Annotated in this window: 52 protein-coding genes, 1 tRNA gene and 1 pseudogene (2 of these 54 cut by a window edge); 23 read left to right on the plus strand and 31 right to left on the minus strand. The window is 73.3% G+C overall.

Annotated elements, in window-relative coordinates; all coding sequences use genetic code 11:
* Together PH191_RS13290 and PH191_RS13295 are read right to left on the minus strand one after the other, a co-directional pair.
* Positions 1-50, minus strand: partial view of a nuclear transport factor 2 family protein gene (locus PH191_RS13290; RefSeq protein ID WP_274195072.1) — the 5' portion only. The gene continues 352 nt to the left of window position 1, outside the view; only the first 50 of its 402 coding nucleotides appear in the window; it begins with the start codon at positions 48-50; the stop codon falls past the left edge of the window.
* Positions 47-790: a TetR/AcrR family transcriptional regulator gene (locus tag PH191_RS13295; protein WP_274195073.1), complete on the minus strand. Its 744-nt coding sequence runs from the start codon at positions 788-790 to the stop codon at positions 47-49. The genes PH191_RS13290 and PH191_RS13295 overlap by 4 nt, the downstream gene beginning before the upstream one ends.
* An 84-nt stretch (positions 791-874) precedes the next feature.
* Here PH191_RS13295 and PH191_RS13300 point away from each other — a divergent pair, with 84 nt between their 5' ends.
* The 4 genes from PH191_RS13300 (at position 875) to PH191_RS13315 (ending at position 2,997) form a co-directional block, all read left to right on the plus strand.
* Positions 875-1,309, plus strand: coding sequence for a DUF6069 family protein (locus tag PH191_RS13300; RefSeq protein WP_274195074.1), 435 nt, complete (start codon positions 875-877; stop codon positions 1,307-1,309).
* 38 nt (positions 1,310-1,347) lie between these two features.
* Positions 1,348-1,773: a VOC family protein gene (locus PH191_RS13305; protein ID WP_274195075.1), complete on the plus strand. Its 426-nt coding sequence runs from the start codon at positions 1,348-1,350 to the stop codon at positions 1,771-1,773.
* A 102-nt stretch (positions 1,774-1,875) separates the two neighbouring features.
* Entirely contained in the window at positions 1,876-2,382 is a 507-nt protein-coding gene (locus tag PH191_RS13310) for a ribonuclease FAU-1 family protein (RefSeq protein ID WP_274195076.1), read from the plus strand.
* 87 nt (positions 2,383-2,469) lie between these two features.
* A complete protein-coding gene (locus PH191_RS13315; RefSeq protein ID WP_274195077.1) occupies positions 2,470-2,997 on the plus strand; it encodes a hypothetical protein in 528 nt (175 codons plus the stop codon).
* A gap of 63 nt (positions 2,998-3,060) precedes the next feature.
* Here the strand turns inward: PH191_RS13315 and coaE are convergent, their stop codons facing one another.
* A complete protein-coding gene (gene coaE / locus PH191_RS13320) occupies positions 3,061-4,098 on the minus strand; it encodes a dephospho-CoA kinase (protein WP_274195078.1) in 1,038 nt (345 codons plus the stop codon).
* A 136-nt stretch (positions 4,099-4,234) separates the two neighbouring features.
* Between coaE and PH191_RS13325 the strand changes: the two genes are divergently transcribed.
* Positions 4,235-4,447: a hypothetical protein gene (locus PH191_RS13325; protein WP_274195079.1), complete on the plus strand. Its 213-nt coding sequence runs from the start codon at positions 4,235-4,237 to the stop codon at positions 4,445-4,447.
* A 211-nt stretch (positions 4,448-4,658) separates the two neighbouring features.
* On the opposite strand, the gene rpsA is transcribed toward PH191_RS13325, so the two are convergent.
* A complete protein-coding gene (gene rpsA / locus PH191_RS13330) occupies positions 4,659-6,191 on the minus strand; it encodes a 30S ribosomal protein S1 (RefSeq protein WP_274195080.1) in 1,533 nt (510 codons plus the stop codon).
* Positions 6,192-6,565: 374 nt separating this feature from the next.
* On the opposite strand from rpsA, the gene PH191_RS13335 reads away from it, so the two are divergent.
* Complete coding sequence (locus tag PH191_RS13335) at positions 6,566-7,420, plus strand: class I SAM-dependent methyltransferase (RefSeq protein ID WP_274195081.1); 855 nt, start codon at positions 6,566-6,568, stop codon at positions 7,418-7,420.
* The gene (locus PH191_RS13340) at positions 7,417-8,391 is read left to right on the plus strand and encodes a GNAT family N-acetyltransferase (RefSeq protein WP_274195082.1); all 975 of its coding nucleotides are present in this window, start codon (positions 7,417-7,419) and stop codon (positions 8,389-8,391) included. The genes PH191_RS13335 and PH191_RS13340 overlap by 4 nt, the downstream gene beginning before the upstream one ends.
* Positions 8,392-8,395: 4 nt before the next feature.
* Here the strand turns inward: PH191_RS13340 and PH191_RS13345 are convergent, their stop codons facing one another.
* From PH191_RS13345 to polA, 7 genes are all read right to left on the minus strand, one after another.
* Positions 8,396-9,001 carry a GTP-binding protein gene (locus PH191_RS13345; protein WP_274195083.1) on the minus strand — a complete coding sequence of 202 codons (606 nt, stop codon included), beginning with the start codon at positions 8,999-9,001 and terminating at the stop codon, positions 8,396-8,398.
* Positions 8,982-9,362, minus strand: a complete 381-nt coding sequence (locus tag PH191_RS13350) for a DUF742 domain-containing protein (RefSeq protein ID WP_274195084.1) — start codon at positions 9,360-9,362, stop codon at positions 8,982-8,984. The genes PH191_RS13345 and PH191_RS13350 overlap by 20 nt, the downstream gene beginning before the upstream one ends.
* Complete coding sequence (locus PH191_RS13355) at positions 9,359-9,781, minus strand: roadblock/LC7 domain-containing protein (RefSeq protein ID WP_274195085.1); 423 nt, start codon at positions 9,779-9,781, stop codon at positions 9,359-9,361. The genes PH191_RS13350 and PH191_RS13355 overlap by 4 nt, the downstream gene beginning before the upstream one ends.
* Complete coding sequence (locus PH191_RS13360) at positions 9,778-12,108, minus strand: ATP-binding protein (RefSeq protein ID WP_274195086.1); 2,331 nt, start codon at positions 12,106-12,108, stop codon at positions 9,778-9,780. Before PH191_RS13360 ends, PH191_RS13355 begins: the two co-directional genes overlap by 4 nt.
* A gap of 417 nt (positions 12,109-12,525) precedes the next feature.
* Complete coding sequence (locus PH191_RS13365) at positions 12,526-13,416, minus strand: NAD(P)-dependent oxidoreductase (protein WP_274195087.1); 891 nt, start codon at positions 13,414-13,416, stop codon at positions 12,526-12,528.
* 19 nt (positions 13,417-13,435) lie between these two features.
* Complete coding sequence (locus tag PH191_RS13370) at positions 13,436-14,932, minus strand: flavin-containing monooxygenase (RefSeq protein WP_274195088.1); 1,497 nt, start codon at positions 14,930-14,932, stop codon at positions 13,436-13,438.
* Positions 14,933-14,998: 66 nt separating this feature from the next.
* Complete coding sequence (gene polA / locus PH191_RS13375; protein WP_420791804.1) at positions 14,999-17,773, minus strand: DNA polymerase I; 2,775 nt, start codon at positions 17,771-17,773, stop codon at positions 14,999-15,001.
* An 80-nt stretch (positions 17,774-17,853) separates the two neighbouring features.
* Here polA and PH191_RS13380 point away from each other — a divergent pair, with 80 nt between their 5' ends.
* Positions 17,854-18,297, plus strand: a complete 444-nt coding sequence (locus PH191_RS13380; protein ID WP_274195089.1) for a PaaI family thioesterase — start codon at positions 17,854-17,856, stop codon at positions 18,295-18,297.
* Here PH191_RS13380 and PH191_RS13385 read toward each other — a convergent pair.
* A complete protein-coding gene (locus tag PH191_RS13385) occupies positions 18,264-19,259 on the minus strand; it encodes a nitronate monooxygenase (RefSeq protein WP_274195090.1) in 996 nt (331 codons plus the stop codon). The two genes, PH191_RS13380 and PH191_RS13385, sit on opposite strands and share 34 nt — an antisense overlap.
* 179 nt (positions 19,260-19,438) lie before the next feature.
* Between PH191_RS13385 and PH191_RS13390 the strand changes: the two genes are divergently transcribed.
* Both PH191_RS13390 and PH191_RS13395 read left to right on the plus strand, forming a co-directional pair.
* Positions 19,439-22,219 (plus strand): ATP-binding protein, encoded by a 2,781-nt coding sequence (locus PH191_RS13390; RefSeq protein ID WP_274195091.1) that lies wholly within the window; start codon positions 19,439-19,441, stop codon positions 22,217-22,219.
* A gap of 45 nt (positions 22,220-22,264) precedes the next feature.
* Positions 22,265-23,857: an FAD-dependent oxidoreductase gene (locus tag PH191_RS13395; protein ID WP_274195092.1), complete on the plus strand. Its 1,593-nt coding sequence runs from the start codon at positions 22,265-22,267 to the stop codon at positions 23,855-23,857.
* On the opposite strand, the gene PH191_RS13400 is transcribed toward PH191_RS13395, so the two are convergent.
* The 7 genes from PH191_RS13400 to PH191_RS13430 all read right to left on the minus strand — a co-directional run bounded on the left by PH191_RS13400 (position 23,839) and on the right by PH191_RS13430 (position 31,291).
* Positions 23,839-24,558 (minus strand): ABC transporter ATP-binding protein, encoded by a 720-nt coding sequence (locus tag PH191_RS13400; protein WP_274195093.1) that lies wholly within the window; start codon positions 24,556-24,558, stop codon positions 23,839-23,841. The genes PH191_RS13395 and PH191_RS13400 overlap by 19 nt on opposite strands.
* Complete coding sequence (locus tag PH191_RS13405) at positions 24,555-25,496, minus strand: ABC transporter ATP-binding protein (protein WP_274195094.1); 942 nt, start codon at positions 25,494-25,496, stop codon at positions 24,555-24,557. The genes PH191_RS13400 and PH191_RS13405 overlap by 4 nt, the downstream gene beginning before the upstream one ends.
* On the minus strand, positions 25,493-26,650 hold the full coding sequence (locus PH191_RS13410; RefSeq protein WP_274195095.1) for a branched-chain amino acid ABC transporter permease: 1,158 nt from the start codon (positions 26,648-26,650) through the stop codon (positions 25,493-25,495). The genes PH191_RS13405 and PH191_RS13410 overlap by 4 nt, the downstream gene beginning before the upstream one ends.
* Before the next feature lie 8 nt (positions 26,651-26,658).
* Entirely contained in the window at positions 26,659-27,663 is a 1,005-nt protein-coding gene (locus tag PH191_RS13415; RefSeq protein ID WP_274195096.1) for a branched-chain amino acid ABC transporter permease, read from the minus strand.
* A 210-nt stretch (positions 27,664-27,873) separates the two neighbouring features.
* The gene (locus PH191_RS13420; RefSeq protein ID WP_274195097.1) at positions 27,874-29,052 is read right to left on the minus strand and encodes a branched-chain amino acid ABC transporter substrate-binding protein; all 1,179 of its coding nucleotides are present in this window, start codon (positions 29,050-29,052) and stop codon (positions 27,874-27,876) included.
* A 203-nt stretch (positions 29,053-29,255) separates the two neighbouring features.
* A complete protein-coding gene (locus PH191_RS13425) occupies positions 29,256-30,473 on the minus strand; it encodes a branched-chain amino acid ABC transporter substrate-binding protein (RefSeq protein WP_274195098.1) in 1,218 nt (405 codons plus the stop codon).
* Positions 30,474-30,646: 173 nt separating this feature from the next.
* Positions 30,647-31,291 (minus strand): ANTAR domain-containing response regulator, encoded by a 645-nt coding sequence (locus PH191_RS13430; protein ID WP_274195099.1) that lies wholly within the window; start codon positions 31,289-31,291, stop codon positions 30,647-30,649.
* A gap of 200 nt (positions 31,292-31,491) precedes the next feature.
* Between PH191_RS13430 and PH191_RS13435 the strand changes: the two genes are divergently transcribed.
* Together PH191_RS13435 and PH191_RS13440 are read left to right on the plus strand one after the other, a co-directional pair.
* Positions 31,492-31,565: transfer RNA gene (locus PH191_RS13435), tRNA-Leu, on the plus strand.
* A gap of 410 nt (positions 31,566-31,975) precedes the next feature.
* A complete protein-coding gene (locus tag PH191_RS13440; protein WP_274195100.1) occupies positions 31,976-33,256 on the plus strand; it encodes an acyl-CoA dehydrogenase family protein in 1,281 nt (426 codons plus the stop codon).
* Here PH191_RS13440 and PH191_RS13445 read toward each other — a convergent pair.
* The 3 genes and pseudogenes from PH191_RS13445 to PH191_RS13460 all read right to left on the minus strand — a co-directional run bounded on the left by PH191_RS13445 (position 33,253) and on the right by PH191_RS13460 (position 36,342).
* Positions 33,253-34,248 carry a helix-turn-helix domain-containing protein gene (locus tag PH191_RS13445; protein WP_274195101.1) on the minus strand — a complete coding sequence of 332 codons (996 nt, stop codon included), beginning with the start codon at positions 34,246-34,248 and terminating at the stop codon, positions 33,253-33,255. The two genes, PH191_RS13440 and PH191_RS13445, sit on opposite strands and share 4 nt — an antisense overlap.
* 241 nt (positions 34,249-34,489) lie before the next feature.
* Positions 34,490-34,915, minus strand: a pseudogene (locus PH191_RS30085) (3-hydroxyacyl-CoA dehydrogenase NAD-binding domain-containing protein); the annotation flags it as partial.
* Between the two features lie 83 nt (positions 34,916-34,998).
* Entirely contained in the window at positions 34,999-36,342 is a 1,344-nt protein-coding gene (locus tag PH191_RS13460; RefSeq protein ID WP_274195102.1) for a tryptophan 2,3-dioxygenase family protein, read from the minus strand.
* Positions 36,343-36,704: 362 nt separating this feature from the next.
* Here PH191_RS13460 and PH191_RS13465 point away from each other — a divergent pair, with 362 nt between their 5' ends.
* Both PH191_RS13465 and PH191_RS13470 read left to right on the plus strand, forming a co-directional pair.
* Positions 36,705-37,307 carry a DUF1326 domain-containing protein gene (locus PH191_RS13465; RefSeq protein ID WP_274195103.1) on the plus strand — a complete coding sequence of 201 codons (603 nt, stop codon included), beginning with the start codon at positions 36,705-36,707 and terminating at the stop codon, positions 37,305-37,307.
* Between the two features lie 4 nt (positions 37,308-37,311).
* Complete coding sequence (locus PH191_RS13470; protein ID WP_274195104.1) at positions 37,312-38,133, plus strand: DUF2182 domain-containing protein; 822 nt, start codon at positions 37,312-37,314, stop codon at positions 38,131-38,133.
* A gap of 265 nt (positions 38,134-38,398) precedes the next feature.
* Here the strand turns inward: PH191_RS13470 and PH191_RS13475 are convergent, their stop codons facing one another.
* Positions 38,399-39,382 (minus strand): AfsR/SARP family transcriptional regulator, encoded by a 984-nt coding sequence (locus PH191_RS13475; protein ID WP_274195105.1) that lies wholly within the window; start codon positions 39,380-39,382, stop codon positions 38,399-38,401.
* A 231-nt stretch (positions 39,383-39,613) separates the two neighbouring features.
* Here PH191_RS13475 and PH191_RS13480 point away from each other — a divergent pair, with 231 nt between their 5' ends.
* The 3 genes from PH191_RS13480 to PH191_RS13490 all read left to right on the plus strand — a co-directional run bounded on the left by PH191_RS13480 (position 39,614) and on the right by PH191_RS13490 (position 42,463).
* A complete protein-coding gene (locus PH191_RS13480; protein ID WP_274195106.1) occupies positions 39,614-40,114 on the plus strand; it encodes a hypothetical protein in 501 nt (166 codons plus the stop codon).
* A 790-nt stretch (positions 40,115-40,904) separates the two neighbouring features.
* Positions 40,905-41,480 carry an RNA polymerase sigma factor gene (locus tag PH191_RS13485; protein WP_274195107.1) on the plus strand — a complete coding sequence of 192 codons (576 nt, stop codon included), beginning with the start codon at positions 40,905-40,907 and terminating at the stop codon, positions 41,478-41,480.
* On the plus strand, positions 41,477-42,463 hold the full coding sequence (locus tag PH191_RS13490; protein WP_274195108.1) for a hypothetical protein: 987 nt from the start codon (positions 41,477-41,479) through the stop codon (positions 42,461-42,463). The genes PH191_RS13485 and PH191_RS13490 overlap by 4 nt, the downstream gene beginning before the upstream one ends.
* Before the next feature lie 55 nt (positions 42,464-42,518).
* Here PH191_RS13490 and PH191_RS13495 read toward each other — a convergent pair whose 3' ends face one another.
* The 4 genes from PH191_RS13495 to PH191_RS13510 all read right to left on the minus strand — a co-directional run bounded on the left by PH191_RS13495 (position 42,519) and on the right by PH191_RS13510 (position 46,794).
* Positions 42,519-43,793: a nitric oxide synthase oxygenase gene (locus tag PH191_RS13495; protein WP_274195109.1), complete on the minus strand. Its 1,275-nt coding sequence runs from the start codon at positions 43,791-43,793 to the stop codon at positions 42,519-42,521.
* A 687-nt stretch (positions 43,794-44,480) separates the two neighbouring features.
* Positions 44,481-44,918: a hypothetical protein gene (locus tag PH191_RS13500; protein ID WP_274195110.1), complete on the minus strand. Its 438-nt coding sequence runs from the start codon at positions 44,916-44,918 to the stop codon at positions 44,481-44,483.
* A gap of 163 nt (positions 44,919-45,081) precedes the next feature.
* Positions 45,082-46,260 carry an FAD binding domain-containing protein gene (locus PH191_RS13505; RefSeq protein ID WP_274195111.1) on the minus strand — a complete coding sequence of 393 codons (1,179 nt, stop codon included), beginning with the start codon at positions 46,258-46,260 and terminating at the stop codon, positions 45,082-45,084.
* A 12-nt stretch (positions 46,261-46,272) separates the two neighbouring features.
* Positions 46,273-46,794 carry a pyridoxamine 5'-phosphate oxidase family protein gene (locus PH191_RS13510; RefSeq protein ID WP_274195112.1) on the minus strand — a complete coding sequence of 174 codons (522 nt, stop codon included), beginning with the start codon at positions 46,792-46,794 and terminating at the stop codon, positions 46,273-46,275.
* Between the two features lie 152 nt (positions 46,795-46,946).
* Between PH191_RS13510 and PH191_RS13515 the strand changes: the two genes are divergently transcribed.
* The 3 genes from PH191_RS13515 (at position 46,947) to PH191_RS13525 (ending at position 50,156) form a co-directional block, all read left to right on the plus strand.
* On the plus strand, positions 46,947-48,509 hold the full coding sequence (locus PH191_RS13515) for a thiamine pyrophosphate-binding protein (RefSeq protein WP_274195113.1): 1,563 nt from the start codon (positions 46,947-46,949) through the stop codon (positions 48,507-48,509).
* Between the two features lie 3 nt (positions 48,510-48,512).
* Positions 48,513-49,502 (plus strand): alpha/beta fold hydrolase, encoded by a 990-nt coding sequence (locus PH191_RS13520; RefSeq protein ID WP_274195114.1) that lies wholly within the window; start codon positions 48,513-48,515, stop codon positions 49,500-49,502.
* Positions 49,503-49,772: 270 nt separating this feature from the next.
* A complete protein-coding gene (locus tag PH191_RS13525) occupies positions 49,773-50,156 on the plus strand; it encodes a hypothetical protein (RefSeq protein ID WP_274195115.1) in 384 nt (127 codons plus the stop codon).
* Here the strand turns inward: PH191_RS13525 and PH191_RS13530 are convergent.
* Positions 50,140-51,327 carry a glycosyltransferase gene (locus tag PH191_RS13530; RefSeq protein ID WP_274195116.1) on the minus strand — a complete coding sequence of 396 codons (1,188 nt, stop codon included), beginning with the start codon at positions 51,325-51,327 and terminating at the stop codon, positions 50,140-50,142. The genes PH191_RS13525 and PH191_RS13530 overlap by 17 nt on opposite strands.
* A complete protein-coding gene (locus tag PH191_RS13535) occupies positions 51,327-52,307 on the minus strand; it encodes a glucosyl-3-phosphoglycerate synthase (protein WP_274195117.1) in 981 nt (326 codons plus the stop codon). Before PH191_RS13535 ends, PH191_RS13530 begins: the two co-directional genes overlap by 1 nt.
* Positions 52,308-52,371: 64 nt before the next feature.
* On the opposite strand from PH191_RS13535, the gene PH191_RS13540 reads away from it, so the two are divergent.
* Together PH191_RS13540 and PH191_RS13545 are read left to right on the plus strand one after the other, a co-directional pair.
* Complete coding sequence (locus PH191_RS13540; protein ID WP_274195118.1) at positions 52,372-53,334, plus strand: Gfo/Idh/MocA family protein; 963 nt, start codon at positions 52,372-52,374, stop codon at positions 53,332-53,334.
* Entirely contained in the window at positions 53,331-54,419 is a 1,089-nt protein-coding gene (locus PH191_RS13545; protein WP_274195119.1) for a zinc-dependent alcohol dehydrogenase, read from the plus strand. The genes PH191_RS13540 and PH191_RS13545 overlap by 4 nt, the downstream gene beginning before the upstream one ends.
* An 8-nt stretch (positions 54,420-54,427) precedes the next feature.
* On the opposite strand, the gene PH191_RS13550 is transcribed toward PH191_RS13545, so the two are convergent.
* Entirely contained in the window at positions 54,428-54,586 is a 159-nt protein-coding gene (locus PH191_RS13550) for a hypothetical protein (RefSeq protein WP_274195120.1), read from the minus strand.
* Between the two features lie 73 nt (positions 54,587-54,659).
* On the minus strand, positions 54,660-56,102 hold the full coding sequence (locus PH191_RS13555; protein ID WP_274195121.1) for a DJ-1/PfpI family protein: 1,443 nt from the start codon (positions 56,100-56,102) through the stop codon (positions 54,660-54,662).
* Positions 56,103-56,257: 155 nt separating this feature from the next.
* Between PH191_RS13555 and PH191_RS13560 the strand changes: the two genes are divergently transcribed.
* Positions 56,258-56,411, plus strand: the 5' end (the start) of a protein-coding gene (locus PH191_RS13560) for a GlxA family transcriptional regulator (protein WP_274195122.1). Its footprint extends 836 nt past the window's final position; 154 of the gene's 990 nt are visible here — the first part of the coding sequence; it begins with the start codon at positions 56,258-56,260; its stop codon lies beyond the right edge, outside the window.

The following is a 56,411-nucleotide window of genomic DNA, read 5'->3' on the forward strand; positions in this document are numbered from 1 at the left end:
CCGGCGTCCAGCGCGGCCAGGTAGCGGTGCAGGACCTCCGGCGTCGTCACCGGGACTCCGCACGACGCCGGGCGGCCGCCGCGAACCCGTCGAGCAGGCACCGCAGGCCGAAGTCCCAGCGCGACCCGACGGGACGGCCGGGGTCGGTCATCACCGCGGTGAGGGCGGGATAGCGATCGGCGTGGGCGGCGACGAGGTCGCGCATCGTGCTCCCGCCCGCGGGGTCGGCGGTCCACGGCCGGGTGCCGGCCGAGGCGGTCGCGAGGGTGGTGCGCAGGTGCCCGAACAGCATCGACACCGCGTCCATCCGCTCGTCGGGCGCCAGCCCGAGCGGCTCGACGACGCGCACGGCGGCCTCGACCCAGCCGACCTCGCGGGGCCCCATCACCCGCTCGCCCACGGTGACCCACGGCAGCCACGGGTGCCTGGTCCAGACGTCCGACACCAGGCGGGCGAACTCCTCGGCCTGCTCGCGCCACGTCCCGACCAGCGCCTCCGGACCCGGCGGCTCCTCGACGGCGGCGTCGATCATGATCGCCTCGAGCTCGTCCTTGTTGGCGACGTAGCGGTAGAGCGCCATCTTGGTCAGCCCCACCTCGGCGGCCACCCGCTGCATCGAGAGCCCGGCCAGCCCGTCGCGGTCCGCCACCTCGACGGCGGCGCGCGCGATCTCGTCGAGCGTCAGCCCGCGGCGCGGGCCCCGCGTCGGCTCGTCCGGGGTCCGCCAGAGGAGAGGGCCGCCCGACCCCTGCGCCGACGCCGGGTCGTCCGTCCCGGTCGTGCTGCTCATCCGATCCGTCCCTTGCCTCGGCGCTCTTACTGTGTCTAGCGTACACAGTGTCCGCAGGACACAGTTTCTTCAGAGGAGGTCGCCATGACGCTCACCACCCCGGCCCCGACCACCGACACCACGGCCTCCCGTGGCCGTGCCGCCGTCCGGCGCCGCCGGCGGGCGCTCGGGATCGTCCTCGCCCTCGTGGTGACGCTCGCGGTGTGGCTGCTGGGCCACCTCGCGGGCGCCGACTACTGGATCACCGACAGCCAGGGCTCCGTGCGCATCGACATGCTGGTGACCACCCAGGTCACGGTGGTGCTCGGGCTGGTCGGCTGGGGCGTGCTCGCCCTGCTCGAGCGCCTCACCCGCCACGGCACCACGATCTGGACCGTGCTCGCCGTCGTCGTCGTGGCCGCCTCGATGATCCCGGTCGTGCTGGTCGAGGCGACCGCGGCCACGCGCCTCGCCCTCGTCGCGGTCCACCTCGCCGTGGGCGCCGTCCTCGTGCCCGCCTTCGTGCGCGCCCGCTCCTGACCCGACCCCGCATCACTCGACAACGCTGGAGGACCACCGTGCGCTCGATCTTCGTCAACCTGCCCGTCGCCGACGTCGCCACCAGCCGCGCGTTCTTCACCGCGCTCGGCTTCGGCTTCAACGAGCAGTTCAGCGACTCCAGGACCACCTGTCTCGTCATCGAGCAGAACATCTTCGCGATGCTCATGACCCCGGAGCGCTTCGGCGACTTCGTCGAGGGCGAGATCGCCGACGCGCAGAAGACCACCGAGGTGCTGGTGGCCCTCTCCGCCGACAGCCGCGAGGAGGTCGACCGGCTCCGGGCCGCGGCGCTGGCCCACGGCGGCGGGGAGTGGAAGCCGAACCAGGACCACGGCTTCATGTACGGGTGCTCGTTCACCGACCCGGACGGCCACGTCTGGGAGGCCGTGTGGATGGACCCGGCCGTCGCCTCCGGCGAGACGGCCCCGACACACACCTCCTGACACACACCTCCCGACGCGCCCCGTCCCGGCACCCGCCCACCCCGTGTGGGCCGGTGCCGGGACGTCGTCGGGCACCGCCCTCGTGACCTAGGGTCGCCGCTCGTGGGCCTGCACCCTCCGAAGATCGAGACGTTCGACGTCGCCGCCGGCACGAACACCGACCCCAAGGGCTACGTGCGCGCCGTGGAGGTCTACCGCGAGGAGCCGTTCGGGCTCTACGTCAGCCGTCCGATGGTCGATCACCCGACGCTGACCCACCTGCGGTCGTGGCTGCTGCCGGCACTCGGCGTCCGGGTCACCGACTTCAGCTGGCGGCCCGGCCAGGAGCGCCAGCAGGACCACTACCTCGACATCGTCGACATCACCCGCGACGGGACGACCTGGTGGACCGAGGACCACTACATCGACCTCGTCGTGCACACCGGGGAGCGCACCGAGGTGCTCGACCTCGACGAGTTCGTCGAGGCCGTCGCGGCGGGTGTCCTCGACGCGCCGCGGGCCGAGCGCGCGCTGGGGACGAGCCACCGCACGCTCGCCGGCCTGGCGGGTCACGGCCACGACCTGGACCGTTGGCTCGCAGGTCACGAGGTTGCCCTGACGTGGGAGTGATCCGCGTCACGTCGTGAATGACACCTCTGCCATTCGGGTAGGGCCCGCCTCGGTGACCCTCCATCGGGTGTCCTAGGGTCCTGCTCCGTGAGCCCCGTCGTCTCCCGCCAGCTGGTCGAGGTCGTCGACATCCGTAGCGCGACCCGCACCCTCCCCCTCGCCCCGGAAGAGGTCCTCGAACAGGCCCTCGACCGATGGCAGGTCACCGAAGGTGGCCTGCGCACCACGGTCCTCAGCGCCGAGGACCCCTTCGTGCTGGCCGAGACCTGCTGGTACGTGCCCGATCACGGCCTGCGCCTGCGGCGACGCCGCCCCCGCGACACCGCCGCGGCCGACGTGACCACCGAGATCGGCGCCGTCCGCATCGACGTCGACGACGCGCGGTGGCGCTGCACCGATCTCCTGCTCGGCCTGGAGATCCTGGACGGGCGCCCGGCGCGGGTGGCTCACCACGCCGACTTCGCCGCCGCCGTCGCGGGCGGGGTCCTCTCGGCCACCGACGCCGACGAGGCGATGAGCACGGTGCACCGGGTGCTCGGCGAGCTCGGCGAGGCCCGTCACGACCTCGACGCGTGGACGGGATCGCTGGGGATCGGGTCGCTCACCCGCTACTGATCGCGAGAGCCTCCGGGCACGGAGACCTCTCGTCGTGGTCGTCCCGGGCCCGCTGAGCCCGGCTCAGGGCAGCGCGACCTCGGTCCGCACGGCGTCGGGGTCGGCGCGCACGCGCCGCGGGTCCTTGCGGGCGGCGTCGCGCGCCTTGACGATCCCGCGCGCCTGCTTGACCTGACGCCGGTCCTTCGCGTCGAGCACGAGGATGCGCGCCGGGCAGCCGGGGTCGGCCGAGCCGTGCCGACCCGCGTCGACGACGGGGAACCCCGACACCTCGAGCGCCTCGGCGAGCTCGATCCCGGGACGGTCGGCCTCGACGAGGAGGTCGACGACGGCCGGCGCCGGCAGGCCGGGCACGGCGCCCGGGCCGACGTGCTCCACGCGGCGCACGGTCTCGCCCCCGGCGACGGCGACGCGGGCGGCCAGCCGCCGGCCGACGGCGGCGCGGTCCTCGGCGGGCGTCACGACGTCGGTCGGCACCTCGACGGCGCGGCGGCGCTCGACGTTCCCGGCGAACGGGACGAGCCGGGAGTGCCACAAGCGCTCGACCTGCTCGCGCAGCGCGCCCGCGGCCCCCGCGTTCTCCAGCCACACGTCGGCGGCGGCCCGACGGGCGTCGTCGTCGGCCTGGGCGGCCATCCGGGCCCTGGCGTCCTCGACGGTCATGCCGCGCGTCTCCACGAGACGGGTGACGCGGACGTCCACCGGGGCGTCGACGACGAGCACCAGCGCGAACGCCGCGCCCATGCCGTTCTCGACCAGCAGGGGGACGTCGTGCACGAGGACCGCGTTCTCATCGGCCTCGGAGACCAGCTCGGCGGTCCGCCCGCCGATCAGCGGGTGCAGGATCCCGTTGAGCTTCTGCCTCTTGGCGTCGTCCGCGAAGACGATCTGCCCGAGCGCCGGCCGGTCGAGGGCCCCGTCCGCGTCGAGCACGTCCTCCCCGAACGCGGCGACGACCTCGGCGAGCCCGTCGGTGCCGGGTTCGACCACCTCACGGGCGATCGCGTCGGCGTCGATCACCACCGCGCCCAGTTCGGTCAGCGTCGCCGCGACCGTCGACTTCCCCGCCCCGATCCCACCGGTGAGTCCCAGCCTCAGCACCCCCGCAGTCTGCCCGAGCGGGGGTGGGCATCACTCGACCCGGGGTCGACACCGACCGATGCGTCACTCGTGTCACAGCCGTCACATCGCTATGGTGGCGCCTCACCAGCACCACACGCTTCGAGGAGTCGCCGCCGTGTTCCGTTCGCGCCGCACTGCGGGCCGTCATCGCCTCGGCGACCCCGGACTGGTCTCCTGCCGGGCCATCCCCCAGATCGCGGCCGCCCTCGCGGTGCCCGAGATCGCCCGTCGCGGCCTGGTCGAGCGCCTGCTCGCCGGCTCCCGGCACCTGCGCCCGACCGTCGAGCGCTCCGCCTCGCGCCCGGCGCCCCGCGCCGCCGTCGCCTGACGGCAGCGAGGGCGTCCCTCGCTGCGTCCCACGCAGCCGAGGCGTCCCTCGCTCCCCCACGCCCGTCCGCATCTCGCGCCGCGAACGGGGACTTCGCACGCCTAGAAGCAGCGAACCACTCGTTCGCTGCTACCCAAGAGCACCCCGGGAACGACGACGGACCCCCACCCCGCGAGGGGTGAGGGCCCGAGGTCGAGCAGTTCCGGGGCGATCAGCCGCCGGAGAGCTTCTCGCGGAGCGCCGCGAGCTGGGCGTCGCTGGCGAGCGCGCCACCACCGCTCTGGGACGGCGGGCCCTGGCCCGGGTCCGACTCGTCGTCGCGGGCGGCGGGGGCCTCGTCGTCCCCGCCCTCGGACGACGGACCGCCCGAGGAGTAGTTGGCCGGCGCCGCCTCGGCGGCCTCGGCCTCCTGCTCCTGCGTGCGCTGGAGCTGCGCGATGTGCTGCTCGTAGCGGGCGTACGCCGCGGCGTACTGGCGCTCCCACTCCTCGCGCTGGGTGTCGTAACCCTCGCGCCAGTCGCCCGAGTCGGGGTCGAAGCCCTCGGGGTAGATGTAGTTGCCGGCGTCGTCGTACTCGGCCGCCATGCCGTAGAGCGCCGGGTCGAACTCGGTCTCCGTGGTCATGCCCTCGTTCGCCTGCTTCAGCGAGAGGGAGATGCGGCGACGGTCGAGGTCGATGTCGATGACCTTGACCATGACGTCGTTGCCGACCTGGACGACCTGCTCCGGCACCTCGACGTGGCGCTCGGCCAGCTCGGAGATGTGGACCAGGCCCTCGATGCCCTCGTCGACGCGGACGAACGCACCGAACGGCACGAGCTTCGTGACCTTGCCGGGCACGATCTGGCCGATCTGGTGGGTCCGGGCGAACTGGCGCCAGGGGTCCTCCTGCGTCGCCTTGAGCGACAGCGAGACCCGCTCGCGGTCCAGGTCGACGTCGAGGACCTCGACCTTGACCTCCTGGCCCACCTCGACGACCTCGGAGGGGTGGTCGATGTGCTTCCAGGAGAGCTCGGAGACGTGGACCAGACCGTCGACGCCGCCGAGGTCGACGAACGCACCGAAGTTGACGATCGACGAGACCTGGCCGGACCGGATCTGGCCCTTGGCGAGCTGGTTGAGGAACTCGCTGCGCACCGCCGACTGGGTCTGCTCCAGCCACGCACGGCGGGAGAGGACGACGTTGTTGCGGTTCTTGTCCAGCTCGATGATCTTGGCCTCGATCTCCTTGCCCACGTAGGGCTGGAGATCGCGGACGCGGCGCATCTCGACCAGCGAGGCGGGGAGGAAGCCGCGGAGGCCGATGTCGAGGATGAGTCCACCCTTGACGACCTCGATGACGGTGCCCTTGACCGGCTCGTCGTTGTCCTTGAGCTGCTCGATCGTGCCCCAGGCGCGCTCGTACTGCGCGCGCTTCTTGGACAGGATCAGCCGACCCTCCTTGTCCTCCTTCTGGAGGACGAGGGCTTCGACCTCGTCGCCGACGGCGACGACCTCGTTGGGGTCGACATCGTGCTTGATGGACAGCTCGCGCGAGGGGATGACCCCCTCGGTCTTGTAGCCGATGTCGAGCAGGACCTCGTCCCGGTCGACCTTGACGATGGTTCCTTCGACGATGTCGCCATCGTTGAAGTACTTGATCGTCTCGTCGATGGCGGCGAGGAAGTCCTCTTCCGACCCGATGTCGTTGATCGCAACCTGGGGGCTGGTCGACTGCGGGGCGGTGTGGGTGTCGATGGACATACGGTGGACGGCTCCGGGAACATGGTCAGATCGAGTGGGCAAGGGCTCCACGGGAGTGGGTCGTCTCTGCGACGCGTGCACCGGTGAAACCTCGAGCAGGACCGGAGACGAGGACCGCCGCCCACCGCTGCCACAGAGGGCACGCGGAACAGGGCGAGACCACTGACGTGGACCTTCATCGTAACCACGCCCGACAGTGCCCGGCAATCGGGGCACCTCTTGCCCGCGCCCGGCGTGTCGCAGGGCACCGCCACGGCGTGTCGCGCTGCTCGGGCCGCGGCGCCGGGGGGCACGACCCGCGCATCCGGGCGTGTCAGGATGCCCCGGTGGCGCCCCCTCCCTCCTCCGCGCGCGCGGGAGGGCCTGCGCAGGGGGTGCCCGCGCCGGGGATCCCGGCGGAGCAGCTCCTCGGCGCTGCCGGCGTCGCGCGCCGGTCGGTCGGAGCGGCGGAGTCCAGCGCGGCCAGCCGTGCGTGGTGGGACGCCGACGCCGACGACTACCAGGACGAGCACGGCGCGTTCCTCGGCGACGACGACTTCGTCTGGTGCCCCGAGCGCCTGCGCGAGGAGGACGCCCGGCTGCTCGGCGGGCCGGACGCGCTGCGCGGCGCCCGGGTGCTCGAGGTCGGCTGCGGCGCGGCGTCGTGCTCGCGCTGGCTCGCCGGCCGCGGTGCCCGCGTCGTCGGTCTCGACCTCTCGGCCGGGATGCTCGCCCACGCGCGGGCCGCCGACCGGCGCACCGGCGCCGTCGTGCCGCTCGTCCAGGCCGACGCCGTGGCCCTCCCCTTCCGGGACGGCTCCCTCGACGCCGCGTTCTCCGCGTTCGGCGCCCTCCCGTTCGTGGCCGATGCCGCCGCGGTGCTGCGGGAGGTCGCCCGGGTGCTGCGGCCCGGGGCGCCCTGGGTGTTCGCCGTGAACCACCCGATGCGCTGGATGTTCCCCGACGACCCGGGCCCGGACGGGCTGACGGTGTCGCAGTCGTACTTCGACCGCACGCCCTACGCCGAGGTCGACGACGCCGACCGCGTCGTCTACGTCGAGCACCACCGCACGCTGGGCGACCGCGTGGCCGACGTCGTGGGCGCCGGCCTCGTCCTCGAGCGCCTCGTCGAACCCGAGTGGCCCGAGGACCTCGATGAGGTGTGGGGCCAGTGGTCGCCCCTGCGCGGGGCACTCTTCCCCGGCACCGCGATCTTCTGCTGCCGCCGACCCGGGAGCGCGGGCGCGTGATCGGCCGGTCGCGGACCACGCCGTCGGGCCGGGCGCCCGAGGTGGTGCTCGACGACCTCCTGCGCGAGCAGCAGTCCCGGTTCGCCGACCTCGACCCCGCACTCCCGCCCGCGGTGCTCCCCCCGCCCGGCGACGTGATCGTGGTGGCGGGCGACGGCGGCGAGGCGGCCGGCGTCCTCACCCACCACAGCTGGCCCGCGGGCAGCGCTCCCCTGCTGTGGTCGGCCGCCGAGGTCACCGAGCTCCACCCCGTCCTGGGCTCCGCGGGACTGCGCGGCGCCGAGGGCCTGGTCGCCGAGTGGCGCGCCCGCATCCCCGCCCGCGTGCGGCACGCGTCGGACTCGGCGGCCGTGGTGACCTGGCCCAGCCGGGACGTCGTCGCGTCGCGGGCGTTCCTCGACCACGGCCTCGTGCCCCTGGCGGTGCTCGCCGTGCGCCGCCCCGATCCGCCCCGGCCCCACCCGGCGCCGGACCCCCACCTGCGGGTCCGGCGCGCCCGCGAGGACGACCTCGACGGGTGCGTCGAGCTGGCCATGTACGAGATCGCGTACTCGAGCCTCGTCGGCGGCAGCGTCATGCGCCCCGAGGCCGAGGCGGTGAAGCGGACCGCGCTGCGCGAGCGCTGGGGGCGCGACGAACCGATCTGGGTCGCCGAGCGCGACGGACGGATGATCGGGCTGCTCGAGTGCGGCCTCACCGACGCCTCTCCGGGCAGCTGGCTCGCGGGCCTGCTGCCCGTCGGACGCTGGGGCTACGTCAACTGCGCCTCGGTGCTGCCGGGTCGCCGCGGGCAGGGGGTCGGGCACGCGCTCGTCGCCGCCGCCCTGCCCGGTCTCCAGCCGCCCGGGTCCCGCGGCACGTACCTCTACTACAACCCGCCCAACCCGGTGTCCTCGGTGTTCTGGCCCCGCCTCGGCTACCGGCCGCTGTGGACGCTGTGGGAGGTCCGGCCCGCGACCGCGTTGCGGTGATCCCTCAGACGCTGCGCGCCAGGGAGTGCTCCACGAGCGTGATCAGCACGTCGGTGCAGGACCCGTCGTCGCGGGCGTCGACATAGCGGATCGGGCAGCGCGCCGGCACGGCGAGGGCGTCGCGCACCACGTCGACGTCGACGCCGTCGGTGCCCGGGAACGAGTTGAGGGCGACGACGAACGGCAGCCCGCGGTTCTCGAAGTAGTCGATCGCCGCGAACGAGTCGTCGATGCGCCGCAGGTCGACGAGCACGACGGCGCCCACCGCGCCGCGGGCGAGCTCGTCCCACATGAACCAGAACCGCGACTGGCCCGGCGTCCCGAACAGGTAGAGCACGAGCGAGTCGTCCACGGTCACGCGCCCGAAGTCCATGGCCACCGTGGTCGTCGTCTTGTCCGGCACGATCGAGGTGTCGTCGACGCCGTCGGACAGGCTGGTCATCTGCTGCTCGGTCGACAGCGGCGGCACCTCGGACAGCGCCGCGACCAGCGTCGTCTTCCCCACGCCGAAGCCGCCCGCGATGAGGATCTTGAGCGGGAGCAGGTCGCGGGCCTCGCGAGTGGCCGTGCCCCCGGCGCTCACCCTGCGGTCACCGAGCTCGGAGTCCATCGAGCAGCCTCTCCAGGAGTTCACGGCGGGGACGGCCGTCGGACCCGACCAGCGGCAGGTGGACGGCGAGGTGGTCCTCGGCGGCGAGGTCACTGACGAGCACGCGGGCCACGCCGATCGGGACGCCCAGCAGCGCGCCGATCTCGGCGAGCGACTGGGGCACCGTGCTGACCTCGACGATCGCGCGGGCCTCGGGCGGGAGGCCGGGCGCCTTGGCGAGACCCGCCTCGGTGGCCGTCACCAGCGCCTCGATCGGCATGTCGGTCCCGGCCGCCGACCGGGTCCGACCCGCGGTGAACGCGTAGTTGGGGACGACCCGGCCGCCGTCGGCGTGCGGACGCTGGCGACGGTCCACGGTCACGGTGCCATCGGGTCCTGGGCCCGCGCCGACCGCGCCGCACCGGGGGTGAGGGCGTGTCCGACCCGCGAGGCGAGCATGGTCATCTCGTAGCCGACGAGACCCATGTCGGCCGTGCGGTCGGTGACCACGGCCAGCGTCGAACCGAGGCTGATCGAGGTCGCGAACAGGTAGCCGCCCGCCATCTCGACGATGGTCTGCGCGACCGGCTCCGACTCGAGCAGCGTCGCGGTCCCCCGCGCCAGGCTCACCAGCCCGGAGACGGCGGCGCACAGCTGGTCCGCCAGGTGCTGGTCCACCCCGTCGCTCACCGCGAGGCGCAGCCCGTCGGCGGAGACGACGAGGACGTGCCGCACCCCGGGCGTCCCGCCGGCGAAGTCCGAGAGCAGCCAGTCCAGCCCGCTGTCGGTCGGTGCACTCACGTCTGCCTCCCGGAGGTGGTCCCGCGGGGCGGGTGGTGGTCGTCCGCGGCGGAGCCGGACGCGTCGGCGGGCTCGCCGATCGCGGAGCGGGCCGCGGCGCGGCTGGCCTGGTAGGCCGACAGGGCGTCCATGGCGTTCCGCCCCGCCCCGGTGCCCGGCGTCTCGCCGGGCGGCATGGCCGGGCTCGCGGCGGTCGCCGCCGGGATGCCCGGCGTCACCGCGGCGGCCGGCTCCGGGGGCCGCCGGATGAGCTCGGGGGCCAGGTGGCTCTGCGGGCGACGGCGGGCGAGGACGAGCCCGTTCGGGCCGACGACGGACGGGGCGTCCTCGTCGGACCGGCGCGGCGCCGGCGCCGTGCCGGCCGTCTCCGGCACCTCGGTCCCGGCGTGACGCCTGCCCCCGCCGTGGGTCTCGACGACCGGGGCTCGGGCCGGGTCGGGGGCGGGGTCGGGGGCCGCCGGGGGCGGCACGACGATCGGGTGGATGAGACCCCGCCGGGCCGCGCCGGTCGGGCGGCCGGCGGCGGGCAGGTCCTCGACCGTGGCGTGCCCGTCGGACCCGTCGGCCTTCGCTGCGGCGTCGGCCGTCGCCGGGGCGTCCGGCGTCGCGGGGGTGTCGGAGGGCCGGTCGCCGTCCCGGTCGGTCCCGGGCGCGGCGTGCGCCCCCCGCCGGGCGGGGCCGTCCCCGGGCTCCGGGTCCGTGCCGTGGGCCCCGTTGCTGCCGGCCCCGTTCGTCCCGGCCCCGTTCGTCCCGGCCCCGTTCGTCCCGGCCCCGTTCGTCCCGGCCCCGTTCGTCCCGGCCCCGTTCGTCCCGGCCCCGTTCGTCCCGGCCCCGTTCGTCCCGGCCCCGTTCGTCCCGTTCGTCCGTCGCTCGCCGGGCCAGGCGTGCCGGCCGTCGATGGCGATCGGGCCCGAGACGGGGGCCCCGTGGGCGGGGGTGCGGTCGTTGCCGTTGCCGTTGCCGTTGTCGCCGGAGCCGCGACGCGGGACGGGCACCGCCGAGGCGGGCACGCGTTCGAGGCCCCGCATCCCCTGGTCGCCGACCGTCGGCACCGTCGGGGACGTCTCGGCGAAGAGGGTGGCCGGGACGACGAGGACGGCTGTCACGCCGCACCCGGGGGTCGGGGTCAGCGACACCTCGACCCCGTGGCGCTCGGCGAGGCGGGCCACGACGTGGAAACCGAGCCGCCGCGCCGCGTCCGAGACGTCGACGTCCTTGGGATTGGCCAGCAGCTCGTTGGCGGCGGCGAGCTCCACGGGCGGCATCCCGATGCCGGTGTCCTCGATGATCAGCAGGTGGGAGCCCGGCGCCCGCAGGTGGGGCCGGCTCTGGATCGACACCGTGGCCGTCGGCGGCGAGTAGCGCGCGGCGTTCTCGACCAGCTCGGCGATCATGTGCGTGAGGTCGGCGACGGTGCTGCCGACGACGCGGGGCCGCTCGTCGACGGCGAGGGTGACGCGCTCGAGGTCCTCCGTCTCGGCCACTCCGGCCCGGACGACGTCGCGCAGCGCCACCGGCGCCGACCACACGCGGGCCGGCTGCTCCCCGGAGAGCACGAGGAGGCTCTCGGCGTTGCGCCGGACCCGGGTGGCGAGGTGGTCGAGCCGGAACAGGTCGGCCAGCGCGTCGGGGTCGCGCTCGCGCTCCTCGAGGTCGTTGATGATGTCGAGCTGCCGGTGGAACATGCTCTGGTTGCGCCGCGCCAGGTTCAGCAGCAGTTCCGAGGTGAACTTCTGCTGGCGCACCTGGGCGTCGTGCAGTTCCGTCGCCAGATCCGCCCGCCGCCGCTGCTCGTCCTCGGTGAGCTTGCAGAAGATCGCCACGCCGAGGCACGCGAGGAGCACCGCGCCGCCGTGGATCATCGACCACACCCACGGCGAGTGCTGCGCCGCGTGGTGGTTGAACATCAGCGAGGGCACCAGCAGCGAACCGATGCCGTGGCTCAGCGTCGTGAAGGCGATGTTGAAGACGAACGGCGCCCAGTGCTGGTACAGCGTCAGGAAACCGATGATCACGAAGAACGAGAAGTGCGCCTCGATCGAGCCACCCGACAGGATCACGAGCCCGACGCAGCACGACGACAGGCCCGCGGTGACCCACAACGAGCCCGCCATGCGGCCCTTCGAGAACCAGCCGGCCGCCGCCGTGACCAGCGGGACCAGGGCGATCACGGTCGTCAGCGCGGGCGGGTTGCCGACGACGAGACCGAAGATCAGCAGGACCGGCGTCTGCGCGACCAGCACCGACAGCAGGAAATGGTGACGCCGCAGCCAAGCCGCGTCGTCGACCATGTCCCCGCGGGGGAGGTAGTCCAGGACACGGACCATCCGGCGTTTCACCGTCCTACTCCGGAGGCGGATGACGAACGCGCGGAACCGTACACGCGCCGTTGACCATTCCTGCGGAGAACCGGGAAACGGGGTCCTCTCGTGCCGATCGGTGGCGCACGATTTCACACACCGCATGCGGGGGTGTGTCCGCAGCGTCCGGACGCCGAGGCCGAGAGCGCCGTTCGGCGCGTCGCCTCTCGGCTGTCCGGGCGTGTTCACGAACGCCGACAGGCCGTGGAAAAAGCGTCCGAAAGAGTCCGGGCGTGCGCCACCCGTGGTCCGGGTAGCGTCAGGGGCAGACTCGTCCCGGAGCGTCCGGTCCCCGCCCTTCGACCGGTCGGAGCACACCGACGTTGGCCGGATGCTCCGGGGACGGAAGAGCACGCTGGGTGACGACTCGGACGCCCTTCGACGTCACTGACCGGGAATGCGGTCTGTTTCTCCTGAGGTATGCCACGGACGACGGTGCGGGCGCAGATCGGCGGGGTCGGCGAGGTCCGGTGGAACCTCGTCCGGACGCCGGATGCCCCATCCGCTCGTGGCCAATGCGCGGTAGGCCTCGGCGAGTCCTTCGGCGAGCGCGGGCGGCAGCCCGGCGGCCTCCTGCGTCGCGGCGATCTCGGTCATCTCGTCGACGAAGCGCCACGCCTTGGTGGCCGCGACCGCCGCGGAGGCGACGCCCGCGTCGGGGAAGTCGAGGCGGACGTCGGCGAGAACCTCGTCCAGCACCCCGTACGCCTCGGCGGTCACGAACGCCTGCGCGAGCAGCGCCTGGTACCCCTTGCGCACCGAGGCGGTGCACATCTTCGCGGCGCTCGCCGCGCCGACCGGCCCGTCGAGGACGATCCAGCGCACGCCGGGCGCGCGCAGGGCCGCGACGTCCCCGGCGCGGGGGCCGGACAGGAAGACCCGGGTCGGGGTGGGCGCATCCGGGCGCGGCGGCGGGCCCGAGATCGCGCCGTCGGCGAGGTCGCCCGGCAGCCGCTCGGCGACGGCGCGGACGGTGTCCGGGGAGACGGCGTCCATCTCGACCGTCAGCGGCCGGGCGCCGGTGGCCTCGCACGCCGCAGCGAGGGCGTCGCCGGCCGCGCGGACCGCCCCGGGCGGGACGACGAGCATGACCACGTCGGCGGCGCGCACCAGGTCCTCGAGCCCGCCCGCGTCCTCGAACACTCCGCGGGCGCGCGCGACGGTGTCCCCCGAGCGCCCCGCGAGGCTCGTCAGCACCCGGTGGCCGCCCTCGACCAGACAGCGCCCGAGCGCCGTGCCCATGGCGCCCGGGGCGACGACGCCGACCGTGGTCATGCCCGAATCATCTCGCTGATCATCCCGCCGCGCGCTCGGCCTCCGGTACTCGACCGGCCCGCGCCGGGACGAAGCGCACGGTGTCGTCGTCGACCCGGCTGCGGCGCAGCGCCACCGCGTCGATCGCGTAGTTCATCGCGAGGCGCCACGGCGCGCGCGTGCCCTGCTTGGGCAGCTCGTCGATGGAGCGCTGGACGTAGCCGGCGCCGAAGTCGAGGAACGGTGCCTCCTCGACGTCCGGGTCCCGCTCGGGCACCGCGACGCCGAGCCCGTGGTCGCGCAGGTGGCGCAGGAGCCGGACGACGTACTCGGCGACGAGATCGACCTTGAGCGTCCACGACGCGTTGGTGTAGCCGATCATGTAGACGAGGTTGGGAACCCCGCTGAGCATCATGCCCTTGTAGGCCATGGTGTCGGGGAGGTGCACGGGCTCGCCGTCGACGACGACCTCGGCGCCACCGAACATCTGCAGGTTCAGCCCGGTCGCGGTGACGACGACGTCGGCCTCGAGCTCCTGGCCGGAGGCGAGGCGGATGCCGCCCTCGGTGAAGGTCTCGATGGTGTCGGTGACGATGTCGGCCCGCCCGGAGCGGACGGCGCGGAAGAGGTCGCCGTCCGGGACCATGCACATCCGCTGGTCCCACGGGTCGTAGCGCGGGTTGAAGTGGGTGTCGACGTCGTAGCCCTCGGGTAGCGCCGCCTGCGTCGCCTTGCGCAGCAGGCCGCGCACGAACCGCGGGAAGCGCTGGCTGATCTGGTAGAGCGCGATGATCTGGGCGATGTTCTTGGTGCGCGTCAGCGGGTCGGCCACCGACCGCGGGAGCCACCGCGACAGCACCTCGGCCACCGGGTCGGTCCGCCCGATGGAGAGCACGTAGCTCGGCGAGCGCTGCAGCATCGTGACGTGCGCGGCGGCGCCGTGGTCCTCGGAGTCCTCGAGCATCGCCGGCACCAGCGTCACGGCGGTCGCGCCGCTGCCGATGACGACGAACCGCCGGCCGGCGTAGTCCATCTCGGGGTCCCAGAGCTGCGGGTGCACGACGGTGCCCCCGAAGCGCTCGAGGCCGGGCAGGTCCGGCGTGTAGCCCTGGTCGTAGCGGTAGTAGCCCGAGCACATGAGCAGGAACGAGCAGGTCAGCGGCTCCTGGCCGGGCAGCTCGAGGGTCCACAGCTGCGTGTCGGAGTCCCACGACGCCCGGGTGAGGCGGTGGCCGTAGCGGATCTTCTCCTCGACCCCGTACTCCTGCGCGGTGTCGCGCACGTACTCCAGGATCGAGGGCCCGTCGGCCAGGGCGGTCGCGCTGCTCCAGGGCCGGAACCGGTACCCGAGCGTGTGCATGTCGGAGTCCGACCGGATGCCCGGGTAGCGGAAGAGGCTCCAGGTGCCGCCCAGGTCCTCGCGGGCCTCGAGCACCGCGTACCGGGTGCCCGGCAGATCGCGCTCGAGGTGGCAGGCCGTCCCGATGCCGGACAGGCCCGCGCCGACGATGACCACGTCGAGGTGCTCGGTACTCACGCGTACCACCGTAGCGGGCGGTACGCGGCGGTACCAGCCAGCGGGCCCGCCGTCACACCCCGGCGGTCAGTGCGCCGCCTGGTCCCACGACCGACCGAAGCCGACCGACACCTCGAGGGGGACGTCGAGCTCGAACGCCGCGCCCATCTCGCGGCGCACGAGATCGGTGACGGCGTCCTTCTCCTCGGTGGCGACCTCGAGGACGAGCTCGTCGTGCACCTGCAGCAGGATCCGCGAGCGCAGCCCCTCATCGCGCAGCGCCTGGTGCACGCCGAGCATCGCGACCTTGATGATGTCGGCGGCGCTGCCCTGGATCGGGGCGTTGAGCGCCATCCGCTCGGCCATCTCGCGACGCTGGCGGTTGTCGCTGGTGAGGTCGGCCAGGTAGCGGCGGCGACCCAGGATCGAGCTGGTGTAGCCGTCCTTGCGGGCCTGGTCGACCACCTGCCGGAGGTAGTCGCGCACCCCGCCGAAGCGCGTGAAGTACTCCTCCATCAGCTCCTTGGCCTCGTCGGTGGAGATCCGGAGCTGCGCGGAGAGCCCGTAGGCGGACAGGCCGTAGGCGAGGCCGTAGTTCATCGCCTTGATCTTGGCGCGCTGCGCGGACGAGACCTCGTCCTCGGCCACCCCGAACACGCGCGCGGCGGTGACGGAGTGGAAGTCGTAGCCCGACTGGAACGCCTCGATCAGCGCCTCGTCGCGCGAGAGGTGCGCCATGATGCGCATCTCGATCTGGGAGTAGTCGACGGTCATGAGCTCGCCGAACGCGCCGTCGGCGGAGTCGGACCCGACCACGAAGGTGTCGCGGATGCGGCGGCCCTCGGCCGTGCGCACCGGGATGTTCTGCAGGTTCGGCTCGGTGGAGGAGAGCCGGCCGGTGCGCGCGATGGTCTGGTTGAACGTGGTGTGGATGCGCCCGTCGTCGGACAGCGCGTCGAGCAGGCCCTTGACCGTCACCCGCAGGCGCGTGGCGTCGCGGTGCTCGAGCAGGTGCTCGAGGAAGGGGTGCGGGTTCGACTCGTTCAGCGTCTGCAGCGCGTCCGCGTCGGTGGTGTAGCCCGTCTTGGTGCGCTTCGTCTTCGGCATCTCGAGCTCGTCGAACAGCACCACCTGGAGCTGCTTCGGCGACCCGAGGTTGATCTCCTTGCCGATGACGTCGTACGCGGACTGCGCCGCGGCCTGCACGCGCGCCCCGAACTGCGACTCGAGGTCGTGCAGCGCGCTGACGTCCACCGCGATGCCGGCGGCCTCCAGGTCGGCCAGCACCGCCAGCAGGGGCAGCTCGAGCTCGGTGAGCAGCGCGGTGCCGCCGAGCTCGGCGAGGTCCGCGTCGAGCTTCTCGGCGAGGTCGGTGACGGCGCGGGCGCGCAGCATCTCGGCCTGCGCGAGCGCGGTGTCGGCCTCCTCCTCGCCGCCGTCGAGCGTGAGCTGGTCGCCGGCGTCACCGCTCTCCTCCACCCGCAGCTCGCGGCGCAGGTAGCGCAGCGCGAGGTCGGCGAGGTCGAAGCTGCGCTCGCCGGGACGGGCGAGGTAGGCGGCGAGGGCGGTGTCGCTGGTGACGCCCTCGAGCGCCCAGCCGCGCGCCCGCACCGCGTGGCTCGGACCCTTGATCTCGTGGCCCGCCTTCGGCAGGGCGGGGTCGGCCAGCCAGCCGGCGAGGGCCTTCTCGTCGTCCTCGTCGAGCGTGCGCACGTCGACGAACGCGCTCTCGCCGTCGGCCGCGGCGAGCGCGATGCCCTCGAGGTCGCCCGCGCCGTGGGCCCAGGTGCCGCGGAAGGAGAGGCCGGTGCGCGAGCCGTCGCGGGCGTGGTCGTCCAGCCAGTCGGCCACCGCGCCGGGCTCGAGGGCGGCGCCCCGGACCTCGAAGCCCTCGTCGGCCTCCGGGAGCGCGGCCGTGAGCGTGGAGAACAGCCGCTCGCGCAGGACCCGGAACTCGAGCTGGTCGAACAGCTGGTGCACGGCGTCGCGGTCCCACTGGCGGACCTCGAGGTCGTGGGGGCCCGCGCCGATGCCCTCGACGTCGCGGACGAGCTCGGTGAGCTGGCGGTTGAGCACCACCGAGGACAGGTTCTCGCGCAGCGCGTCGCCGGCCTTGCCGCGCACCTCGTCCACACGGTCGACCAGCGCGTCGAGGGACCCGAACTCGCGGACCCACTTCTGCGCCGTCTTCTCCCCCACCCCCGGGATGCTCGGGAGGTTGTCGCTCGGGTCCCCCCGCAGGGCTGCGAAGTCGGGGTACTGCTCGGGCGTGAGCGTGTAGCGCTCCATGACCTGCTCGGGCGTGTAGCGCACGAGGTCGGACACGCCCTTGCGCGGGTAGAGCACGGTGACCTCGGGGCTGACCAGCTGGAACGCGTCGCGGTCGCCCGTACAGATCGACACGCTCATGCCCTCGGCCACGGCCTGCGTGGTGAGCGTCGCGATGACGTCGTCGGCCTCGTAGCCCTCGACCGCGAGCACCGGGATCGCGAGCACCCGCAGGATGTCCTTGATGAGGTCGATCTGGCCGCGGAACTCGTCGGGCGTCGCCGACCGGTTGGCCTTGTAGGCCGCGAACGTCTCGGCCCGGAAGGTCTGCCGCGAGACGTCGAACGCCACCGCGACGTGCGTCGGCTCCTCGTCGCGCAGCAGGTTGATGAGCATGGACGTGAAGCCGTAGACGGCGTTCGTCGTCTGGCCCGTCGTGGTGCTGAAGTTCTCCGTCGGCAGGGCGAAGAACGCCCGGTAGGCCAACGAGTGCCCGTCGAGCAGCAGCAGACGTCCGCGCCCGCCCGCCGGGGCGTCCGGGACGGTCTCGGGCTGCGTCGATTCCTGCGGGGTCGCCGTGCCTGTCGGAGCCACGCCGCGAGTCTAGGGGCGACCCCCGACACACCCCGGGCGCCCGGGCAGCCGCGCGCGACCGGTCGCCCTACCCTGCGGGGATGACCAGCTCCCCGGCCCCCGAGTCCGCCGCGGTGCCCGAGATCGAGGTGCAGTACCCCGACGAGCAGCTCGCCGCGCGGATGGGCATCGAGATCACGGAGTGGACCAAGGAGCGGGTGGTGGGGACGATGCCCGTCACCGGCAACCGCCAGCCCTTCGGGCTGCTGCACGGCGGCGCGAACGGCGTGCTCGCCGAGACCCTGGGCTCCACCGCCGCCGCGATGCACGGCTGGCCCGAGCGCCTCCCCGTCGGCCTCGAGCTCTCGTGCACCCACCACCGCTCGGCCCTCGACGGCCTGGTCACCGGCGTCTGCACGCCCCTGTCGGTGGGCCGCACGATCGGCACGTTCGAGATCGTGATCACCGACGCCGAGGACCGCCGCGTCTGCACCGCCAAGCTCACCTGCGTCTACCGCTCCCGGCCGCCGGGCTCCCGCGGCTGAGGAACGGCACTGATCAGGAGCGCATCGGCCCCGCGGCACATCGCGGCGACGACGTCGCCGGCGGGGCGGACGTCGGAGACCGCGCCCACCGCCTCCCCGGCGTAGAGCGCCATCGCCGCCACCGTGCCGGTGACCGTGCGCGACGGCGGCATCCCGTGGCCGCGGGTCAGCGCCATCTCGCCGTCCGGCGTGCTCAGGACGCCGACCCCACCCTCGGGCAGGGTCCGGACCGCGGCGACGGCGGAGCTCAGCACCCGGGCCGTCGGCCGCGTGGCACAGAGCGGGCACACCGCGAACGCGTCGGTGATCTCGGTCGACCCGGAGCCGGCGGCGAGCACCGCCGCCACGTAGTCCGGGTGCGCGCCGGACTCGGGCGTCGCCACGAGACGGGTTCCCAGGCGTGCACCGGCCGCGCCGGCGGCGAGCACGTCCGCCAGGCTCCGGGCGTCGACGATGCCGCCCGCGGCGAGCACCGGCACCGGCACCGCCGCGACCACGCTCGCGAGGAGGGCGCCCAGCGGTTCGTCCCCCCGCACGTGGCCACCGGCCCCGCGCCCCTGCACGGTGACCAGGTCGACCCCGGCGTCCACCGCGTCGACGGCCTCGGCGAGCGACCCGACCTGCCAGCTCGCGAGCGCGCCCTCGGCGTGCACGGCGTCGACGGCCGCGCGGCGGGGCCACGACCAGAAGAAGTCGACCACCCGCACGTGCGCGGCGGCGCGGCGGATCGTGTCGAGGGCGACGCCCTCGCCCACCAGGTTCACCGCGAACACCCCGCCGGGCAGGTCGGTCTGCTCGACGAGGTCCGCGGGGGCCTCGCCGCCGGGTGGTACGGAGATCGTGCCCAGCCCACCCGCCGCGGCGACCGCCCGCGCGAGGGCCGGCGGGGAGATCGCCCCCATCGGGGCCTGCTGGACGGGCAGTCGGCATCCGACCAGGTCGGTGAACATGGTCCTCGGCATCGCGGCCACCTCCGTCACGGGCACGGCCCGCCCGGACCCGACCACACGGGGCCGGGCGGTCCCACCGCCGAACGGCCCCACCGCCGGAGGGTTCGCGGGCGGTGGCATGCCGACCCCGCTCCGTGGTCCCCCGTCCGACGCCCTGGTGGGGGGAGCCGCGGGCGCGCTGCAATGGGCGCATGTCCCGTCCCTCCTCCCCCGTCGTCGGCCGGGACGCCGAGCGCGACCTGCTGCGCGGGCGGGTCCGGGCGCTGACCGACGGGGCGGGGGGTGCGGTCCTGCTCAGCGGCGAGGCCGGGATCGGGAAGTCACGCCTGCTCGGGGAGGTCGCCGAGGCCGCCCGGGCCGCCGGGCTCCCGGTGCTGCGCGGCCGCGCGGTACCCGGCGGCGGCGCGTACCGGCCCCTCGCCGAGGCCCTCGCACCGCCGCTGCGCGCCGGACCGCTCCCGGAGACGCCGCGGCTGCGGCCGTTCCGGACGGCGCTCGCGCGGCTGGTCCCGGGCGCGGTGGACGGTCCCGCCGATCCGCCCGCCGGGCCGGGGGCCGACCCCGCCGTCGTGCTCGGCGAGGGGGTCCTCGCGCTGCTCGCCGAGCTCCACGGCGACGGGGGCGCCGTGCTCGTGCTCGACGACCTGCACTGGGCCGACGCCGACACCCTCGACCTCCTGCACTATCTGGCCGGCACCGTCGACGCGGGCCCGGTGCTGCTCGCCCTGGCCGCGCGGGACGACGAGGACCACCGCGGCGTGGCCGCCCTCGCCGCGCACCCGGACGTCGCCGTCCTCGCGCTGGACCGGCTCGACGCCGACGCGGTGGCCGCCCTCGCCGGCGCCCGGGCGGACCCGCCGCGCGATCTCCCGGAGCTCCTCGCCCGCTCCGAGGGCCTGCCCTTCCTCGTCGAGGAGCTGCTCGACGCCGGCCCCGGCGCGGTGCCCCCGAGCTGGGCGGGGCTCGTCGCCGGGCGGTTGGGGGCCCTGCCCGACGGGGCCCGCAGGGTGGTCGACGCCGCGGCCGTCGCCCCCGGCGACCCCGACCACCGGCTGCTCGCCGCGGCCACCGGCGTCGACGAGGCCGGGGTGCTCGCGGCGCTGCGGGCGGCGGTGGCCGCGGGCCTGCTGGCGGCCGTCGACGGACGCCTCGCCTGGCGCCACGCCCTCACCCGCGACGCGGTGCTCGCGGCCCTCCTCCCGCCCGACCGCGCGGCGGTGGCCGGGCGGCTCGCGGCGGCGCTGGAGGCGCGGGATTCCCCCGGCGACCGGGAGGCGGCCGCCGCGGGGTTCGCCGAGGCCGGCGACCACCGGCACGCGACCACCCTGCTGGTCGACCTCGCGCGCCGCGACGCCTCCCGGGGCGCCCTGGGCCACGCCGAGGAGCTGCTCGTCCGGGCCGGGGAGCTGCACGCGGAGCCCGGTCGGGTGGCGGCCGAGCGGGTGCGGGTGCTCGGCCTGCGCGGACGGGCGGCCGAGGCGCTGGCGGTCGGCGCGGCGGCGCTCGAGTCCGGCGAGGTGGTCGGCGACGAGCACGCCGAGCTCTGCCTGCGCCTCGCCCGGGCCGCGGTGCTCGGCGGGCGCTGGGCCGAGGCCGAGCAGTGGATCGCGCGCGCCGGCCGTCCGGACGACGCCCGCTCGCTCGTGCTCGCCGCCGACACCGCGTTCGGGGCCGGCGACACCGCCGCCGCCACCGTGCGCGCCCGGGCGGCCGTGGCGGCCGCGGAGGCGGGGTCCGGCAGCGACGAGACCCTCGTCGAGGCGCTGCTGGTCCTCGGCCGCTGCGCCCTGACCGACGACGACCTCGACGGCGCGGCGATCGGGGAACGCGCGGCGCGCATCGCCGGCGAGCACGGCCTGACGCCCTGGCGGGTGGAGGCGCTCTTCGCGCTCGGCGCGCGCCGCCTCAGCACCGGCGACGTCCACGCGACGGGCCTGGCCCAGGCCCGGGAGCTGGCCGAACGGCACGGGATGCTCGCCCAGGCCGCCCAGTGCGACCTGCTGCGCTCGGACGCCGCGCTGCAGCTCCACGGACCGCGGGCGGCGCTCGCGATCGCGCGGCCGGCGATCGAGCGGCTGGGGCTCCTGCACCTCACCTCGCTGCAGGGCATGGCCGAGCTGTTCGCCGGCGGGGCCGCCGCGCTCGCCGGCGAGCGGGCGGAGGCCGCCGCGTTGCAGGCCGCCGGGCTCTCGCGGGCGGACGTGTCCCCGGAGATCGCCGTCCTGGGACCGCTCGTGCCGGCGCTGGCCGCGCTGCTGGCCCACGACCTGCCCCGGTGCGCCGAGCTCCTCGACCGCGCCGTCCCCGCCGCGCTGGCCCACCGCAGCGCGGCCCCGCTCGCGTTCTACGGGCTCTGGCCGCTGCTGCTCACCGCGGTCGACGGCCGCGGCGACGCCGAGGCCCGGGACCAGGTACGCGGGCACCACATGCTGATGGCGCGCCCCAACGCCGGGATGCTCGCCTACGCCGACGCGATCGCCGCCGGCCGGGCGGGGCACGGCGCGGAGGCGACGGCCCTGGCCGCCGAGGCCGCGGGCTTCCTCGACGCCACGCCCTGGTGGCACCGCCTCGTGCGCACCGTCGTCCTCGACGCCGCCGTGCGCGACGGCTGGGGCGACCCGGTCCCCGCGCTGCGCGCCGACCTCGCCGTGCACGCGCAGGACGACGACCCGGGCGCCCGTGCGCTCGCCCGTACGTGCCGCGACCTGCTGCGGGCCGCCGGCGCCCCCACCCGGACGTCGCGCGCCGCCGACCCGGTGCCGCCGGACCTGCGCCGGCTCGGGATCTCCGTCCGCGAGGCCGAGGTGCTCCGGCTGGTCACCGAGCACCTCACCAACGCCGACATCGCCGCGCGCCTGCACCTCTCGACGCGCACCGTCGAGTCCCACGTCGCCCGGCTGCTGGCCAAGACGGGGACGACCGACCGCAGCGGGCTACGGACCTGGGCGCGGGAGGCGCCGTTGATTCCGTAGTCAGCACGGATCCGGCGCGGCGTCCGCGTCGCGAGGCTCCCTGTCATGAGTCAGCACAGCAGTCAGCACACCGACACCCACGTCCTCGTCGTCGGCGCGGGCCCCGCGGGCCTGGCGACCGCCCTGTCCGCCGCCCGGCACGGCGCCCGGGTGCTGGTCGTCGAACGGCATCGGAGCACCTCGATCCATCCACGGGCCTCCGGGCTGAGCACGCGGACCATGGAGATCTTCCGGACCTGGGGCGTCGCCGACGCCGTGCGGACCGCGAGCTCGAACGTCATCGCCCGGGCGATGTTCGGCCGGACCCTCGACGACCCCGGCCTCACCGAGAACCCGATCGGCTTCCCCCTCCCCCGCGAGGCGCTCGCCGTCAGCCCGGCCTTCCCGGCCTGCTGCGCGCAGGATCTCCTCGAGCCGATCGTGCTCGACGCGGCCCGTCGCGCGGGCGCGGAGATCCGGTTCGACACCGAGCTCGTCGACCTCGCCGTCGACGACGAGGGCGCCTGGGCGCGTGTCCGCGACCGGGCGACCGGTGCGACGACCGAGGTGTGCAGTCGGTTCCTCGTGGGGGCCGACGGTCCGCGCAGCCGTGTGCGCACGGCCCTCGGCATCGACATCGAGCACCTCGGCGGCATCGGTCGCCACGTCCAGATGCTGTTCCGGGCCGACCTCACCACCGTGATCGGCGACTGGGCCCACGGGCTCTACGCCCTGGAGGACGGCCTGATCATCGCTTTCGGCGACAACCGGTGGGGCTACGCCCGTCCGTGCACGACCGACGCCGAGATCCCCGTCGACGACGCGCACTGGACGGCGCTGCTGCGCACGGCCACGGGCATGTCGGACCTGTGCCCCGAGCTGCTCGGCACGGCCGTCTTCGACCTCGTCGCCGAGCTCGCCACGGCCTCGCGGGCGGGGTCGGCGTTCCTCGTCGGCGACGCCGCGCACCGCACGACACCGGTCGGCGCGGTCGGGCTCAACACCGCGGTCCACGACGGGCACAACCTGGGCTGGAAGCTGGCGTGGTGCGCGCAGGACCGCGCCGGCGAGCCGCTGCTCGCGAGCTACGCCGCCGAGCGCGCGCCCGTCGGTGCGCGGAACGCCCATCGCTCGGTGCAGCCGGGGGTGCCCCACCGCGCCGACGGCCTCGCCGGCGACCTCGGCACGGGCTACACGTCCCCGGTGCTCGCGACGGGCTCGGCGGCGTTCACCGACCCGGCCGACCTCGCTGCGGCACCCGGCGAGCGGGCCCCGCACGTGTGGGTCGCGGTCGACGGGCAGCGGTGCTCGACGCTCGACCTGTGGGACGGGCGCCTGACGCTGGTGACCCTCGACCCCACCTGGCGCGCGGCCGCCGAGGACCTCGCCCTCGCCGCTCCGGACCTCACCGGCCCCCGGCTCGTGAGCACCTACCGCCTCGGCGACGGCGGCGCGGTGCTCGTGCGTCCCGACGGCTACGTCGCCTGGCGGGCGGACGTGCCCGTCGCCGACCCCGTCGGAGCGCTGACCGACGCCGTCGCGGGCGCCGTCGGGCTCACCGGTTCCCGAGCGAACGGGGAGTTCGTACGCCTAGAAGCAGCGAACCACTCGTTCGTTGCGACGACCGGCGAGCCCGAGCCTCAGCTCACGCCCAGGTAGGCGTCCTGGATCGTGGAGTCGGCGAGGAGCTCCGCGCCGGTGCCGGAGCGGGTGACCTCGCCGGTCTCCATGACGTAGGCGAAGTGCGCCAGGCCCAACGCCTGCTTCGCGTTCTGCTCGACGAGCAGGACGGTGGTGCCCTCGGCGTTGATCTCGGTGATCACGCGGAAGATCTGCGCGATGAACTGCGGCGCGAGCCCCATCGACGGCTCGTCGAGCAGCAGCAGGCGGGGCTTCGCCATCAGTGCGCGGCCCATGGCGAGCATCTGCTGCTCGCCGCCCGAGAGCGTCCCGCCGGTCTGCGAGCGCCGCTCGGCGAGCCGCGGGAAGAGCTCGTACACGCGCTCGAGGTCGGCCGCGAACTCCGGGGTGCGCCGGTCCGAGCGCAGGTAGGCGCCCATGTCGATGTTCTCGGCGACCGTCATGCCCGGGAAGATCCCGCGCCCCTCGGGCACCTGGCTGATGCCCCGGGCCACGCGCAGGTCGGCGCGGACGGAGGTGAGGTCCTCGCCGTCGAAACGCATCGACCCCGACTGCAGGCCGAGGAGCCCCGAGATCGCCTTCATCGTCGTCGTCTTGCCCGCGCCGTTCGCCCCGATCAGCGAGACGATCTGGCCCTCCTCGACGCGGAGACTGATCCCGCGCAGGGCCTGGATGCGCCCGTAGGCGACGTGGACGTCCTCGAGCTCGAGCAGGCTCACTGGTCGGACTCCTCATCGAGGTCGCCGCCCAGGTACGCCGAGACGACCGCCGGGTCCCTGCGGACCTCGTCGGGGATCCCGTCGGCGATCTTGCGGCCGAAGTCGAGGACGACGAGACGGTCGGTCACGCCGAGGACGACGCGCATGTCGTGCTCGACGATGACGACCGTGTACCCGTCGTCGCGGATCTTGAGGATGAGCTCGGAGAGCCCGTCCTTCTCGCTGGCCGAGAACCCGGCGGCGGGCTCGTCGAGACACAGCAGCTTGGGCTGGGTGGCCAGGGCCCGGGCGATCTCGAGCCGGCGCTGGTAGCCGTAGGGCAGGGCCGTGGCCTTGTCCGCCGCGCGGTCGGCGATGCCGACGAACTCCAGCAGCGCCATGGCCTTCTCGACGGCCTCGCGCTCCTCGCGGCGGTGGCGCGGGAGCCGCAGCAGCGCTCCGGGCACCGACGTCCTGTGCCGCGCGTCGGCGCCGACGACGACGTTCTCCAGCGCCGTCATCGCCCCGAACAGCCGGATGTTCTGGAACGTCCGGGCGACGCCGGTCTGGATGATCTTGTAGCGCTTCATCCGCGCCAGCGACACGCCCTCGAGGCGGATGTCGCCCGAGGTCGGCCGGTAGACGCCCGTCATGATGTTGAAGCAGGTGGTCTTGCCGGCACCGTTCGGGCCGATCAGCCCGAGGATCTCGCCGCGGCGGACGTCGAAGCTGACGTCGTCGAGGGCCGTCAGGCCGCCGAAGCGCACCGTCAGCCCGTCCACCGCGAGCAGGGTCTCGCCCTTCGCGACGCTGATCTCCCGATCGGGCGCGACCGAGGCCGACACCGCCGCGTCGTGCTCCGCACGCTCCGCGGCGTCCATGTGCTCGAGGGACTCGAGGAGCCCCTCCTCGCTCGGGGGCGTGTCGAGCGACGTGTCGGTCGACGACGGCTCGCTCATTCCCCACCTCCCCGCGGCGAGGTGCCGGCATGGTCGTCGGGCACCGTCTCCGACAGGTCGCCCCGCGCCTTGCTCGACGCCGTCAACCCGCTCGGTGCCACGGCCGTCCCCGCCCCGAACAGCTTCTGGTACGCCTGTCTGCCGTTGGCCAGCAGGTGCTGGCGCATCCCGAGCAGACCCTGCGGACGGAAGATCATCAGGACGATGAGGGCGACCCCGAAGATCAGGAAGCGATAGGTCGGCTCGAACTGGAAGCGGTCGGGGATGTACGAGACGAGGAACGCCCCGAGGATCACGCCGACCTTGTTGCCCTGCCCGCCGAGCACCACCGCGGCGAGGTACAGCGTCGACGTCGTGATGTCGAACCGCTGGTTGTTGACGTAGCCGACCTGGGCGGCGAACAGCGTGCCCGACAGGCCACCGACCGCCGCGCCGATCGCGAAGGCCCAGATCTTGAACCGGTAGGTCGGGACGCCGGAGAGCTCCGCGGCGTCCTCGTCCTCGCGCACGGCGATCCACGCGCGCCCCACGCGAGAGCGCTCGAGGTTCCCCATGAACAGCAGGACGATCACGATGATCATGACCGCGAGCCAGTAGAAGCCGAGGGCGTCGGTCTGCGAGAAGATCGGGGTGCCGTCGGGGAAGTCGCCCCCGGGACGCGCGATGTTCTGGAAGCCGCGGTTGCCGCGCAGCGGATCGACGTTGTCGGCGAGCAGCCGGACGATCTCCCCGAAGCCGAGGGTGACGATCGCCAGGTAGTCGCCGCGCAGCCGCAGCGTCGGCGTCCCGAGGATGACCCCGGAGATCATCGTGACCACCATGGCGATCGGCACGATGACCAGCCACGGGTAGCGCACGCCCAGCTCCGAGTCCGGGCTGGACAGCAGCGCCGCGGTGTACGCGCCGATGGCGAAGAAGCCGACGTAGCCGAGGTCGAGCAGTCCCGCCTGCCCGATGACGACGTTGAGCCCGATCGCGATGAGCGCGAACACCGCCGCGTTGAACAGCGCGATCGGGAAGTCGGTGTAGGGCTCGGTCGTGATGATCGGCGGGTTGAGCACCGGCAGCGCGAGCAGGAAGATCACGACCGGGACCATGTAGCCCCACTGCGCCGGCCGGCTCTTCGAGTTCCACCAGTGCGAGACTCCTGCCATCCGTTCCCTCATGCGCGGGACCTCGCCAACGACTCGCCCAGGATGCCCGTGGGCCGGAACATCAGGATGAGCACCAGCAGCACGAACGCGACGACGTCGCGCCAGTCGCCGCCGAAGAGGCTCTGCCCGTAGTTCTCGACGACGCCGAGGATCAGCCCGCCGAGCAGGGCACCCCGCAGGTTGCCGATGCCTCCCAGCACCGCCGCGGTGAACGCCTTGATGCCCAGGAGGAAGCCGCCGTTGTAGACCGCGCCCTGCGGGATGGTCATGAGGTAGAAGAGCGCCGCGACGCCGGCGAGGATGCCGCCGACGGCGAACGTGATCATGATGACCCGCTCGCGGTTGACGCCCATCAGCGTCGCCGTCGCCGGGTCCTGCGCGACGGCGCGGATGCCGCGTCCGAGGCGGCTGCGGTTCACGAACTGGTCGGCGACGACGAACATCGCGAGCGACGCCAGGATGATGACGATCTGCAGGTTCGTGATCGGGGCGCCGAAGATCGTGAAGACCGGCTGGGGCGGCAGCAGGCGGATCGTGCCCTCGGGGTTCGACCCCCGCCAGATGCGGATGACCTGCTGGATGGCGAACGAGGCGCCGATCGCGGTGATGAGGAACGCGAGTCGTGGCGCGTTGCGCCGTCGCAGGGGACGGTAGGCGACCCGTTCCAGGCCGACGGCGGCGAGGCCGGACACCGTCATCGCCACGAGCCCGGCGAGGATCAGGTCGAGGATGATCGCCGCGATCGGCAGGTTCGGGATCGCGCCGGGCTCGAAGCCGAGGCTGATGAACGTCAGGTAGGTCGCGAACACCCCGATCACGAAGATCTCGGAGTGCGCGAAGTTGATCAGCTGGAGCACGCCGTACACGAGCGTGTAGCCCAGGGCGATGAGCGCGTAGACGCTGCCGTAGGCGAGCCCGTTGATCGTGTTCGCCCAGAAGCGGTCGGCGAGCAGACCGACGTCGAAGTTGATCCAGGGCTCGGCGTGCACGACCAGCGGTGCGGCGTGTGCCACGGCGAGGTCGAGAACGGATGTCGGGATGACGCGCTCCCCGGGTGCGTCGGGCGCCCGCCGGGGCGGGCACGGAGGGGTGCCGGTAGGGCAGTGTCGATCAGCGTGGCGTCAGCCGTCACAGGGGGTCCGCCACAGGGGGCCCGACACCCGACGGCCGCGCCCCCGCGCGACGGTGCGCAGGGACGCGGCCGAGGGTGTCAGACGGGTCGGTCAGCCGATCTGGGTGTCGGTGACGATCTGGTTGCCCTGCACCCGGTACATCCAGACCGGGGTGCTCGTGAGCTCGCCGGTCGGGCTCCACTGGAACCGCTTGGTGAGCCCCTGGCCCTGGTAGCTGCGCACGAAGTTCAGGAGCGCGGCGCGGTCGGCGGCCCCCTGGTCGATGCCGCGCAGCAGGATCGTCGTCACGTCGTACGACTCCGCCGAGTAGGTCTGCGGCGGGACGCCGAAGGCCTGACGGTAGGCGTTCGTGAAGTCGGTGAACCCCTCCTGCGGGACGCACGGGCAGGAGAGCAGGCTGCCGTCGGCGGACCCGGCCGCGTTGACGACGTACTGCTCGTCCTTCACGCCGTCGGGGCCGATGAACGTGGTCTGCACGCCGGCGTCACGCAGCTGCTGGATCAGCGGCGCGGCCTCCTGGTAGTAGCCCGCGTAGAAGATCGCCTGCGGGTTGGCCTGCTGGACCTGGCCGATGATCGCCGAGAACTCGCGCTGGTTGGTCTTGACGTCGATCTGGCAGCTCGCACGCGGGCCGAGGGCCTGCGTGACCGTGCCCGCGAGCCCGATGCCGTAGTCCGAGTCGTCCTTGATGACGCAGACGTTCTGGGCGTTGAGGCGGTTCTGGATGTACCCGGCGACGGCCGGGCCCTGGACCGCGTCGTTGCCCAGGCCGCGGAAGAAGTTCGTCCACCCGTTCTGCGTCAGACCGGGGTTCGTGGCCGACGGGGTGATGTTGACGAGGCCGGCCGCGTTGAGGGCCGGGCCCATCGCGCGGGACTCACCGGAGAACGGCAGGCCCACGAGGCCGAGGACCGCCGGGTTGTTGATCAGCCCGGTGGTCGGGCCCACCGCGGTGTCCGGCGTGCCGCCGGTGTCCGCGCGCACCAGCGTGACCTGGCAGTTCGGGTTCGCCGCGTTGTGCTGGTCGACCGCGAGCTGCGCGGCGTTGACGATGGCGATGCCGAGCGCGGCGTTCTGGCCCGCGATGGTGCCGGCGTAGCCGATCGACGTCCCGGGAGCGCAGCGCCCCTGGCCGTTGCCGGCGGGCAGCGCGGCGTCGGTGGGCTGGGAAGGTGCCCCGGCCGCGGGACCACCGCCCTGCTGCTCGCCTCCCCCCTGGTTGGCGCAGCCACTGAGGACCAGCGCCACCGCTGCCGCGAGCGCACCCACGGCTGCGATCCGTCGTCGGATCACGTCCACCTCCGTCACAGTTCACGTCGGGTCCGCGTGATCACCGCTCGCCCGGTCGGGTGTGGAAGGTATAGGCGTGTGACGTCCCGTGCGCAAGCGCATGCGCCGTCGTATCCGGACCGTAACGTCCGAACCGGTCCAGAGATCCGCTCCGCGGACGCAGGGGCACAGGGCCGGGTGGCTCAGTCGGCAGGGCCGACGACCGCCCACCGCCCCTGCTGGACGCGGTACACGGTCACCGCATCGGTGCTGACGTCCCCGAAACGGTCGAACGACAGCGGCCCCGTGATGCCGTCGCCGTGGAATCCCTGCACGGCGCGCACCATTTGCGGGCGCAGCGCCGGCGTCCACTCGCCGTCCTCGGCGAGGCTCCGCACGGCGGAGTCGACGAGGACGTTCGCCGCGTCGAACGTGAACGCTCCGTAGGAGCCGATGCTCTCCGGATAGCCCGCCCGGCGGTACGCCTCGACGAACTCGCGGGCGGCCGGCAGCGTCTCCGGCGGGGGACCGACGGAGGTGCCGAGGTCACCCTCGCGACCACCCGCCGTGACGTAGCCGGGGTTGACGATGCCGTCGCCGCCCATCACCGGCACGCTCACGCCCCCGGCGGCGAGCGCCGCCGACAGCGGGCCGCCCTCCGGGTACTCACCGCCGTAGAACACGGCGTCGGGGCGCGCGGCGGCCACGGTCGAGACGACCTGGGCGCGCGGGGTGCCCAGCGGCGCCCGCACGCGCGCGACGACCTGGCCGCCCTGGGTCGCCAGCTGCTTGGCGAACTCCTCGGCGATGCCGTCGCCGTAGGTCTTGCCGTCGGAGACCACCGCGACGCGACGCTTGTTCTCGGCCCGCGACAGGTAGGTGGCCGCGGCCGGGCCCTGGACGGCGTCGGTCGCGACGGTGCGGAAGAAGGTCTGGTACTGCCGCAGGGGTGCGGTCACGGCGTTCGCGCCGCGGGTCAGGCTCGTCGCCGTGCTGCCCGGGGAGACCTGGACGACGCCGGCCTCGCCGAGGACGGGCTGCACGGCCTGCGCTACCGACGAGTTGAACGGACCGAGGACGCCGATCAGGGACGGGTCGCGGGCGAGCGTCGCCGCGGCGGCGGCGCCGACCGCGGGGTCCGCGCGGTCGTCCTGGCTCTGCACGGCCAGGTGGTAGCCCGGCACCGCGCACCGGGCGTTGGCCTGGTTGATCGCGACGTCCGCGGAGTTCTTCATGCCGAGACCGACCGACGCCAGCTCGCCCGACAACGGCGCGATGAGCCCGACGACCAGCGTGCCGCGGCTGGTGTCGCAGTCACCGCCGTCGCCCGACGAACCGCCCGCTCCCCCGCAGCCGGCGACCAGCGCGAGGGTCGCGACGACCGCTCCGAGCGTCCCGACCCGACGTCGTCGCGCTCCCACTCGCCTCAACCCCTGCCGTGTCCGACCTCGATGCGTGGCGGGAGTCCACGGTAGGTCACGGCCGGGCCACGACCGCGACGGGGACCGTCACGGCACATCCGTGCTGATCAGCGCGTCGCGACCCGAGCAGGTGACGGGAGGTCACCCACAGGTCGCACTCACGCTGGGTGACGTCAGCCGAAGGTCTCGACGACGGCGTCGGCGACCGCCCGCATCGTGGTGCGCCGGTCCATCGCCGTGCGCTGGATCCAGCGGAAGGCGTCGGGCTCGGTCATCTTCTTCTTGGCCATCAGCAGACCCTTGGCGCGCTCGACGGCCTTGCGGGTCTCGAGACGGTCGGTGAGGCCGGCGACCTCGGCCTCGAGCGCGGCGACCTCGGCGTACCGCGACGCCGCGAGCTCGATCGCCGGGACCACGTCGGTCTTGGAGAACGGCTTGACCAGGTAGGCCATCGCGCCCGCGTCGCGCGCGGACTCGACGAGCTCGCGCTGGCTGAACGCCGTGAGCATGACGACCGGGGCGAGGCGCTCACCGGCGATCGTCCGCGCGGCCTCGAGCCCGTCGGTGCCGGGCATCTTGATGTCCATCATGATCAGGTTCGGGCGGAGCTCGCGGGCAAGGCGCACGGCCTCCTCGCCGTCGCCGGCCTCGCCGACGACGTCGTACCCCTCCTCGCGCAGCATCTCCACGAGGTCGAGACGGATGAGCGCCTCGTCCTCGGCGACGACCACCCGCAGCCCGGCGGGCACGGCCTCGGCCTCCGGAGCGGCGGCGGCCTCGATGTCGGTCTCGGTGACGATGTCGGCCGACTGGCTCATGTGCAGCTCCCTCTCGATGCGCGTCGTCGCGCCACCCCAGCACGCGCGACGCTGCGTCGACCCCGGGCGGCGGTCCCGCCCGACGGTCCGGCACAGGGCCGTGACGACCGGTTCGGGCAGGCCGTTTCGATTCAGGGACGATACCTCCACTACGGTGACCCACCGACGGTGACGCTTTTCTCCTGTGGATGCCGTAACACGCCCCCGTAGCCCAATCGGCAGAGGCAGCGGACTCAAAATCCGTCCGGTGTGGGTTCGAGTCCCACCGGGGGCACTCGTCCTTCCAGGTCAGCGTCTTGACCGGGTTCCATCCGACGGAGCCAGTCGTCCTTCGCTGGTCGAGAACTCCTACGAGGAGCCCGGACGGCCCGACCCCCGTTGCCCTCGGGCACCCGCGGCTCGATCAGCGTCATCTACCTGACGAGCTCCGACTACGTGACCGGCACGATCATCCCCGTCGACGGGGGCTCGACGACCGGGGTGTGGTGAGCCGAAGCTGACGACGCACGCCCGGCCGCGCCACAGGGGCCGGGCGTGTGGTGTGTCCGGGACACGTGGTGAACGGTGCGTCCTCGTTCCACCCGCGCCGCACTGAGGTCCAAGTGTCGGGCGTCATGTCCGTTCCACTCTTCTTCCCACCCGCCGCGGAAAAAGGTGCCGCGGCCACGGATACGAGGTGTCGTGATGGGACTCGATTTCACCCTGAGCGAGGAGCAGCTCCAGCTCCGTGCCGGCGCCCGGGAGTTCGCCGACGGCGTCCTGACCCAGGTCGCGGGCGCGCTCGACGGTATTCCCGGTCCTGAGGAGCGGTTCTACGCCATCAGGCCGTTCTTCCAGCAGATGGTCGACGCCGGCTTCCTCAAGGCCCTGATCCCGGACGAGTACGGCGGCAACAAGTTCTCCTCGCTCGCCTTCACCTTGGCGGCCGAGGAGCTCGCGCGCGTCGACATCAACACCCCGACGGCGGTCCTGGCCACCGGTCTCGGTCTCCAGCCGATCATCCGGTTCGGGAACGACGAGCAGAAGGCGCGCTTCCTGCCCCGGTTCGTCGACGGCACCGCGCGCCTCGCCGCCTTCGGCTTCACCGAGGTCAGCGGCGGCGCCAACTGGGACTCGCCGGACCCGAAGGTCGGTGTCCAGACCTTCGCCGAGCTCGACGGCGACGAGTGGGTGATCAACGGGGCGAAGCACTACGTCACGAACGGCACGGGGTGGAACCGCGAGGGCCCCGACACCCTGTGCCTCGTCTGCCGCACCGACCCGGACGCGCCGCCCGAGCAGTCAATGGCGGTCATCGTCATCGAGAAGAACACCCCGGGTGTCGAAGTGACCGGCATCCTCGACACCGCCGGCCATCGCGCCGTCATCTCGCCTCGACTGGAGTTCAAGAACGTCCGCGTGCCGAAGGAGAACATCCTCGGTGAGCCCGGCGACGGCATGGAGATCGTGCGGGAGACCTTCTCCTGGACCTGCGCACCGATCGGCGCCGCCTGCATCGGCCGGATGCGTGCCGCCTTCGACTACGCCTACCAGTTCGCGAGGACCGACAACCGCTCCGGCCCCCACCCGGTCATCGAGTACCAGAACGCCGGCTACATGCTCGCCGACCTCAAGATCCGTATCGAGGCAGCGCGTTACCTCACGTGGAAGGCCGCCGACCACTTCGACAAGACGAACGGCAAGGACCGGGAGCTCGCGAACATCACCAAGGTCTTCGCCTCGGAGACCTCGGTGCAGGTCGCCTACGACGCGATGCGGCTCGTCGGGATCGACGCCTACACCGACCTCACCCCGATCGCAGGAATCATGAACGACGTCCTGTGCTTCCCCGTCTACGACGGCGGCAACATGGGCGTGCGGCGTCGCCAGATGCACGACATGTTCCGCAACCCGAGCTACGACCCGCTGGCTCTGGCCGAGAACCGACTGTCGACGAGCAACCCGATGGCGGAGGCGGGGCTCTAGGACGCCCCGGCGGCGCGGGCGCGGTACTCCGAGGGAAGACATCCCTTCTGCGACCTGAACACCCTGTTGAGATGGGAGAGGTCGCAGAATCCCCACCGCGCCGCTGCGTCGGACAGCGAGCCGCCTGCCGAGCCCGTGACGAGCTCGCGCGCACACGCGTCGACCCTCATGGCCGTGACGGTCTGGGCGAAGGTCCGCTCGCTGCTCTCGTAGAGCGCGTGGAGCTTGCGCACCGAGATGCCGAAGCGCCGGGACACCTGCTGGGGTGTCAGGTTCCCGGTGCGGAGGTTGGCGGCGACATGCCGGGTGATGGCGGCCCTCAGCGTCGCGTCGAGCGTCTCCCGCCCGGTGTCCACGAGCAGCGGGCCCGCACCGATGTCTGCGGCGATCATCGTCGTGAAGGCCGACTCGGCGGCGTCGACGGCCGCGGTGTCGAGCCCCTCGGCGTTGCGCCAGATCGACATCATGGTCGAGGCGACGAGGTTCGAGGTGCCACGCTTCGTCCCGTCGTGGGCCACCGACGTGAAGCCGTTCGGTTCGGCGAGCAGCGGGAGGAGCCGGGCTCGCGGCACCCGGAACGACACGACCCGCCACTCCCCCGAGTCGGGGCCGGCGACGAACTCGAGGTCGTATTCGCGCGCGGTGTCGAACAGCGCGAAGCTCCCCGCTGGGACGACGCAGCGCCGGCCGTCCTGCGTCCCGACGCAGTGACCGTCGATCTGCAGGTTGACGAAGATTTGGTGTGAGTCGGTGCGGCGGACCTCCGCGTCCCCGTGAGAGATCAGCTGGGTCTCCGAGGAGACCTCGGCGGTGTTGGTCGAGGTGAGCATCCTCGAACGCACCCAGCTGGTGATGCCCTGCTGGCGCGGACCGGCAGCACGATGCACCGACGTGCGTCGGGTCGCCAGCGGCGTGAACGCCTCGCAGATGACCTCGCGCCAGTAGCTGAACTGCTCTCGCTCCGGCCAGTCGCCGGTCGTCCAGTACTGCATCGTCGACCTCCTCGCCCGACCGACCTCGCCGTGGTGTGGACAATTCGCCGGGTCGAACCAGGTCAGCATGGCGCCCTCCGCACCGCCGCTCAACGACCACGACGCCTACGAGTTCGCCGAGGTGTGGAAGCCGCGCCCGGTCTTGCGGCCGAGCAGACCGGCCTCGACCGTCCGCGCGAGCAGAGGCCCGGCGGCGCGTAGAGCTGCTCCTTGTCGATGCGCCGTCGGCACGCCCCTCGTCCGACTCCACGACCACGACGTCTCGGCCGGCACGGGCGGAGACCTCGGCGATCCCGGCCCCCATCAGCCCGCATCCCAGCACCCCGATCCGATTCACCGGCGCCAGTCCCACGTGTCGGTGCACGTAGAGCTGCCCTCGCCCCATGGCGCCTACTTGCGGGCGGCGTCGTAGGCCTCGACGACGTTGCGCGGCCGCGGCCGCGGTCGCTGACCGCCCAGCCGCTGCTCCTGGCCCGGTCTCGGAAGGCTCCCCTCGCCTGCCGACCGCGGCCGGCCGCGCTCGCCGCCGCAACGCTCGAGGCCGAGGAGCGGCCTCGTCTACCCGTGCCGGAGCGAGCACGACCGCCCGTGCGGCGGGCGGCAGCGACGTCAGGCGCGAACACCTCGCGCAACGCCTCCGCGTTGTCCTTGGCGAGGTCGATCTCATGAGTCACCCGTCGAGCGCGTACTCCACGGTCTCGTCGATCGACCGCGTCCCAGAAGGCGCTCTCTCCGCCGCACGGGCCCGGGTCAGGCTGCGGCGCCGTCGCAAACGCCCACGAGCCGGTTCGCGCGGCACGCGGCCAAGTACGGCACTCCGGCCGTGTACCCCGAGCCCGGAGCGTCCCCGAGCATGCGCACCGCGAGGCTGTGGTGCGTGGTCTTCCACCGCTGGTGGGCGGCCTCGAGCTTCGCGACCGCCTCGGCGATGGCCGCCGCTCCCCGCCTCGGTCCTCCGGCGGCGAGGTCCGCCAGGGCGCGGGCGAGGTTGTCGTGGTCGTCGGCCTCCTCCCGGACGGCGGGGACACCCGCGAAGGCCTCGGAGGCCAGGCGGGCGCTGCCCGGCTCGCCGCACGCGATCTCGAAGCGCTTATAGGCCTCGGACTGGATGGCGCTCGCTCCGTCGGTGTATCGGCGGAAGCCGTGAAAGGCATCGACACTCATGGTCGCCACGAGGCGAAAGAGCAGGCTCGCCCGCTCGAACACGGCCGAAGCCCGTTCAACGCGTGCGGTGGCCTCGTCGAGCCGGCCTGACCGCACTGCTGTGGTGGCGCCGCGGAGCAAGTCCGTCAGGGTGGTGAACACGAGCTCGTGGGCCTGCAGGGCGCGGATGAAGAAGTACTCGTCGTGCTCGGTCGACACCGGCAGCGCGGTGAGCTCGAACCACGCGCCCGCGAGCGTCGCCGGCGGCGCCACGTCGCTGTCCAGAGAGCGGTCGACCGCCCGGACGAAGCGTGCTGCCTGCCGGATGCGCTTGCAGCTCACGCCACGACCAGTGCGGTCGCGATGGCGTTCCTCGTGGCGGACGACGTCGGCGAGCAGGAGAGCGGAGAGACGCTCCGGGCCGGAAGCGGGGTCGGCGAGAATCCGCCCGAGCAGCGGCAAGGCGAGGTAGGCGGAGTTCTGGAACCGATCCTCATGACGGGCGAGGACCGCGTCGAGGTAGTCGTCAAGGAACGGGTCCCGACCGCGAGACCCCTCGGCGATCTCAGCGAGGGCATCCAGCAGCGGGGGCGGGAGCGCGTGGCGTCCGATCCGGCGGAGCTCCCCGGTGATCAGCCGAGCGAGGGCGAGGCCATCGGTCGCCGTGGCGGGACCCGCCGACCGCCAGGCGTCGATCTCGCGGGCGAGAGCGGCGCCGACCGAGCTGTGCTGGAAACGAGTGGGCTCGATCATCGCGACGGCCTCCTTGGTCAGGACCCGAACCAGCGTCGGGTGCTCAGGCGCCGATGCTCCGCGGATCACGCGCTCGCGACGATCGGGCGCACCCCCGGAGGACGAGGAGCGGACCCGTCGTTCTCGGTAGGGTTCGCCCCCGAGCCGGTCATCCCGACCGGGGCCAGACTCCACCCCAGAAGGCCGCCCCGCGTCCACTGGTTCGCCTGGACACCCGCTGATTGATCAGAGCCGGCACCGGGCCTTCGAGGAGCAGGTGCGACGCCGCGCGCCGCAGCGCCGCCGTTCGCGGGACGAGGATGCAGCGGTTGCCTCCAGCCGCTTCGGCCAGTGCCCACTCCTCACTCGGTGACCCCACTCCGAATCGGCGTCAAGCAACTCTCTGTTTTCGATCTGTAGCTCCGCGCAATAGCGGTCATGCTCATCCTGTGCGAGTTCGCTGAACACCACGTTCGACGCAGCTGAGATCGGGAGCCGGCAGCCGCCCAGTGCCTTGACACGGTGAGTGGTGCGCAGGACAGTCGTTTCCCTTCATTAGTCGCAGGATGTAGGGAGCGACCATGTCGTGGAACCTGCGGGGCCGCTACGTAGAGACCTGCTCCTGCGAGTTGATGTGCCCGTGCAACCTGTCTCTGGATCACGGCGCCACCTACGATTTCTGCCGGGCCAGTCTGGCTTTCGACATCCGAGAAGGATCGATCGACGGCACCGACGTCTCGGACCGCAAGATCGTCATGATCATTGACACGCCCAAGATCATGACCGAAGGGAACTGGCGGGTCGGGGTGTTCGTCGACGACCAGGCGAGCGACGCCCAGTTCGGGCAGCTGGCTCAGGTTTTCAGTGGTCAGCTCGGGGGACCGATGGCCGGTCTCGCCCCACTGGTCGGGGAGGTCCTGGGACCGGAGCGGGCGACGATCGAGATCGACCACGACGGCCTGCGGCACTCGGTGCGCGTATCGGGAGGGATCGACTTCGAGATCCAGGACATCGTGCCGTTCGGCAAGGAGCCGGCGGAGCCGGTGAAGTTCTCGGGCATGTTCCACCCGGTGGCCTCCGACCTCACGATGGCCGAAGCCACTCGATCACACATCGACGCCTTCGGTATCCGGTACGAGGGCAAGACGGGGGTCTCGCACTCGGACTTCTCCTGGGCAGCTTGACGTCATGACCCTGGAGGACCGCAGCGAGCGAGCCGCCGATGAAGGCCCTCGTCCGGCAATCGCGGCTGCCGGCGCGCGGCTCGGTCTCGTCGTCGCGCTCCTGCTCATTGCGGCGGTCGCCTGGTGGTGGTCCGCCGAGCAGATGCGGGGCATGGACGCCGGCCCGTGGACCGCGCTCGGCGGTCTCGGCTGGTTCGTCCTTCTCTGGGTCGTGATGATGGCGGCGATGATGTTTCCGTCGGTCGCTCCGACCGTAGCGTTGTACACACGGATGACGAAGACGCGGACACCCCTCGCACCCTCTGCCTTCACCGCCGGGTACCTCCTGACGTGGACCGTTGCCGGCGCGATCGCTTGGGGGGTCGGAGCGGCCTTGAGTCGGGTGGGTGGCGATGCTCTCGCGTGGGACAACGGCGGTCGTGCTCTCGCGGGTACCGCGCTCATCTTCGCGGGCATCTACGAATTGACCCCGTTGAAGAGCGTCTGCCTGACCAGATGCCGGAGCCCGCTGGGTTTCCTGCTCGGTTCCTGGCGCGATGGCTCGGTCGGCGGCCTGCGGATGGGCGTCAGACTCGGTGGCTGGTGTCTCGGGTGCTGCTGGGCGCTCATGCTCGCCCTGTTCGCCCTCGGCGTCATGAGCATCGTGTGGATGGCGTTCGTCGCAGTTCTGATCGCCATCGAGAAGATCGCACCGTGGCGTTCCTTGATCGTTTACGGGACGGCGGCACTTCTCGTCGTCATCGGAATCGTCGTTCTGGTCGCGCCGACCGCCGTTCCCGGGCTGACGATCCCCGGTATGCACGACATGATGATGATGATGATGTGATGCTCCTCCGGTGGTGCCGAACAAGCGGGCGGTAACCCGCCCGCTCGCCCTCCACGTCGGGGAGCTCGGCTGAATGTTCCGCCGCGGGCACAAGGGGACGCACGGCCGAGCTCTTCTGAGGACGGAGGACGGAGGACGGAACGGCGTGGCCGACGCCGAGCTGCAGAAGCTCCTCAAGCTGGTGCCGATGGCGTGGAGGACACCACCGTCGAACTGTTCCAGCGACCCCGGACCCGTGGCGGGCACCTGCGGATCCGACGACGTGCTAGTCCGGGATGGGCGCGCCGGCGGTGTATCCCCCGTCGACGGCCAGCTCGGCCCCGGTGATCAGGGACGCCTCGTCGGAGAGCAGGAACAGCGCGGCGTGGGCGACCTCGTCGGCCCGTCCGATGCGCTCGGTGCGCGCCTGCGCCATCAGACGAACGAGCTCCGCCAGGTCCGCCTCGCGCCCGACGAAGCTGTTCGAATCCGCCGGTGGGCCGCGCGGCGGTGTCGGAGAGGGCGGTACCGGAGTCAGGAGCGCGCGGGACCGGCGCAGGATCTCGCCCTCGAGGCGTTGCAAGGCCGGGGACGGGTCGAGGCCGTACTCCTCGGCGAGCATCGATCGCAGCCGGCGGAAGGCCTGGAGCGCCTCGACCGCACGCCCGTCCCGGTACCGGGCCAGCATGAGCTGCCCATAGGGCCGTTCGCGCAGCGGATGGCGTGCCACCGTCTGCTCGAGGTCCGGCAGGACCTCGGCGTGCCGACCCAGCGCGAGCAGGACGTCGACACGGTCGTCGAGCGCGCCGAGCCGGATCTCCTCGAGCCGGGCGGCCTCCGTACGCGCGGGTTCGTGCTCGGCCACCTCGGCGTAGGCCGGGCCTCTCCACAGCGCGAGCGCCCCGTCCAGGCCGACCAGCGCGGCGGCGGGGTCTGTCGCGATCAGGGGACGGGCCTCGTGGACCCGCTGCTCGAAGATCGCTGCGTCCACCTGCCGGGCGTCGACGTCGAGCGCGTAACCCGCAGCGTCGGTCCGCAGACAGCCCACGGCGCCCTGCGTCGCGAGGAGTCCGCGGAGGCGCGAGACGTGCGCGTGCAGAGTGCTCCGCGCCGCCGCCGGCGGCGAGTCCTGCCACAAGGCACGGATCAGCGCGTCGGTCGAGACGCGCCGCCCCGCGTGGACGACCAGGACGGCGAGAAGAGTGAGCTGACGAGCGCTACGCAGCTCGACCTCCCGGCCGTCGATGACGACGGCGATCGGTCCGAGCACACGGACGTCCTCAACCATCGGATGCTAGACCCGGGAGCCGTCCGGGTCCTCCCGCTGAGCATCCACGGTCGTCGTCCGGTGGACGCCGACGACTCCTCGGCGCCCGCCCGATCGGCGAAGACGCTTGTGCCCTCGCGCGCGTTCGCCCGGGGTGTCGCTGTGGGGGTGTAACAGCTTGCGGCGGCGGTGTCGCTGTGTAGGCGTGACCGCACAGTGGCAGGAGCAGGGGCGATGACCCGAGCGTCGCCCGCCGGACGGACCGGCGAGCGAGACGGTCGCCCGCAAGGAAAACCGGTCGAGGGCTCGGAGATCACGAAATGTGTCGATGCGACGACGCGCGCCCAGCTCGGAGCGTTCTTCGACCGGTTCGCCGCTGCGTTCGTCGGCGGTGACCTCCCGGCCCTCGCCGGCTGCTACGTCACTCCGGTGGTGTTCGTGACGGAGTGGGATTCGACGACCCTCGATTCCGCCCATGCGATCGCCGAGGGGTTCCGCCACGTGGTCTCCGAGCACCGGAGCCGCGGGTTGGTGTCGCTGTCCCATCGGATCGAGACGGTCTCCAAGCCGGCTCCCCGACTGGTCGAGGTCGGGATTCGGTGGACCTTCAACGACTCGGCCGGGCACGCGATGCTCCACGACCGCTACCGCTATCTGTTGAGGCTCGTCGACGACGAGGGTCTGCGCATCAACGTGGTCGTGGTGCTCGGCGGCGCGGCGGTGCCCACCCCGTGAGCGGCGAGACGCCGATCTACGACGCCACCTGCCGGGCCGTGGGACCGCCCCCCGCCGCGGGCCGCACGAGCGCGGAGGCGAGCGCAGAGGTCAGCCACGCGCGCATCGAGGCCGATGACGCCCGCCCGGGGACGGTGGCTCGGTCGAGCCCCGCGGCGCAGTCCGGCGACCCGTCCTTGCCCTCCCCCGACGACGACCCCAGGACCGCCGATCTCTCGATCCCCGAGGGCGACCTGTCGGGAACGCAGGCAGACAACCCATAGCCTCCCGACCCCGTGCAGCAGAGCACCACGTCCGACCTGCTCGGAGAACCGCCCCGTAGCCTCCGAGAACCCGCGGAGGGTCCGCCCGTCGCACGGAGAAGCCCTCGATGGTCATCGACAGGACCCCGACGTCCGCGCCGGGTGGTGTAACGGCACGGCGTGCGGTGTCGCTGGCTCTACATCGGGGTTCGCGTGACTCATCCGGGGTCCGCGCGGCTCGTCGGGGGCCGCGCGGGCGGGACAGGCCGGAAGGGGTGTGCTGTCGTGGACGGTCAGCACACGCGCGTCGCGGGGGTGGTGCAGGTCAGGCAGGGGCACCGGCACCCGGAGGGACCTCCCCGGATGGGCTCGGGCGCGACGCGTCCGGGCCTGTTGCGGGGCTCCGGACCCGCCCGGCGTCGACGTGGTGGGGAGCGGCGCCGGGCGGGCGGGGCCGGTGCAGAGTCGTGACCGGACCAGCCCGCATGCCTCCCGTTCTGCGAGCCGATGGCATCGACTCCGTCGAGCCAGGGCCCGGATCGAGTGGCGTGGAACCCGGAGATCTCGAGGAAGCCCTGCGCAAGGCCATGGGCGGCGACGCGGCGGGGTTCGTGGTCCTCTACCGCGAGCTCCAGCCGCGGCTGTTCCGCTACGCGTGGGCCCTGGTCGGGCAGGACGCAGACGACGTCACCGGCGAGGCGTGGCTGCAGATCGCCCGCGACCTGCCGTCGTTCTTCGGTGACCTCGACGGGTTCCGCGGATGGACGGCGAGCATCACCCGCCACCGAGCACTGGACCTGATCAAGGCGCGCAACCGGCGACAGGCCGAGCCCCGAGGGCTGCAGGTCCTCCCGGAGCTCGCGGACCTGACGGCCGCGGGCGACACCGCCGAGGCCGCGATCGCCGCTCTGTCCACCGCACAGGCGGTCGAGATCATCGCCTCCTTGCCACGCGACCAGGCGGAGGCCGTGCTGCTGCGAGCGGTCGTCGGGCTCAGCGCCGAGGCCACCGGCGTCGTGCTGAACAAGCGAGCCGGCGCCGTGCGTGTGGCAGCCCACCGGGGTCTGAAGACCCTCGCCCGGCAGATCGACCGGGGATCAGGCGGGTCGGAGGACCACCCATGACCGCCGAGGGACGCCGCAGGCCCCGACGCGGGCTGCGTCCGTCACGAGCAGAGTCGGAGGAGCTGCTCGACGGAACGGGCAGTGGACCGCTCCACGAGCTCCTCGTGGCCGCATCCGGACCTGCCCATCGCGAGGAGATCGCCGGGGAAGCGCGCGCCACCGGCGCGTTCGTCGCCGCCCACCGCAACGTCGCGCCCGAGGCCACCCTCGCCGACGACCTGCTGGGGCGCGGGGCGACCAGCCACCGGAGAACGGGTTGGTGGCGTACTCCGACCGGGCTGGTTGCCGCTCTCGTGCTCGCCCTCGCGTCCGCGGGCGTCGCCGTCGGGACGGCGGCGACGATGCTGCGCGACGCTCCCCCCGCTGCATCGCCGCCCTCGTCGGCCCCCGCCCCCGCCCCGGCGCCGGGTGGAGCGGGGACGCCCGGTCCGCACCCGCTCTCCGAGCCCGTCCGGATCGCGACCTGCCGGGCCTGGCAGGCAGCGGGCGCGAGCACCACCACGAACCGCACGTCCGACGCCGCCTTCACCCCGCTGATCTCGGCCGCCGGCGGTGCCGACCACGTCGACGCCTACTGCGCGGCGACGGCAGCACCGGACGCGGCCCCGTCGCGACCCACATCGCGGGAGGACCCACCGGCCCCCGCGACGCGCACACCGGCCGACACCACTCGTGACGAGGGCGCACCTCGCCCGGACGACCCCGAACCGGCCGGAGCCCAGGACGGCAACAGCAACAGCAACGGCAACGGCAACAGCAACAGCAACGGCAACGGCAACGGCAACGGCAACGGCAACAGCAACGGCAACGGCAACGCCGACAGCAACGAAGGACGCGGTGCCGGCCCCCCGGCCACGCCCCCGGGACGAGCCGCGGACCGGAACGGCCCGGCCGAGGGGCGAGCCGTCGGACCGCCGGAGATCCCACCAGGTCAGAACCGCGGGCAGCAGAGCGACGGCTCGACCTCGCCCGGTCAGGGGTAGCTCAGCCGTAGCTCGCCTCGCGCCACTCGCCGGCGTGGTGGTCCGACGGGCGGTGTCAGTTCGGGCAGCCCTGTCCGCGGGCGGCGGCCTGGTCGTCGAGGTGGAACATCGGGCCGGTGTCGGTGGACTCGTCGTAGTAGCGGTGGAACACCGGGGTGAGCCCACCCGAGATCGGCGGCACGATCCAGCTCCAGTCCACCGGGCAGTGGCGCCCCGCGGCCTCCTCCTTCTCCACGAAACGCAGAAAACGCCGCGACTCGCCGTGGTGATCGGCCAGGGACACCCCGGCCTCGTCGAAGGAGTGCTGCACCGCGGCGGTCAGCTCGATCGCCGCCCGGTCACGCCACAGGGTGCGGTCGCTGGAGGTGTCCAGACCCATCGCCTCGGCCACCTCGGCGAGCATGTCGTAGCGGTCGCTGTCGGCCAGGTTGCGGGCGCTGATCTCGGTGGCCATGTACCAGCCGTTGAACGGCGCCGCCGGATAGGAGATCCCGCCGATGTCCAGGCGCATGTTGCTGATCACCGGCAGGGCGTGCCAACGCAGCCCCAGCTCGGCGAACCACGGGTGCTCGGCGTGGGCCAGCGCCACCTCCAGCACCGCGTCACGGGGCACCTCGAAGAACTGCGGGCCCCCCGCGGCGTGCTCACCGCCCCCGGACACCACCAGCGGCAGCACGTCGAAGCGCCCCATCGGGCTCGGCGGCAGCCACCCCAGCGAGCGGGCGGTGTCGGTGAACCCCACATAGCGCGGGTCACCCAGCACCCGGCCCCCCGCGCGGTAGCCGGCGTAGCGGATGAGCTGCTCGTTCCACACCCGCGGCCCCGGCCCCGCCGGCCCGTCCGGGGCGAAGATCGTGATCGTCGAACGGATACGGCCCCGCCGGGTCGCCTCGCGCAGGTGCCCCACGCACTCGGCCGCGACCTGGTCGGGCGCGGTGACATGCCGGCGGTCGCGCAGGTGCAGGCTGCGCCAGTACAGCCGCCCGATGCAGCGCGCCGAGTTGCGCCACGCGATCCGCGCGCCGAACTCGAGCTCGGCGTGGGTGTGCACGTAGGTACCGGTGCGGGCGATCTCCTCGCGCACCGCGGCGATCCGCGGCTCGGCAGGACCGGCCATCGGGTTCTCGGTGTGGAACAACCGCACGAACTCCTCGGCCACCCCGGGGTCCACGCCGGGCGCCGGCGCCTCCACGATCGGCAGGGCGCCGGACTCGACCTCGACGACGCTCTCGCCAGGACCCGGTGCGGGTGAGGAACCGACGACCGCCAGCGTCCGGAGGGGCCCGGAGGCGAGGTCTTCAGGATCAGCGTAGACAGCCTCTGCGCTCATACCACCCCATGCGTCTCAACGGCCTCGGCCGACGCTCGCGCCCCTCGCGCCAGCGGGGTTCATCGTGCGTGGCCGATCCCGTGCGGGGGACCTCCAAATGGTGACTCCTACGACGCGGATTCGATGGCTTCCTGTGGTCGAGCAGAATCGTCCGGCCACGGAACAGACCGTCTCCTCATCACCGGGAGCACCTGCTCATCGGGCGTTGCGCTCAATGCTCGGCGGCGAGAGCAAGTGGACCTGCAGACACCCACATCCGGACGCTTTCTCTCTTCGATCGAATCCGTTCCGTAACTTCACCGGGGCGTTTCTCGATGCTCTGAATATCAACTGGTGGTCCGATCGCCGGCCAGGCCGGCCGAGGACCGCTGGCACGGACGGGCGGCCAGAGCCGCCTCCCGAGACGGGGGACCGAGGGTGGACGAGCGGGACGTCGGCGGCGCAGGTGCGGCGAAGCCGGGACGACACGAGTCGCTACGGGACGCACTGGAGCTCTGGGCGGCCAGTCAGGATCGAGCCCCGATCTCGCTCGCCCAGGCCCGCGAGCACGCCCCGGCCTGGTACACCGCCGCGACCCGTCACCTGTGCCCTCGCTAGTCATTCCCCAGAAGGGATCACCGGCCGAGCCTTGCGTGGCGCCCAGATCAGATGGCCGCAAGGAGAGGACGACCTCGGCGCGACCGTCGATCAGCCCGGTAGCCCGTAGACCTGCCGGAAGGTCCGCTTGATCGGCGCCCCGCCACTCAACTGGAAAATGGCGCCGAGGCACCGCCCCAGTAGTGTTCTCGACTGCCGGTCGTAGTCCTGGATGATGCGGCTGCCGTCGCCGTGCGATTCGACGCGGAGCTCGAACGTACCTCCGGGCCTGAAGATCCTTCCGTCGGTGAGCACCCCGCGGACGACCGAGTCGGTCCACTCGTACGTGACGCGCTCCCACACGTCCACTCGGGGGAGCGCGGTGCCCTCGGTGACGTCAGCACCCCTGGAAGACAGCGAATGCACTCTGAACAGGCGGGCCGTGAGATTCGGCCAGATCTCCGGGCGGCGCTCCGAGAAGTCGACCATCGCGCCGATGACCTGCTCGGGGGGATCGCGCACATCGAGTCGGAAGCTGAACCTGGGCACAGAGCACCGCCTCCTGCTCTGCGGCAAGAGAGCCGACGACCGACGGGTCGCGAAGGTTACTCCGCCCGCGGAGCGTGCGTCGCCGTCTTCCTCGGCGGCGCGGGCACTCCTCTCCGGTCGGCACCGGCTTCAGTCCGGCAGGAGCACCGCGACGCTCGCCTCGTCATCGGCCGGGCTCGTGGAGACCGAAGATGAGGTAGGGGTCGCTCGGGTCCCATCGGTTGTCGACCTGCGAGCGACGGCCGATCTCGCGGCATCGCTCGAGGAGTCGGCGACCGAGGTCCAGCTGGGTCGTCTCCCAGGTCTTCAGAGCAGCCGGGACGTCGCCTCCGGCATCGTCGAGCGCGTCGGCGAGGGCCCATGCGTCGGCAGCGGCCTTCGCCGTGCCGGCCGCCGCGTGGGGGCGCACCGCGAACGCCGCATCGCCGAGGATCGCGACCTGCCCGGCGGTCATGGCGGGGACGTCGATGTCGTAGACCGCCTGGACGAAGGGCTCTCGCGCACCGGTGACGACCTCGGCGATCGCCGGCGCGAGCTCCCGGGTCGCGGTGGCCCGGAACTCCTCGATGGCGTCGTCGGCCAACGAACCGGGCGGCACCGACACCTTCCGCGGTTGGCCGTCCCGGCCGGCGAGCAGCCGGTCGAAAGCTTCTCCGGCGTCGACGTTGCGGTACCAGACGTAGTTGGACAGCCGAGTGCCCGGCTGCACCGTGCCGCCCGGACCCGGGATCGGGTACACGAGGATGTGGCTGTCGCGGATCACCTGGTAGGTGATCGCGTCACGGAGCTCGTCGAACGTCTCCGACCGGAGGTCACCCTCGGGCACGGTGCCGCGATAGGCGACGTAGCCGGAATAGTGCGACCGGGCGGCGGGGAAGAGCGTCTCGCGCGTCAGCGAATTGATGCCGTCGGCGGCGACGAGCAGATCGCACCGGTCGTGGCTCCCGTCCGCGAAGGTGATCTCGACGCCCTCGGCGAGCTGCCGGAACGAGGTCATCTCGCGCGCGAGGTGGTAGCGCTCGGGGTCGAACAGGCGCAGCAGCTCGCGATAGATCGCGTTCCACGAGGAGAAGCGGTAGGGATGCTCGGCCTGGTAGCGACGCGACCCGTCGGGCCACAGGTAGCGAATCCACCCGGTGCGGGAGCAGAACGTGTCCGGATCGACGACGGACCGTTCACGGAAGTAGCGGATGGTTGCGTCGAGGACGGCGATGCCGGCCCCCCGGGCGTCGAGCTCGGAGCGTGACCGCTCGTGGATCTGGACGTCGCAGCCCAGGTCGCGCAGCAGGAGGCCCGCGGTCAGCCCTCCGATGGAGCCGCCGACGACGGCCACCCGCGGCATCGGGCCCATCTCTCAGGGACGCCCGAATGTCGCGATCTTGTCCACCGACAGCTCGAAGAGGATGCGGCTCTCGCCGACCGACTCGTCGCGCAGCCCGTACGCGGAGTCCTGGCCCGTGTACTTCCGCCAGATGCGGTCGACGTGGTCCGTGACGCGCGAGCCGTCCTGGGGGTGGTCCTCGGGGATCTCACGGCTCACGGTGGTCTTGATCGACACCCAGTGGTAGGCGTTCTGCGGGTTCATCAGGAGGAACGTCGCGTGCGGTGTCGCGCGCAGCCAGCCCACCTTCTTGCGGTGGTGGGCGAGGTTGAGCAGCACCAGCTCGCCCTCGTAGTCGAACCACACCGGCGTGAGATTCGGCAGGCCGTCGCGGCCCACCACCGCCACCGTCGCCGTGACCGGCTCGTCGAGGAGCTGTCTGTAGATCGGGTCGAGGTCCGCCAACGAGGTGATGGCCCCGCGGTCGCCGACGGTGAACTGTCCGGGTTGGGTCCCTTCGGCGACGTCTCGGATGTTGGCGACGGTGATGCTCACGGTCTGGCCTCCCGGCGGCGTTGCTGGTGGATCATCCCGCGTCGAGCGTAGGTTTCCGTGATCCAGCGCACAACGCTGCCAGACCCCGCCCGCGAACGGAGCGCCACCGGCGACATGCCTGCTCACCGTCATCGACCACCTGCGAGTCGACCGTGAGCTCGCGGGCGATCGCCACCGCCCTCGCCCGCGCCTGGCGCGACGCCGGGACGTCGGTGCTGTTCGGGGTCCCCGGTGGAGGTGCGAACCTCGACGTCGTCGGAGCGGCGGCCGAGGAGGGCATCCGTTTCGTCCTCGCCCACGACGAGACCGCGGCCGGGATCATGGCCTCGACCCACGGGCTGCTCACCGGCACGGCGGGGGCGGCAGTGGTCACCCGGGGCCCAGGAGTCACGGCCGCCGCCACCGGCCTCGCCCAGGCCACGCTCGACCGGGCCCCGCTCGTGCTCGTCAGCGACACCGTCCCGCAGCGGTCCGCTCCCCGCGTGCCGCACCAGCGGCTCGACGAGCAGGCCATGACCCGACCGATCGCGAAGTGGTCGGGGTCGCTGGGGACGGAGGACCCCGCAGGCGTCGCGGCCGCTGCGATCGACCTTGCTCGTCGAGGACCGGCCGGAGGGGTGCACCTGGCCATGGATCCGACCGCCCCGGGCAGCCCGCCGCCACCAACGACCGTCGACCCGGCTGTCGACGAGGGGGCGACGGGCCGAGCAGCCGCGATGATGGCCCGTGCGGAGCGTCCCGTCGTCCTCGTCGGCGTCGCCGCGGCGGACCATCCCGGCCTGGCCGATGCCCTGGTGTCGACGGGCCTGCCCGTCCTGTGCACCTACCAGGCCAAGGGCGCCGTACCGGATTCCCGGTCCGCGGGCCTGTTCACCGGAGGGGTGCTGGAGCGCCCGCTGCTGGACCGGGCCGACCTCGTGCTCGCCGTGGGCGTGGACCCCGTCGAGCTGATCCCCGCCCGGTGGCCACACGGTGCACCGGTCGTGATGCTGCATCCCGAGCCCGTCGACGGGAGCTGGTTCGGCGAGCCACAGATCGTCGTCGGGCCCCTCACCACCACCCTCCCCACCGTGCTCGCCGGCGCGAGCCACCGCTGGGAACCGGACACGGCGGAGAACGCCCGCCACGGAGCGCTCGACACGCTCGAGACCGGAGGTGGCGCGTTCGGGCCCCATGACGTCGTGCGCGAGGTCGCCCGCGCGAGCAGCCGTTCGACCACGCTGACCGTGGACGCCGGCGCGCACATGTTGGTGGCGATGCCGCTGTGGGAAGCGACCGCCCCACGCCAGGTCCTGATCTCCAACGGTCTGGCCACCATGGGGTTCTCCCTGCCCGCCGCGGTGGGCGCGGCGCTCGCCCGCCCCGGCTCCCCGGTGGTGTGCTTCGTCGGCGACGGCGGACTGGGGATGACCCTGGCCGAGCTCGAGACCGTCGTCCGGCTCGATCTCGACCTCACCGTCGTGGTCTTCAACGACGGCGCGCTGAGCCTCATCGAGATCAAGCAGACCGATGGGCAGGGCGACGCGGACGCGGTGCGGTACGGCCCGACCGACTTCGCGGCCATCGCCTCCGGCACGGGGATGCGGGCCGTGGCCGTGGAGGGCCGGCAGGCGCTCCGGGACGAGCTCGACCAGGTCCGGGCGGGTCCACGCCTGATCGACGCCCGCATCAGCCCGGACGGCTACGCGCACGTCCTCGCCGCCACCCGGGGGTGACCCATGTGGCGGTCGGGCGCGCTGATTCGTCCGTGCCCTTCGATCGCTAGCGTCACCCCTCCGTCGCTGTCACCACGGACAACGGCACCGGGAGGGCACCACGTGATATCCCCGTCGCGCTCGGCACGAGGCACGGCGTCGACCGGTGAGCTGGTCAGCCGTGACGGGACCGGTCTCCGCACGTGGACCAACGGCGCCGACGGCGCCCCACTCGTGATCAGCAACGGGCTCGGGGCGCCTCCGGCGGCGTGGCCCCGACTGGCAGAGGGCGGAGGGTTCTCCGCGGTGTCCTGGAGCCACCGGGGCCTCGGTGGCTCCGAGCGCCCCGACGACCCGGCCCGCATCTCCGTCGTGGACCACGCCGCCGACCTCGAGGCGACCATGGACGAGGCGGGCTTCGAGCGCGCGGTGCTGCTCGGGTGGTCCATCGGGGTCGACGTCGCCTTCGAGTTCGCCCGCGCCCACCCCGAACGGGTGGCGGGCATCCTCGGGATCGGCGGGCTGCCCGGCGGGTCGTTCCGGGCGTTCGGCCCGCCGGGTCAGCCCGCCGCCGTACGCGAGGGGCTCGGTCGGAGCGCCGCGTGGCTGCTGCGCCTGATGGGGCCGCCCGCGGCGGCGCTGGCCTACCCGACGGTGAACCTCGCGCGGGCGCTCCGGGTCGACCACGTCGCCCCGCTGCCGGACCTGGCGGCGTCGGCGCGGGTCGCTCGGGAATTCACGACACACCCGTGGACCTGGTACTCCGAGCTCCTCCTGGCCGCCGGGAACCATCCCCCGATCGACACGGGTTTCGTCTCCTTCCCGGTCACACTCGTGGGCGGCACCCTCGACATCGCCGTCTCGGCGGCCGACATCCGCGCCGTCACGACGACGATCCCGCAGGCCCGGTTCGTGCCCCTCGTCGGCACGCATTTCCTGCCCCTCGAACAGCCTGACCGACTTCACCAGGAGCTCATCGCGCTCGCGGAACGGGCCGGACTCCTTCGCACCTAGCCGTGGTCGGGGCCGTCGCAGCGCAGGGTGAGGTCGACGGGCCCTCCGGGTGCCCGCGTCCGGATGAGCCGACCACCGGCGCGGTCCGTTGCCTCCCGGTGGAGGTCGGCCCATAGTGGGGACCCGCGCCCCGGACCCAGGTGCCACCTGCACCGACTCGTCGGGCAGTCCGTTTCGCACCTGGGGGAACGCCTCGTGTCCATCGACGACGCCACACCACAGCCACCCGGTCACCAGCCCACGCCGCCCTCGGCAGAGGCGCTGCACCGTGTGGCGAACGACGTCCACGCCGAGCTGGTCGCCGCCGGTTTCGAGCCCCACACGTTCCTCGGCACCGAAGAGACCGCCGACGACTGGCGGCGTCGAGGCCCCTTGACCGTGATCCGGCGCGATCACGTCGAAGTGTGGTGGAGCATCGGCCCACGACCCCGCACCCAGGCCGGACCCTCCGACGCCGAGCGGCGCATGACACCCGTCCTGCGCGACATCCTGCAGGCCGCCGGCATCGACGCCGACCTCTCGATCCCGACGCGGGAGGGCGACGTCACGGTGTGGATCACTACCCACAACCGCCCGGACGACCCCGTGCTGCCTGCTCGTCCGCGCTCGCACCGAGCCGTCGGCCCGGGCCGGGGCGTCAGCCGGTCGGGGTGAGGAGAGGCGAACGGGCCGGGCCCGTCGCCAGCGCCAGCACCTCACGGTAGAGATCGAGGTAGCCGCGGGCCATCGCCGCCGGGGTGAAGCGACGCCGGGCCGCGGCCCGACAGGCGTCGCGGTCGAGGGACCGGTCGGCGCGGGCGGCGAGCAGATCGGCGAGGGCGTCCTCCTCGTCGCGCGGAACGAGCAGACCGGTGCTGCCCTCGTCGAGGAGCTCGGGCAGGCATCCGCGCGCGTACCCGACGACGGGTGTTCCCAGGGCGAGGGACTCGACGACGCCGGTGCCGCCGGGCTCCTCCCACTGCAGGGGGCAGAGCTGCGCCGCGGCGCCGGCGACGAGCCGGTCGCGGTCGGCGCCGCGCAGGGCACCCGCCCAGCGGACGCGGTCGCCGTCGATCAACGGGCTCACCTCGTCGAGGAACCAGCGGACGTCGGGGTGCTCCCGCGCCCGGGGATCCGTGGCCAGCGCGGCCTCGAGCGCGGCGGCGCTGTGGTGGGGTCCGACGGGGCCGGCGAGGACGACCCGCCGGCCCGTCCGGTGGGCCAGCCGGGCCGCTGCGTCCTGGCCCTTGGCGGGGGTGAGGCGTGCGAGGACGACGAGGTGGTCGGCCGGGGCCACCGGCGGGCCCGGCTCGTCGGCGAGCGGGGTGGCCAGGTGCACGTGCCCGAGTGCGTGCCGGCGCAGCGCCGGCGGCGCCCCCGCGAGCTGGGAGCCGGACACGCCGTTGACGAACACCCGCCCCTGGCCGTCGAAGCGTCCGTAGAGCTCGGGGTGCTTGGCGAGGTCCCAGTGCAGGGTGTGCAGGACCGGCGGGCCGGCGTCGGCGTAGGAGACGAGGCCCCAGGCCTCGAGGTGCGAGTGCACGAGGTCGATGTCGTCGCGGCCCCGCAGCTCCTGTCGCACGCGGTCGACGTGGGCGGCGACGACGCCCATGACCCGGTTGTAGGGCTCCGCGATCGCCGCGAAGCGGGGCTCGGCGAACGTCGTCACCCGCTCGTCGACCTCGATGCGGCTGGTCCCCACCGTCGCGAGCACCACCCGGACCCCGAGGCGCCTCAGTTCCGGGATCAGGGTGGCCAGCACCGCCTCGATCCCTCCGTACCCCTCCGGCGGCACCGGCAGCCACGGTCCCGCGTCGACGAGGACCGTGAGGGGACGCCCGGCCATCAGGCCACCGGCCGGTAGTGGGCGAGGACCTCGCGCAGCGGCGGTCGCTCCTCGACGGCGACGTCGGTCTCGACCACCTCGCGGTCGAGACCGGCCGGTCCCGGCGCCGAGGGACGTCGGAACTGCACGAGCGTCGTCGTCTCGGGACCCTGCGTGAGGATGCCCTGACGGGCCAGCCGGGCGGACGCGGCGAGCTGGATCTGGGCCGACATCCGCCCGAGCGCCTGCAGATCGTGGTGTCGGTGCACACGGACGCCCAGGTCGACCTGGGCCATGGCCTCGAGACCCACGCGGTCGAGGACGTCGACGAGCATGCCCAGCTCGACGCCGTAGCCGGTGACGAACGGGATGGCCTCGAGCAGCTCGCGGCGCGCGGCGAACTCGCCGGCGAGCGGCTGCACGAACCCGGCCAGCTGCGGCCAGGCGAGGTTGAGGAGCGGGCGGGCGACGAGCTCGCTCACCCGGCCGCCGCCGTCGACGTCGACGGTGCCGTCACCGATCAGCGGCCGGTGGTAGAAGCCCTTGACGAAGGCGACGCCGGGATCGTCGAGCAGCGGGCCGAGCAGCCCGGTGACGAAGCCCGGCTCGACGTCACGGAGATCGGCGTCGATCGCGACGACGAGGTCGCCGGTGCTCGCGGCGAGGCCCTTCCACAGCGCCTCGCCCTTGCCGTGCGCGGGGACGAGCTCGGACATCACCGAGTCCTGCCCGACCACGGTCGCGCCGGCGGCCGCAGCGACCTCGGCGGTGGCGTCCTGGGACCGGGAGTCGACGACGAGGACCTCGTCCACGAGACCGGTGCGGTCGACGAGCGCCTCGCGGACGACCGCGACGATGCGGCCGATCGTGGCGGCCTCGTCACGGGCGGGGAGCACGAGGCCGACCCGTCGGCCGGCCTTCTGCTCGACCATCCGCCCGAGTTCCCAGTCCTCGGTGCGACTGGTGCGGCGGGAGAGCCAGCTGCGGACCTCGTGGAGCATGTCGCGTGGTGCCCGATTCGCACGATCGGGTACCAGCGCCCTCGTGATCGATACCGAAGTCAGGGTGGGGATCGTCGGGGCGGGCGGTGTCGCGCGGCGCCATGCCGGAGCACTGGCCTCGATGCCGGACGTGGCGCTGGTCGGCGTCACCGACCCGGACGGCGGACGCGCCGCCGACCTCGCTGCGGCGGTGGGCACGACAGCGGCGGAGGACCTCGACGCGCTGCTGGCGCGGGGTGTCGACGCGGCCTGGGTCTGTGTGCCGCCGTTCGCCCACGGCGAGGTGGAGACACGCCTCGCCGCGGCCGGCGTCGCCCTGTTCGTCGAGAAGCCCCTGGGGCTCGACGTCGCGGCCGCGGAGCAGGTGCACGCCGCCGTCGGCGCGGCCGGGGTCGCGACGTCGGTGGGTCACCACTGGCGGTCGTCGGCCGTGGTGGCCCGCGCCCGCGAGGTGGTCGCGGGCCGCACCATCCGGCTGGTCAACGCGACCTGGCTGGACAAGGTGCCTCCGGTGCCGTGGTGGGCGCAGCGCGGGTCCTCGGGCGGCCAGGTCGTCGAGCAGGCCGTGCACGTCCTCGATCTCGCGCGGCTGCTGGCCGGCGAGGTCACCGCGGTGCACGCCGTCGCGGACGCCGCCCCGCCCGCCCCCGGCACCGATGTCGACTCGGCCACCGCCGGCACGCTGCGCTTCGCCGGTGGGGCCGTCGGGACGCTCGCCGCGACCTGCCGCCTGGCGTGGAAGCACCGCGCGGGCCTCGAGCTCTACGCCGACGACCTCGCGCTGAGCGTCAGCGAGGAGCAGCTGACCGTCCGCGACGGCGACGGGATCCGGACCGTCGAGGTCGACCCCGCGGAGGCCCGCACCGCCGCGGACCGCGCCTTCGTCGACCACCTCCTCGGGCGACCCCCGTCCGGCGGCGGCATCGTCGTCGACTACGGCGAGGCCCTCCGCACCCACCGGCTCGCGTGCGCGCTGGCCGACTCCGTGGCCTCCGGCGCGCCGATCGCACTGGACGGTGCCCGATGACGGCGCAGGTCCTCGTCGTCGACGGTCCCGGTCGCGTGCGTTTCGTGCCCGACGAGCCCTCCGGACCACTGCCGGACAGCGGTTTCGACGTGCGCACACGGTTCTCCGGGCTCTCGGCGGGCACCGACCTCAGCTGGGTCAAGGGCACCAACCCGATGCTGTCGTCCGCCTGGGACGCCGAGCTGGGGCTCTTCGACGACGCCCGCCCCGGCGCCGGCTATCCCGTGCGCAAGGTCGGCTACATGCAGGTCGGCGAGGTCGTGGCCGCCGGCCCGTCGTCCGGGCGCACGGTCGGTGATCTCGTGGCGATGACCTACGGACACCGCACCGCCCACCGCGCCGACCCGGCGAGCGAGCGGGTCGTGCCGCTCCCGCACGGTCTCGACCCGGTCCTCGGTGTCTACGCCGCGCACATGGGTCCGATCTGCGCCAACGGCGTGTTGCACGCGGCGGCCGAGGACGGCGCCGAGGACCTCGACGCCGGTGTCCGCGACCGCACGGTGGCCGTCGTGGGCGCCGGCGTGGTGGGCCTCCTGACCGGACTGTTCGCCGCCGAGCTGGGCGCCGCGTCGGTCACCGTCCTCGACCCGACCCCGGGCCGGCGCGCCGTCGCCGAGGCGCTCGGCCTCGCCACCCGCGACCCCGACGACCCGGGCACCGTCGCCGACCTCAAGCGCGGCTGGCGCCACGGGCCCGGCGACCACGGTGCCGACGTCGTGTTCCAGTGTCGCGGCCGCACGGCGGCGCTGGCGCTGGCGCTGCGGCTGCTGCGCCCGCAGTCCACGGTGATCGACCTGGCGTTCTACGCCGACGGTGCCGACGCGGTCCGGCTCGGCGAGGAGTTCCACCACAACGGCCTCGGCGTGCGGTGCGCGCAGATCGGGCGCGTGCCACGGGCGCTCCGCGGGACGTGGGACCGCGACCGGCTCTCCGCCGTCACGCTGGACCTGCTCGCGGCCCGCGGCGCGGACATCGTCGACCACGTCGTCACCGACCGCGTCCCGCTCGCGGAGGCCCCCGAACACCTCGCGGCCCTCGCCGACGGGCGCCGCCACGCCGGGCTCCAGACCGTCTACACGGCCTGAGCACGCGCCTACCGACTCGTGGCGTCGTCCTTGTTCTCGTCCTTCCTCTTGTCCAACCCGTTCTCGACCGCCCCCCACACGAGGACGCCGACGACCGGGGCCACGGCCAACGCGACGAACTTCACGGCAGGGCCGAGGACTTTCAGGGCAAGGCCGGAGAGGACCATGACGCTCCTGGGCTCGAGGGGCACGTGCAGGGACAACGTTCTCGGTGCGGGCCGGTGACGGTGGAGTGCGACATCATCCCGCTCGAGAGGCGCGGCGCCGACGGACGAGGACGATCGCGACGAGGGCCACGGCCAGACCGGCGAGGCCCAGTGCGAGCGCGCCGAGCGTCGGACCCCAGGGCCAGGACCGACCGGTGACCCGGAGGTCCTCGGCCGGGTACTCCAGGATCTTCGCCGTCCACCGAGCCGTGGGTACGTCCGTCGCGAGCGCCATGTCCTGCAGGGCCCCGTCGAACGCGAAGCCGGCCCGGGGATGCAGGCGCGCGGTGGGGATGCCGACGGAGTCCGCGGCGGTGAGGGCCGCAGTCACCTCCGCGCCGCCGCCGGAGCCGGGCACGAGGAGACGGTCGGTGCCGCTGACGGCGTCGAGGCCCGCGCGTGGGACGAACACCAGGCCGTGACGCGACCGGACGCCCCGTGGGTCGGCCGCGAGCGAGAGGGTGCGCGCGACCTTGCCCTCGGCGTAGGGGTCGAACGCCGAGGCCAGCTCGAGCTCACCGACGCCGTTGGCGAGCAGGACGCCCATGGTCGTCGTGCCGGACCGGAAGCCCAGGTTCAGCACGTGGACGGCGCCGTTGGTCGGCGTCACCGCGTTCGGCGGGAGCGTCGCCGGGACCCCCGGCGAGTAGTGCTGCCACCCGACGTCGGCCGCGGCCGCGGCGGCGGTCGCGGGCCCTGCCAGTCGCTCGACGACCCGCAGCGTCCCGTCGACCGACGAGAGCAGGCCCCCGGTCGTGACGACGTCGCCGTCGTCGACGTAGCGCAGGCCGCGCTGCCAGCGCACCGACGGGTGGTCCTCCTCGAGCCCGGCGAGCCGGTACCAGTGCGAGGTGGCCGGGCGCCCGTCGACCAGGCCCGCCTCGGCGACCAGGCGGGCGCCCGTGCACACGCCCAGCACCAGGCCCTCGCCCGCGACGTTCCGCAGCCACCCCGTCACCGGCGCATCGTCGGCACCGGTGCCGGGGTCGGTGTCAGGCATCTCGGGCACGACCGTGACGTCCGGGGCCGCCCCGCCGAGCATCGCGGAGAGCTCGGCGATGCTGAGGTCGGGCACGAGGTCGAGGCCCCCGAGCAGCGGCACCGGGCGACGCTCCGGCGCCACCGTGTAGACGTTGAAGGCCCCCGTCGTGGCCAGGATGTCGAAAGGCACCAGCGCATCGGCCACGTTCGCCCCGTGGTTGCCGACGAGCACCACCGCCGTCGGCTTCCCCGGGTCGTGCGGGGGGCGTGCGGCGCCCGTCGTCGACGCGGGGACGGGCCCGGACGACGGGCGCGGCGCGTACCGGCTGCGGTCGAACCCGGCCGAGCCCACGGCCAGCACGGCCGCCGGAACCACGGCGACCGCCAGCAGCAGCACCAGCCCCAGGGCGGCCACCCGCACCGACCGGCGCGCCCGCCCGTGATCCGCGTGGCCACCCCCGGCCGGCTCCGGCGTCGTCCCCTTCCCAGCGCCCATCCTCCGACCCCTCCTGCCGAGCACGCCACGTGTGCGCGTTGGCGGCGATCGTCGGCGGGGCCGGGCGGTCGGGCGAGGCCGCGGCGGCGGAGACGTCCGCAATCCTGGGATTCGTGTCGCCCGGACACCGGGACGTCGGCCCTACGGTGGGGCGCATGACGGATCGGCGGGTGGTCGTCGTCGGGTACGACCGGATCGAGCTGGTCGACCTCGCGTGTGTGACCACCGGCTTCGACCACGCCAACCGCCTCGGCGCCGACCCCGCGTACCGGGTCGCGCTGGCGACGTCGGTCGGCCGGGCGATCCACA

It is taken from the genome of Actinomycetospora callitridis (assembly GCF_028737265.1).
Classification (GTDB): Bacteria; Actinomycetota; Actinomycetes; order Mycobacteriales; family Pseudonocardiaceae; genus Actinomycetospora; species Actinomycetospora callitridis.

What these genes read in the sequence shown, in the direction of transcription:
- PH191_RS13295 (WP_274195073.1), bottom strand. Translation starts at nt 790, where the DNA reads ATGAGCAGCACGACCGGGACGGACGACCCGGCGTCGGCGCAGGGGTCG.
- PH191_RS13300 (WP_274195074.1), top strand. Translation starts at nt 875, where the DNA reads ATGACGCTCACCACCCCGGCCCCGACCACCGACACCACGGCCTCCCGT.
- rpsA (WP_274195080.1), bottom strand. Translation starts at nt 6,191, where the DNA reads ATGTCCATCGACACCCACACCGCCCCGCAGTCGACCAGCCCCCAGGTT.
- PH191_RS13345 (WP_274195083.1), bottom strand. Translation starts at nt 9,001, where the DNA reads ATGGACTCCGAGCTCGGTGACCGCAGGGTGAGCGCCGGGGGCACGGCC.
- PH191_RS13360 (WP_274195086.1), bottom strand. Translation starts at nt 12,108, where the DNA reads ATGGTCCGTGTCCTGGACTACCTCCCCCGCGGGGACATGGTCGACGAC.
- PH191_RS13365 (WP_274195087.1), bottom strand. Translation starts at nt 13,416, where the DNA reads ATGACCACGGTCGGCGTCGTCGCCCCGGGCGCCATGGGCACGGCGCTC.
- PH191_RS13380 (WP_274195089.1), top strand. Translation starts at nt 17,854, where the DNA reads ATGACCAGCTCCCCGGCCCCCGAGTCCGCCGCGGTGCCCGAGATCGAG.
- PH191_RS13385 (WP_274195090.1), bottom strand. Translation starts at nt 19,259, where the DNA reads ATGCCGAGGACCATGTTCACCGACCTGGTCGGATGCCGACTGCCCGTC.
- PH191_RS13390 (WP_274195091.1), top strand. Translation starts at nt 19,439, where the DNA reads ATGTCCCGTCCCTCCTCCCCCGTCGTCGGCCGGGACGCCGAGCGCGAC.
- PH191_RS13395 (WP_274195092.1), top strand. Translation starts at nt 22,265, where the DNA reads ATGAGTCAGCACAGCAGTCAGCACACCGACACCCACGTCCTCGTCGTC.
- PH191_RS13405 (WP_274195094.1), bottom strand. Translation starts at nt 25,496, where the DNA reads ATGAGCGAGCCGTCGTCGACCGACACGTCGCTCGACACGCCCCCGAGC.
- PH191_RS13410 (WP_274195095.1), bottom strand. Translation starts at nt 26,650, where the DNA reads ATGGCAGGAGTCTCGCACTGGTGGAACTCGAAGAGCCGGCCGGCGCAG.
- PH191_RS13430 (WP_274195099.1), bottom strand. Translation starts at nt 31,291, where the DNA reads ATGAGCCAGTCGGCCGACATCGTCACCGAGACCGACATCGAGGCCGCC.
- PH191_RS13440 (WP_274195100.1), top strand. Translation starts at nt 31,976, where the DNA reads ATGGGACTCGATTTCACCCTGAGCGAGGAGCAGCTCCAGCTCCGTGCC.
- PH191_RS13445 (WP_274195101.1), bottom strand. Translation starts at nt 34,248, where the DNA reads ATGCAGTACTGGACGACCGGCGACTGGCCGGAGCGAGAGCAGTTCAGC.
- PH191_RS13465 (WP_274195103.1), top strand. Translation starts at nt 36,705, where the DNA reads ATGTCGTGGAACCTGCGGGGCCGCTACGTAGAGACCTGCTCCTGCGAG.
- PH191_RS13470 (WP_274195104.1), top strand. Translation starts at nt 37,312, where the DNA reads ATGACCCTGGAGGACCGCAGCGAGCGAGCCGCCGATGAAGGCCCTCGT.
- PH191_RS13480 (WP_274195106.1), top strand. Translation starts at nt 39,614, where the DNA reads ATGACCCGAGCGTCGCCCGCCGGACGGACCGGCGAGCGAGACGGTCGC.
- PH191_RS13490 (WP_274195108.1), top strand. Translation starts at nt 41,477, where the DNA reads ATGACCGCCGAGGGACGCCGCAGGCCCCGACGCGGGCTGCGTCCGTCA.
- PH191_RS13495 (WP_274195109.1), bottom strand. Translation starts at nt 43,793, where the DNA reads ATGAGCGCAGAGGCTGTCTACGCTGATCCTGAAGACCTCGCCTCCGGG.
- PH191_RS13505 (WP_274195111.1), bottom strand. Translation starts at nt 46,260, where the DNA reads ATGCCGCGGGTGGCCGTCGTCGGCGGCTCCATCGGAGGGCTGACCGCG.
- PH191_RS13520 (WP_274195114.1), top strand. Translation starts at nt 48,513, where the DNA reads ATGTGGCGGTCGGGCGCGCTGATTCGTCCGTGCCCTTCGATCGCTAGC.
- PH191_RS13530 (WP_274195116.1), bottom strand. Translation starts at nt 51,327, where the DNA reads ATGGCCGGGCGTCCCCTCACGGTCCTCGTCGACGCGGGACCGTGGCTG.
- PH191_RS13535 (WP_274195117.1), bottom strand. Translation starts at nt 52,307, where the DNA reads ATGCTCCACGAGGTCCGCAGCTGGCTCTCCCGCCGCACCAGTCGCACC.
- PH191_RS13545 (WP_274195119.1), top strand. Translation starts at nt 53,331, where the DNA reads ATGACGGCGCAGGTCCTCGTCGTCGACGGTCCCGGTCGCGTGCGTTTC.
- PH191_RS13550 (WP_274195120.1), bottom strand. Translation starts at nt 54,586, where the DNA reads ATGGTCCTCTCCGGCCTTGCCCTGAAAGTCCTCGGCCCTGCCGTGAAG.
- PH191_RS13555 (WP_274195121.1), bottom strand. Translation starts at nt 56,102, where the DNA reads ATGGGCGCTGGGAAGGGGACGACGCCGGAGCCGGCCGGGGGTGGCCAC.